Annotated in this window: 57 protein-coding genes and 1 tRNA gene (1 of these 58 cut by a window edge); 24 read left to right on the forward strand and 34 right to left on the reverse strand. The window is 63.9% G+C overall.

The genetic code is table 11. From position 1 onward, the window contains the following. The 9 genes in view from ccmB to DZK26_RS03155 are tightly spaced (at most 8 nt apart) and all read left to right on the forward strand, a layout consistent with a single transcriptional unit that may run on beyond the window. A protein-coding gene (ccmB, locus tag DZK26_RS03115) for a heme exporter protein CcmB (protein ID WP_258918354.1) crosses the window boundary here: on the forward strand, nt 1-39 show its 3' portion. It extends 618 nt beyond the left edge of the window; 39 of the gene's 657 nt are visible here — the last part of the coding sequence; its start codon lies off the left edge, out of view; the stop codon is at nt 37-39. After that, complete coding sequence (locus DZK26_RS03120; protein ID WP_116898131.1) at nt 36-791, forward strand: heme ABC transporter permease; 756 nt, start codon at nt 36-38, stop codon at nt 789-791. Before ccmB ends, DZK26_RS03120 begins: the two co-directional genes overlap by 4 nt. Next, the gene (ccmD, locus tag DZK26_RS03125) at nt 788-958 is read left to right on the forward strand and encodes a heme exporter protein CcmD (protein WP_116898130.1); all 171 of its coding nucleotides are present in this window, start codon (nt 788-790) and stop codon (nt 956-958) included. Before DZK26_RS03120 ends, ccmD begins: the two co-directional genes overlap by 4 nt. Next, on the forward strand, nt 942-1,391 hold the full coding sequence (gene ccmE, locus DZK26_RS03130; protein WP_116898129.1) for a cytochrome c maturation protein CcmE: 450 nt from the start codon (nt 942-944) through the stop codon (nt 1,389-1,391). Before ccmD ends, ccmE begins: the two co-directional genes overlap by 17 nt. Next, nucleotides 1,388-3,343, forward strand: a complete 1,956-nt coding sequence (locus DZK26_RS03135; RefSeq protein ID WP_116898128.1) for a heme lyase CcmF/NrfE family subunit — start codon at nt 1,388-1,390, stop codon at nt 3,341-3,343. Before ccmE ends, DZK26_RS03135 begins: the two co-directional genes overlap by 4 nt. Continuing rightward, the gene (locus DZK26_RS03140; protein ID WP_116898127.1) at nt 3,340-3,876 is read left to right on the forward strand and encodes a DsbE family thiol:disulfide interchange protein; all 537 of its coding nucleotides are present in this window, start codon (nt 3,340-3,342) and stop codon (nt 3,874-3,876) included. Before DZK26_RS03135 ends, DZK26_RS03140 begins: the two co-directional genes overlap by 4 nt. An 8-nt stretch (nt 3,877-3,884) precedes the next feature. Then, a complete protein-coding gene (locus DZK26_RS03145; protein ID WP_181918376.1) occupies nt 3,885-4,286 on the forward strand; it encodes a cytochrome c-type biogenesis protein in 402 nt (133 codons plus the stop codon). Then, complete coding sequence (locus DZK26_RS03150) at nt 4,283-5,356, forward strand: hypothetical protein (RefSeq protein WP_116898125.1); 1,074 nt, start codon at nt 4,283-4,285, stop codon at nt 5,354-5,356. Before DZK26_RS03145 ends, DZK26_RS03150 begins: the two co-directional genes overlap by 4 nt. Further along, the gene (locus DZK26_RS03155) at nt 5,340-6,374 is read left to right on the forward strand and encodes a lipid A deacylase LpxR family protein (RefSeq protein WP_116898124.1); all 1,035 of its coding nucleotides are present in this window, start codon (nt 5,340-5,342) and stop codon (nt 6,372-6,374) included. Before DZK26_RS03150 ends, DZK26_RS03155 begins: the two co-directional genes overlap by 17 nt. Here DZK26_RS03155 and DZK26_RS03160 read toward each other — a convergent pair. After that, nucleotides 6,341-7,465, reverse strand: a complete 1,125-nt coding sequence (locus tag DZK26_RS03160; RefSeq protein WP_116898123.1) for an EAL domain-containing protein — start codon at nt 7,463-7,465, stop codon at nt 6,341-6,343. The two genes, DZK26_RS03155 and DZK26_RS03160, sit on opposite strands and share 34 nt — an antisense overlap. Before the next feature lie 127 nt (nt 7,466-7,592). Here DZK26_RS03160 and DZK26_RS03165 point away from each other — a divergent pair, with 127 nt between their 5' ends. After that, nucleotides 7,593-7,826 carry a bacterioferritin-associated ferredoxin gene (locus tag DZK26_RS03165; protein WP_116898122.1) on the forward strand — a complete coding sequence of 78 codons (234 nt, stop codon included), beginning with the start codon at nt 7,593-7,595 and terminating at the stop codon, nt 7,824-7,826. A gap of 76 nt (nt 7,827-7,902) precedes the next feature. Next, a complete protein-coding gene (gene bfr, locus DZK26_RS03170; protein WP_116898121.1) occupies nt 7,903-8,388 on the forward strand; it encodes a bacterioferritin in 486 nt (161 codons plus the stop codon). Between the two features lie 192 nt (nt 8,389-8,580). Here bfr and DZK26_RS03175 read toward each other — a convergent pair whose 3' ends face one another. The 7 genes from DZK26_RS03175 to DZK26_RS03205 form a co-directional block, all read right to left on the reverse strand. After that, the gene (locus DZK26_RS03175) at nt 8,581-9,939 is read right to left on the reverse strand and encodes an aminotransferase (RefSeq protein ID WP_116898120.1); all 1,359 of its coding nucleotides are present in this window, start codon (nt 9,937-9,939) and stop codon (nt 8,581-8,583) included. Between the two features lie 82 nt (nt 9,940-10,021). Beyond that, entirely contained in the window at nt 10,022-10,816 is a 795-nt protein-coding gene (locus tag DZK26_RS03180; protein WP_116898119.1) for a lysophospholipid acyltransferase family protein, read from the reverse strand. Nucleotides 10,817-10,838: 22 nt separating this feature from the next. Further along, nucleotides 10,839-12,266 (reverse strand): aldehyde dehydrogenase family protein, encoded by a 1,428-nt coding sequence (locus DZK26_RS03185; RefSeq protein WP_258870857.1) that lies wholly within the window; start codon nt 12,264-12,266, stop codon nt 10,839-10,841. A gap of 86 nt (nt 12,267-12,352) precedes the next feature. After that, nucleotides 12,353-13,738 carry a tryptophanase gene (locus DZK26_RS03190; RefSeq protein ID WP_116898117.1) on the reverse strand — a complete coding sequence of 462 codons (1,386 nt, stop codon included), beginning with the start codon at nt 13,736-13,738 and terminating at the stop codon, nt 12,353-12,355. A 106-nt stretch (nt 13,739-13,844) separates the two neighbouring features. Next, entirely contained in the window at nt 13,845-14,354 is a 510-nt protein-coding gene (locus tag DZK26_RS03195; RefSeq protein ID WP_116898116.1) for an adenine phosphoribosyltransferase, read from the reverse strand. 7 nt (nt 14,355-14,361) lie between these two features. Next, a complete protein-coding gene (locus DZK26_RS03200) occupies nt 14,362-15,774 on the reverse strand; it encodes a M20 family metallopeptidase (RefSeq protein ID WP_116898115.1) in 1,413 nt (470 codons plus the stop codon). Nucleotides 15,775-15,826: 52 nt separating this feature from the next. Beyond that, entirely contained in the window at nt 15,827-16,096 is a 270-nt protein-coding gene (locus DZK26_RS03205; protein ID WP_116898114.1) for a hypothetical protein, read from the reverse strand. A 129-nt stretch (nt 16,097-16,225) separates the two neighbouring features. Between DZK26_RS03205 and DZK26_RS03210 the strand changes: the two genes are divergently transcribed. Next, nucleotides 16,226-17,248, forward strand: a complete 1,023-nt coding sequence (locus DZK26_RS03210; protein WP_220337134.1) for a zinc-dependent alcohol dehydrogenase family protein — start codon at nt 16,226-16,228, stop codon at nt 17,246-17,248. Nucleotides 17,249-17,259: 11 nt separating this feature from the next. Here DZK26_RS03210 and DZK26_RS03215 read toward each other — a convergent pair whose 3' ends face one another. From DZK26_RS03215 to DZK26_RS03225, 3 genes are all read right to left on the reverse strand, one after another. Then, nucleotides 17,260-18,042, reverse strand: a complete 783-nt coding sequence (locus DZK26_RS03215) for a hypothetical protein (RefSeq protein ID WP_116898113.1) — start codon at nt 18,040-18,042, stop codon at nt 17,260-17,262. Nucleotides 18,043-18,057: 15 nt separating this feature from the next. Then, nucleotides 18,058-18,993, reverse strand: coding sequence for a glycosyltransferase family A protein (locus DZK26_RS03220; protein WP_116898112.1), 936 nt, complete (start codon nt 18,991-18,993; stop codon nt 18,058-18,060). A 154-nt stretch (nt 18,994-19,147) separates the two neighbouring features. Beyond that, nucleotides 19,148-20,737: a sulfatase-like hydrolase/transferase gene (locus tag DZK26_RS03225; RefSeq protein ID WP_147306649.1), complete on the reverse strand. Its 1,590-nt coding sequence runs from the start codon at nt 20,735-20,737 to the stop codon at nt 19,148-19,150. A gap of 77 nt (nt 20,738-20,814) precedes the next feature. On the opposite strand from DZK26_RS03225, the gene DZK26_RS03230 reads away from it, so the two are divergent. Continuing rightward, a complete protein-coding gene (locus DZK26_RS03230) occupies nt 20,815-21,567 on the forward strand; it encodes an FkbM family methyltransferase (protein ID WP_116898110.1) in 753 nt (250 codons plus the stop codon). 4 nt (nt 21,568-21,571) lie between these two features. After that, nucleotides 21,572-22,354 (forward strand): creatininase family protein, encoded by a 783-nt coding sequence (locus DZK26_RS03235; protein WP_116898109.1) that lies wholly within the window; start codon nt 21,572-21,574, stop codon nt 22,352-22,354. Nucleotides 22,355-22,379: 25 nt separating this feature from the next. Here DZK26_RS03235 and DZK26_RS03240 read toward each other — a convergent pair whose 3' ends face one another. Next, complete coding sequence (locus DZK26_RS03240) at nt 22,380-23,498, reverse strand: GTP cyclohydrolase II (RefSeq protein WP_116898108.1); 1,119 nt, start codon at nt 23,496-23,498, stop codon at nt 22,380-22,382. Between the two features lie 367 nt (nt 23,499-23,865). On the opposite strand from DZK26_RS03240, the gene DZK26_RS03245 reads away from it, so the two are divergent. Then, nucleotides 23,866-24,717: a RibD family protein gene (locus tag DZK26_RS03245; protein WP_116898107.1), complete on the forward strand. Its 852-nt coding sequence runs from the start codon at nt 23,866-23,868 to the stop codon at nt 24,715-24,717. Here the strand turns inward: DZK26_RS03245 and DZK26_RS03250 are convergent. From DZK26_RS03250 to DZK26_RS03270, 5 genes are all read right to left on the reverse strand, one after another. Further along, the gene (locus tag DZK26_RS03250; RefSeq protein ID WP_181935607.1) at nt 24,647-25,618 is read right to left on the reverse strand and encodes a lysylphosphatidylglycerol synthase transmembrane domain-containing protein; all 972 of its coding nucleotides are present in this window, start codon (nt 25,616-25,618) and stop codon (nt 24,647-24,649) included. The two genes, DZK26_RS03245 and DZK26_RS03250, sit on opposite strands and share 71 nt — an antisense overlap. 5 nt (nt 25,619-25,623) lie before the next feature. Then, on the reverse strand, nt 25,624-26,472 hold the full coding sequence (locus DZK26_RS03255; RefSeq protein WP_116898105.1) for a class I SAM-dependent methyltransferase: 849 nt from the start codon (nt 26,470-26,472) through the stop codon (nt 25,624-25,626). Continuing rightward, complete coding sequence (locus tag DZK26_RS03260; protein WP_220337132.1) at nt 26,469-27,548, reverse strand: glycosyltransferase family 4 protein; 1,080 nt, start codon at nt 27,546-27,548, stop codon at nt 26,469-26,471. Before DZK26_RS03260 ends, DZK26_RS03255 begins: the two co-directional genes overlap by 4 nt. Further along, nucleotides 27,545-27,943 (reverse strand): 6-carboxytetrahydropterin synthase, encoded by a 399-nt coding sequence (locus DZK26_RS03265; RefSeq protein WP_116898103.1) that lies wholly within the window; start codon nt 27,941-27,943, stop codon nt 27,545-27,547. Before DZK26_RS03265 ends, DZK26_RS03260 begins: the two co-directional genes overlap by 4 nt. A gap of 62 nt (nt 27,944-28,005) precedes the next feature. Beyond that, complete coding sequence (locus DZK26_RS03270; protein WP_116898102.1) at nt 28,006-28,989, reverse strand: zinc-binding alcohol dehydrogenase; 984 nt, start codon at nt 28,987-28,989, stop codon at nt 28,006-28,008. A 118-nt stretch (nt 28,990-29,107) separates the two neighbouring features. Here DZK26_RS03270 and DZK26_RS03275 point away from each other — a divergent pair, with 118 nt between their 5' ends. Beyond that, nucleotides 29,108-29,833 carry a CDP-alcohol phosphatidyltransferase family protein gene (locus DZK26_RS03275; protein ID WP_116898101.1) on the forward strand — a complete coding sequence of 242 codons (726 nt, stop codon included), beginning with the start codon at nt 29,108-29,110 and terminating at the stop codon, nt 29,831-29,833. Next, on the forward strand, nt 29,830-30,423 hold the full coding sequence (locus DZK26_RS03280) for a YceI family protein (protein WP_116898100.1): 594 nt from the start codon (nt 29,830-29,832) through the stop codon (nt 30,421-30,423). The genes DZK26_RS03275 and DZK26_RS03280 overlap by 4 nt, the downstream gene beginning before the upstream one ends. Before the next feature lie 101 nt (nt 30,424-30,524). On the opposite strand, the gene DZK26_RS03285 is transcribed toward DZK26_RS03280, so the two are convergent. The 4 genes from DZK26_RS03285 to DZK26_RS03300 all read right to left on the reverse strand — a co-directional run bounded on the left by DZK26_RS03285 (nt 30,525) and on the right by DZK26_RS03300 (nt 35,710). Then, a tRNA-Thr gene (locus DZK26_RS03285) sits at nt 30,525-30,600 on the reverse strand. Between the two features lie 16 nt (nt 30,601-30,616). Further along, nucleotides 30,617-31,060, reverse strand: coding sequence for a TonB-dependent receptor (locus tag DZK26_RS03290; RefSeq protein ID WP_181918375.1), 444 nt, complete (start codon nt 31,058-31,060; stop codon nt 30,617-30,619). Between the two features lie 111 nt (nt 31,061-31,171). Further along, the gene (gene ppc, locus DZK26_RS03295; RefSeq protein ID WP_116898099.1) at nt 31,172-33,871 is read right to left on the reverse strand and encodes a phosphoenolpyruvate carboxylase; all 2,700 of its coding nucleotides are present in this window, start codon (nt 33,869-33,871) and stop codon (nt 31,172-31,174) included. A 102-nt stretch (nt 33,872-33,973) separates the two neighbouring features. After that, nucleotides 33,974-35,710, reverse strand: coding sequence for a diguanylate cyclase (locus DZK26_RS03300; protein ID WP_181918374.1), 1,737 nt, complete (start codon nt 35,708-35,710; stop codon nt 33,974-33,976). A 190-nt stretch (nt 35,711-35,900) separates the two neighbouring features. Between DZK26_RS03300 and DZK26_RS03305 the strand changes: the two genes are divergently transcribed. Further along, entirely contained in the window at nt 35,901-37,034 is a 1,134-nt protein-coding gene (locus DZK26_RS03305) for an alanine racemase (RefSeq protein ID WP_116898097.1), read from the forward strand. A 48-nt stretch (nt 37,035-37,082) separates the two neighbouring features. Here the strand turns inward: DZK26_RS03305 and DZK26_RS03310 are convergent, their stop codons facing one another. The 4 genes from DZK26_RS03310 to DZK26_RS03325 all read right to left on the reverse strand — a co-directional run bounded on the left by DZK26_RS03310 (nt 37,083) and on the right by DZK26_RS03325 (nt 39,952). Continuing rightward, nucleotides 37,083-37,553 (reverse strand): GFA family protein, encoded by a 471-nt coding sequence (locus DZK26_RS03310; RefSeq protein WP_116898096.1) that lies wholly within the window; start codon nt 37,551-37,553, stop codon nt 37,083-37,085. Nucleotides 37,554-37,616: 63 nt separating this feature from the next. Further along, on the reverse strand, nt 37,617-38,402 hold the full coding sequence (locus tag DZK26_RS03315; RefSeq protein ID WP_116898095.1) for a cyclase family protein: 786 nt from the start codon (nt 38,400-38,402) through the stop codon (nt 37,617-37,619). Between the two features lie 105 nt (nt 38,403-38,507). Next, nucleotides 38,508-39,572: an OmpA family protein gene (locus DZK26_RS03320; RefSeq protein WP_116898094.1), complete on the reverse strand. Its 1,065-nt coding sequence runs from the start codon at nt 39,570-39,572 to the stop codon at nt 38,508-38,510. Next, nucleotides 39,569-39,952: a DUF4398 domain-containing protein gene (locus DZK26_RS03325; protein ID WP_181918373.1), complete on the reverse strand. Its 384-nt coding sequence runs from the start codon at nt 39,950-39,952 to the stop codon at nt 39,569-39,571. The genes DZK26_RS03320 and DZK26_RS03325 overlap by 4 nt, the downstream gene beginning before the upstream one ends. Before the next feature lie 267 nt (nt 39,953-40,219). Here DZK26_RS03325 and DZK26_RS03330 point away from each other — a divergent pair, with 267 nt between their 5' ends. Continuing rightward, complete coding sequence (locus DZK26_RS03330; protein ID WP_116898092.1) at nt 40,220-41,719, forward strand: winged helix-turn-helix domain-containing protein; 1,500 nt, start codon at nt 40,220-40,222, stop codon at nt 41,717-41,719. A 278-nt stretch (nt 41,720-41,997) separates the two neighbouring features. Here DZK26_RS03330 and DZK26_RS03335 read toward each other — a convergent pair whose 3' ends face one another. Continuing rightward, complete coding sequence (locus DZK26_RS03335; RefSeq protein WP_116898091.1) at nt 41,998-43,086, reverse strand: efflux RND transporter periplasmic adaptor subunit; 1,089 nt, start codon at nt 43,084-43,086, stop codon at nt 41,998-42,000. A 17-nt stretch (nt 43,087-43,103) separates the two neighbouring features. Next, nucleotides 43,104-46,184 carry an efflux RND transporter permease subunit gene (locus tag DZK26_RS03340; RefSeq protein WP_116898090.1) on the reverse strand — a complete coding sequence of 1,027 codons (3,081 nt, stop codon included), beginning with the start codon at nt 46,182-46,184 and terminating at the stop codon, nt 43,104-43,106. Between the two features lie 231 nt (nt 46,185-46,415). Here DZK26_RS03340 and DZK26_RS03345 point away from each other — a divergent pair, with 231 nt between their 5' ends. From DZK26_RS03345 to DZK26_RS03365, 5 genes are read left to right on the forward strand one after another with little or no spacing between them, the layout of a single operon-like run. Further along, entirely contained in the window at nt 46,416-48,164 is a 1,749-nt protein-coding gene (locus DZK26_RS03345; protein WP_116898089.1) for a thiamine pyrophosphate-binding protein, read from the forward strand. A 23-nt stretch (nt 48,165-48,187) separates the two neighbouring features. Next, nucleotides 48,188-49,093 carry a bile acid:sodium symporter family protein gene (locus tag DZK26_RS03350; protein ID WP_220337129.1) on the forward strand — a complete coding sequence of 302 codons (906 nt, stop codon included), beginning with the start codon at nt 48,188-48,190 and terminating at the stop codon, nt 49,091-49,093. Further along, nucleotides 49,090-50,025 carry an SDR family oxidoreductase gene (locus DZK26_RS03355; RefSeq protein WP_116898175.1) on the forward strand — a complete coding sequence of 312 codons (936 nt, stop codon included), beginning with the start codon at nt 49,090-49,092 and terminating at the stop codon, nt 50,023-50,025. The genes DZK26_RS03350 and DZK26_RS03355 overlap by 4 nt, the downstream gene beginning before the upstream one ends. Further along, nucleotides 50,022-50,807 (forward strand): SDR family oxidoreductase, encoded by a 786-nt coding sequence (locus DZK26_RS03360; protein WP_116898088.1) that lies wholly within the window; start codon nt 50,022-50,024, stop codon nt 50,805-50,807. The genes DZK26_RS03355 and DZK26_RS03360 overlap by 4 nt, the downstream gene beginning before the upstream one ends. Then, a complete protein-coding gene (locus tag DZK26_RS03365) occupies nt 50,807-51,532 on the forward strand; it encodes a sulfite exporter TauE/SafE family protein (protein ID WP_220337128.1) in 726 nt (241 codons plus the stop codon). Before DZK26_RS03360 ends, DZK26_RS03365 begins: the two co-directional genes overlap by 1 nt. Nucleotides 51,533-51,717: 185 nt before the next feature. Here DZK26_RS03365 and DZK26_RS03370 read toward each other — a convergent pair whose 3' ends face one another. The 7 genes from DZK26_RS03370 to DZK26_RS03400 form a co-directional block, all read right to left on the reverse strand. Next, nucleotides 51,718-53,364 carry a tetratricopeptide repeat protein gene (locus DZK26_RS03370; protein ID WP_116898087.1) on the reverse strand — a complete coding sequence of 549 codons (1,647 nt, stop codon included), beginning with the start codon at nt 53,362-53,364 and terminating at the stop codon, nt 51,718-51,720. A gap of 134 nt (nt 53,365-53,498) precedes the next feature. Then, complete coding sequence (locus tag DZK26_RS03375) at nt 53,499-53,762, reverse strand: Txe/YoeB family addiction module toxin (protein ID WP_116898086.1); 264 nt, start codon at nt 53,760-53,762, stop codon at nt 53,499-53,501. Beyond that, entirely contained in the window at nt 53,759-54,001 is a 243-nt protein-coding gene (locus DZK26_RS03380) for a type II toxin-antitoxin system Phd/YefM family antitoxin (protein WP_116898085.1), read from the reverse strand. The genes DZK26_RS03375 and DZK26_RS03380 overlap by 4 nt, the downstream gene beginning before the upstream one ends. A 56-nt stretch (nt 54,002-54,057) precedes the next feature. Next, on the reverse strand, nt 54,058-54,378 hold the full coding sequence (locus DZK26_RS03385; RefSeq protein WP_116898084.1) for a hypothetical protein: 321 nt from the start codon (nt 54,376-54,378) through the stop codon (nt 54,058-54,060). Between the two features lie 82 nt (nt 54,379-54,460). After that, nucleotides 54,461-54,673, reverse strand: a complete 213-nt coding sequence (locus DZK26_RS03390; RefSeq protein WP_116898083.1) for a hypothetical protein — start codon at nt 54,671-54,673, stop codon at nt 54,461-54,463. 140 nt (nt 54,674-54,813) lie between these two features. Continuing rightward, complete coding sequence (locus DZK26_RS03395; protein WP_116898082.1) at nt 54,814-55,158, reverse strand: DUF6122 family protein; 345 nt, start codon at nt 55,156-55,158, stop codon at nt 54,814-54,816. A gap of 9 nt (nt 55,159-55,167) precedes the next feature. Continuing rightward, entirely contained in the window at nt 55,168-55,932 is a 765-nt protein-coding gene (locus DZK26_RS03400; protein ID WP_116898081.1) for a class I SAM-dependent methyltransferase, read from the reverse strand. Nucleotides 55,933-55,962: the final 30 nt, after the last annotated feature.

A 55,962-nucleotide genomic window follows, 5' to 3' on the forward strand; every position in this document is an offset into this window, starting at 1 on the left:
CTGGCCACCACTGCTGCTCTGAGGTTGAACATCGAATGATCTTTCATCGCCTGAAAGTGGGCTTCCATCGCCTAGGCTCCCCACCGACCTTTCACAAGCTCTGCCGGGTGCTATCACCCTGGTTATGGGCCGGCTTTCTGCTCTGCGCAGCTATCGGTCTTTACTACGCACTCTACGTTGTCCCGCCCGATTACCAGCAGGGTGACAGCTACCGCATTCTCTTCATCCACGTTCCGGCCGCCTGGCAGGCCATGGCCAGCTACGTAATCATGGCGATCCTCGCGGCCATCGCCCTGATCTGGCGGATCCGCACTGTCGAGATCATGACCATGGCCGCCGCCCCGGTCGGCGCGGCCTTCACCGCATTGTGCCTGGCCACCGGCTCGCTCTGGGGCAAGCCAATGTGGGGCACCTGGTGGGCGTGGGACGCGCGCCTGACTTCCATGCTCGTGCTGCTGTTCATCTATCTCGGCATCATGGGCCTTTACGCCGCCTTCGAGGATCGACGCAAGGGCGCACGGGTGGCATGTATCCTTGTGCTAGTGGGCCTGGTCAACATTCCGCTGATTCACTTCTCGGTTGAATGGTGGACCACGCTGCACCAGGGCGCGACCATCCGGCTGCTGGGCGAGTCGCGTATGCATCCGAGCATGCTGCCGCCGCTGATCTGGATGACGATCGGCGTGAAACTGATGTTCGGCGCGGCGATGCTCGATCGCGCCCGTAACGACCTGCTCGAGCAGGACCGGCGCAAGAACTGGATTCGCCAACTCATCGGAGAGAGTGCATGATTCCCGAACTCGACTACGCCTTCTACGTCTGGACCAGCTACGGCCTGTTCGCCGTTATCATGGTCTGGCAGTTCATCCAGCCACGCCTGCGCAGGCGGCGAATTCTCGCCGAACTGCGTGAAGAACTGGCCCTACAAAGCGGAAACTACGATGACCCCAACGCGTAAGAAACGACTCGCCATCGTCGCGCTGCTTGTCCTGGGCGTGGGTGCGGCCGCCGCCGTGGCATTCACCGCGCTCAATGACAACATGCTCTATTTCGTCAGCCCGACCGACGTGCACGCGGCTGCCGCACCCGAGGACAAGCAGATCCGCCTCGGCGGCCTGGTTGCTGCCGGCTCGGTGCAGCGCGATCCCGACAGCCTGTCGGTACGGTTCACCGTCACCGACGGCCGCCACGATGTGCCCGTGAGCTTCGAAGGCATCCTGCCCGACCTCTTCCGCGAGGGCCAGGGCGTGATCGCCCACGGCCGCCTCAACCAGGACGGTCACTTCCACGCCAACGAAGTGCTGGCCCGACATGATGAAAACTACATGCCGCCGGAAGTCATGAAATCGCTGGAATCCGCCGGCCATCCTCCGGAGGCTTCGAAGCAATGAGTGCCGAACTCGGACAAATTTCCCTGATCCTCGCCCTGGTGCTGGCCGCCCTGCTGTCGGTGCTGCCGCTGGTCGGCGCGCAGCGCGGCAACGAGGCCCTGATGAAACTGGCGCCGTCGCTGGCCATCGGACAGTTCGTGTTCCTCGCCGGTGCCTTCGCGGCCCTGGCGGTCGCCTTCCTGCGGCATGATTTCACGGTCAGCTACGTGGCCATGCATTCCAACCTGCTGCTGCCCTGGTACTACCGCCTGTCCGCCGTATGGGGCAGCCACGAGGGCTCGCTGTTGTTGTGGATGCTGCTGCTCGGCGGCTGGATGCTGGCTGTGGCCGCCTTCTCCCGCTCGGTTCCGCGGCCCTTCACCGCCCGCGTGCTGTCGGTGATGGGCATGATCTCGGTCGGTTTCCTGCTGTTCATCCTGTTCACCTCCAACCCGTTCGAACGCATCCTGCCCGGGCCCATCGACGGCCGTGATCTCAATCCGCTGCTGCAGGACGTGGGCATGATCTTCCATCCGCCGCTGCTCTACATGGGCTACGTCGGCTTCGCAGTGGCCTTCGCCTTCGCCATTGCGGGCTTGATCGGCGGCAAGGTCGAGCGCAACTGGGTACGCTGGTCGCGCCCCTGGACCCTGGCGGCCTGGTCCTTTCTGACCTTCGGTATCGCGCTGGGCTCCTGGTGGGCCTACTACGAGCTCGGCTGGGGCGGCTGGTGGTTCTGGGATCCGGTCGAGAATGCCTCGTTCATTCCCTGGCTGATCGGCACCGCCCTGATTCATTCCCAGGCGGTCACCGAAAAGCGTGGCGCCTTCCCGGCCTGGACGGTACTTTTGTCCATCGCGGCCTTCTCGATGTCGCTGCTGGGCACTTTCCTGGTGCGCTCGGGCGTGCTCACCTCGGTGCACGCTTTCGCCAACGATCCCGAACGCGGCCTGTTCATCCTGGTCTTCATGGGGATCGTCACCGGCGGGGCACTGACGCTGTATGCACTGCGCGCGCCGCGCATCATGACCGGTGAAGGCTTCGATTGGGTCAGCCGCGAGTCCGCGCTGCTGCTCAACAATGTCTTTTTCACCGTCTCGGCCGCCATGGTGTTGCTGGGCACGCTCTATCCGCTGATCATCGACTTCATGGGATGGGGCCAGATTTCCGTGGGCCCGCCCTACTTCGGCGCCATGTTCATCCTGCTGATGACGCCGGTCGTGTTGCTGGTTCCGCTCGGCCCCCTGACACGCTGGAAACGCGACGGCTTCATGCGCGTCGTTCGCCCGCTGGCGACCGCGGCCATCGTTTCGATCGTCGCCGCGCTGCTCGTATGCGCCTGGCTGGAATCATGGAGCCTGCGTGCGGTAACCGGCTGGATCGGCGGCTTCTGGCTGATCGGGGGTGCGGCGACCTTCGGATTGCGCACCGCCCGCGCCAGTCGTTCGGGCCTGGCCCGGCACCAGTGGGGCATGGTGCTTGCCCATGCCGGTGCCGGCGTGTTCCTGATCGGTGCCGCCATGGTCGAGGCCCATACTTTTGAGCGCGATGTGCGCATCGCCCCGGGCGAGACCGTCGAGGCGGCCGGCTACCGCTTCACGCTGCACGAAGTCGTAGAGGTCAAGGGCCCCAACTGGCGTGCAGACGAGGCGCGCTTCAGTATTCACCGCGGCGACCGCGAAATCACGCGCATGGCACCGCAAAAACGGCACTATCACCGCGGTGGACAAACCATGACGCAAGTCGCGCTCAAGCCCGGCGTATTCCGAGACCTCTATGTCGCCATGGGCGAGGAACTTGGCGAAAGCGGTGCCTGGAGCATTCGCGTGCACATCAAGCCCTTCGTGCGCTGGATCTGGGGCGGTGCCGTGCTTATCGGTCTGGGTGGACTGATTGCTGCCAGCGACCGTCGCTATCGCGGCAAGCGCAAGGCGCGCGAATCGGCGCCGGCAGCCGCCGAGGCGACGGCATGATCCGAATGCTGATCCCGCTGGGCGTGTTCCTGGCGCTGGTCGCACTGCTCGTCGCCAGCCTGCAGACCGGCGACGAGCGCAAGGTGGTGCAGTCGCCACTGGTCGGCAAGCCCGTGCCGCAATTCAGCCTGCCCGGGCTGCACGATCCCGACACCATCACCAGCCGGGCCGACTTGCTCGGCGAGCCGTTCATCCTCAACGTGTGGGGCAGCTGGTGCTGGGCCTGCAGGGTCGAACATCCGTTCGTCGAACGCTTGGGGCGCGAAGCGCCAATCGATCTGATCGGTTTCAACTGGAAGGATGAGCGCGAAGACGCGCTCGAATGGATTGGCCGCTTCGGCGATGCCTGGGACCGGCACGTCGTCGATTTCAAGGGCAAGGTTGCTATCGACCTGGGTGTCTACGGTGCTCCCGAGACGTTCCTGGTCGACCACGAGGGCATCATCCGCCACAAGCATGTCGGGCCAATAGACGCAACGGTTTTTGCGGATTTGATGCAAAGAATCATGGAACTGGAGGCGCAAGCACAGTGAGTTGTCAATTGTCAGTTGTCAGTAAGTGGGCCCTCGTTCTGGCCCTGGTGCCACTGCTGGCGCTGGGGTCGGCGATCGAGCCTTACGATTTCGACAGTGAGGTGCAGCGGCAACGCTTCAAGTCGCTGGCCGAGCAATTGCGCTGCACGGTCTGCCAGAACCAGTCGCTGGCCGACTCGGACGCGCCGCTGGCCAGCGATCTGCGCGACGAGGTATTCCGCATGCTGCAGGAGGGGCGCAGCGATCAGGAAATCCGCAACTTCATGGTCGAACGCTACGGCGACTACGTCCTTTTCCGCCCACCGGTAGCCGGTCACACGATACTGCTCTGGGGCGGCCCCGTCGCCTTGCTGCTGATCGGCCTGGTCGCCGCCGTCATCGTCATTCGCAAACGGAGAACAGCGCTTTGAGCAATCCGGTCTTTCTTATCATCACCGCGGGCGCGGTGCTGCTGGCACTCGCCTTCGTCGTGCTACCCCTCGTGGGTAGCCGCCACAGGGCCATGATCGTCGGCGCGATCGTTTTCGTACCCGCGGTGACGCTGTCGGTCTATCTCCTGGTCGGCATGCCGAATGCCGTCGACCCGGACACCGGGGAAACCGGTGAGATCCGCTCGGCCGTCACTGAACTCGCGCAACGCGCCCTGCGAGAACAGGAGAATCCCGAGCACTGGGCCCGGCTGGGCTTGGCCTACAAGAGCCTGGAAGAGTTCAGCTCGGCCGAGCATGCCTTCCGACGGGCCCTCTACATCGACAACGATGTGGACTTTATCAAGGCCGAGCTGGGTGAAACGCTGCTCTACGCTTCGGGTGAGCGCCAGCTTCCCCGGGAAGCGCGCAGGCTACTCGAGGAGGCCGCCGAAACCGGTAGCCACAAGGCACTGTGGCTGCTGGGCATGGATGCCTTCCAGCGGGAAGCCTGGCCAGTTGCCGTCGATCGATTCGAGCGCCTGCTCGCCGTGCTGCCGAACGACAGCAACGTGCGTGGCACGGTCGAAGAACACCTGGCAGCCGCTCGATCCGGCGGGCGCGGAACCGGAGCGATGCGCGGCGGCGCCGGAACGGGAGCAACGTCCGGCAGCGAGGCGGCGGGCGAGGCCGGAACCGGGGCAACGACCGATAGCGAGTCGGCGGGGAGCCCCGAACTGGCGCTCTCGATCCGCATCGACGAAGCGCTTGCGGAGCAACTCGAGGGCGATGAAACGGTTTTCGTAGCCGTACGCCGCCCCGCCGGCGGGCCGCCGCTGGCCGTACGGAGAATGCGGGCCGACCAGCTGCCGGCCGAACTGGCCATCGACGACGGCGATGCCATGATGGCGGGCAGCGGCCTTTCCTCGGCCGAAAACGTGGTGGTGACTGCCCGGGTCTCGTTCAGCGGGAATGCCACGCCCGCGGCGGGTGACTTCGAGGGACAAAGCGATATACTGCCCGTCGAATCCGGGAGTATCCGCGCGGAGGTAACCATTGACAAGGTCCGGTAGGACCGCTTGGTGGGGGATTGCGGCCGCTCTTTCTCTGATCATCTCCATCCATGCCGCCGGCCAGGAAGGCTCGGCCGACGGTAATAACGACAATCTCGAAGAACACGCCATCTGGATCGTCGAGTACGAAAACGATATCTTTGTCGACGAAGATCGCTACTACACCAACGGAATTCGACTCTCGCGCATCGGCCAGGTGCGTACCCCGCCATCATGGCTGGAAGAAGTAGCACGGCGTTTTCCGGGCATTGATGACGCCGACGCCCTGCCGTACCGATTGTCGATCAGCCACAACCTCTACACCCCTAGGGATATCGACAACCCGCAGTTCCCGCCGGACGATCGCCCCTATGCCGCCTGGCTGAACGTGCAATTCGCGACCGGCACGACCAGCGAACGCGGCGCTGACCGGGTACAGGTCGGCCTGGGCGTCGTCGGTCCCCTGGCGTACGGCGAGGAAATACAGAAAGCCATTCACTCGGCCATCGACTCACCGGAGCCGATCGGCTGGGACACCCAGATTCGCAACGAACCCACGCTGCAGGTCGGCTATGATCGTATCAGGCGGTTCTTCACCATCGGGGACGAAGAGCCCGGCGGCGTCGGCCTGGATGCGACCTGGATCGGCGGGCTCATGCTCGGCAATGCGCACACCCACGTGGCCGCCGGCGGCTTCCTGCGAGCCGGCCACAATCTCCCGCGCGGCTATGGTCCACCCCGGATCACGCCATCAATCTCGGGAGCCGGATACTTCATGCCCAGCCGGGAACCGTCCTGGTACCTCTACCTGGGCGTGGAAGGCCGACGGGTGTTCAGGGACCTGTTCATCGAGGGCAATACATTCGGTGGCGTCGACGGCGTCAGTCGAAAGCGGAATATCGGCGAGGTATTCGGCGGCCTGGTCTACACCCGCGGGCCGTTGCGCCTGGCCTACACACAAGTATGGAGAACCCGTGAATTCGTGGGCCAAGTCGAAGGGCAAACCTACGGCGCGCTGTCGTTCTCGCTTTGGTGGTAGGCATCCAGCGGCTGCGGACGCCCGAACAGAAATCCCTGCATGTAATCGATACCGATCTCCTGACACAGCTCGGCCGTCGTCTCGTCTTCCACCCCCTCGATCAGGGTACTGACTCCCATCCCGGCAATCATGCGGTTGAGTTCGGCGAGAAGGCGATAGCGCGGCGAATCGCGATCCGTCATGTCCCGGATCAGCCCCATGTCGAATTTGAGATAGTCCGGCGGCACTTCGACCAGCTCCAGCAAGCGCGCCTGTCCGGCACCGAAATCGTCGTAGGCTAAGGCGATGTCCATGCCGGAGAGCTCCTGCTTGACTTCGGCCATGGCGCCCAGATCGGTCACGGCCGACTCGTGCACTTCGAACACCAGATCCAGGTCGGGATACTCGGCCCGCAATCTGTGCAGTTCGTCCATGAGCGCGACCATGTCATCGCATTCGGCCGGGTGGTTGTTGAAGAACAGCGGCAGACGCAACCCGGCTGCACTGGCCAGCTCGAAACAGCGATTGCGCAGGATTTGACTGAGACGAACCTCGGTGTCGAGCGCAGCCGCCAACGCAAAAAGTTGTCCCGGCCCTTCATCCAGCATCGCATTCTCGCTGCGGCCGAGTAGTTCCAGTCCGTACAGTTCGCCCGCCGCAGTCACGATCGGCTGCCCGTAGCCAGTCACCTGGCGGTTTTCGAGCAATTCGAAGAATGCCGGCATATGCAGCGGAAAATCTCTGGGCAGTGTCGGCATACCCACGACGGTCTCCTCACCCGTTCGCGAGACACCCATCTCGTCCGCCAGTGAATCGGCCATCAGTCGAAACTCGTGGTCGGCGAGATGAAGCACGTCTCCGACCTGAAGCCGGGTCGGGGAAACGACGCGTGCATGATTGACGAACGTGCCGTTGGTGCTGCCCAGATCCTCCACGGTCAGAACGTTGTTGTCCAGATCGAAGCGCGCGTGCATTCGAGACAGACGATCGACGGCGAGCTGGATCAGGCAGTCGGAATGACGGCCAACAGTCGCCGGCAATTCGTCGAGATGGATATGTCGCGGCAAGTTCGAGTCCTTGCCGGAACTTTCAAGATAGAAACGCTGAGTCATTCAACCCCCTGCGCGGTTTCTGCTGAGCAGTATCCGCGTATTGGCTGGCCAGCGCAAGCGAGGTGGGCAAGGCGTCCCTCGAGTGGATGGTATTGACAATGATTCGCATTCATGAGATTCTTCAGTCATGTATGTTTGCGTCTGCAATGCGGTCACCGAGCGAACCATCCGCGATCTGGTCGCCGAGGGCTATCACACTCTAAACGAGATTCAGGCCCTGACCGGCTGCTCGGGCACTTGCGGACGCTGCCACGATCATGCCGAGGCCGTCATCGAGGCATCGCTGGCGCGGCCCGCAAGCCCCGTAATACCCGTTATCGACCCCTCCGGCACCAGTCTTCTCCTGCCCAGAACCGCCTGAGCGATTTCATTGTCTGGCCAGTAAGCGCCACGGGCGTTATCCTATACGGATAATCCAATCGGCGAGACCAGAACCAATGAAAGGCGACCCCAAAATCATCGACATCCTCAATCAGGCCCTGAAGGCGGAGCTGACCGCCATCAACCAGTATTTCCTCCACTCCCGCATGTACGAGGACTGGGGCCTGATGAAGCTCTCCGAGATGGAATACGAAGAGTCCATCGACGAGATGAAACACGCTGATCGAATCATCAAGCGCATTCTGTTCCTCAGCGGCCTGCCCAACCTCCAGGATCTCGACCACCTCCTGATCGGCGAGAATCCGGTCGAATGCCTGCAGAACGACCTCAAGCTCGAGTATGAAGCGCTCGACATGTACAAGGCCGCTGTCAAGGAATGCGAATCGGCTGGCGACTACGCCACCCGAGAGCTCTTCGAGCACCTCATCCGCGACGAGGAAGGCCATGCCGATTTCCTCGAAACCCAGCTCGAACTGATCGACCGCATCGGCGAGCAGCGCTACCTGCAGTCGCATATGGGCGAGCAGGAAGCGGGCAGCTGATCCGCTACCGGTTTCGAACAGGCAAGTCAGTTCTGCTATCGAAGTGACTTCCGGAAAGCGTTAGCTGGTTGGCTTGTTAGCTGGTTGGCTGGTTCCCGAGTTCAAATTGAATGTCTGTCAGCCGGGCGCGGCAAAGCCGCCCCGCAATCCGGTCTGTGCCGAACTAGCCAACCAGCGAACGAGCCAACGCGCCTATGGCGCGATCACTCTGTCGAGCCCCCGCACCAACTTCTCCACCAACTCATCCACCTGCCCTTCATCGATAATCAGCGGCGGGCAGACGGCGATCGTGTCGCCGGGCAGCGCCCTGACGATCAGCCCCTCCTCCAGGCAGGCCGAGGCGGCCTTGAAAGCAATCTTCTTCTCGGGGGCGAAACGCTCGTGCGTCTCGCGGTCAGCCACCAGTTCCACCCCGGCGATCAGACTCTCACCTCGAACATCGCCCACCAGGGGATGCTCGCGCACGCGCTCCAGACCAGCCTGCAACCGTTCTCCCATCTTCGCGGCATGCACCATGACGCCGCGTTCTTCCATCAGTTCGAGGTTGCGCAGTGCCACGGCTGCCGCCACGGGGTGTCCGGCATAAGTCAGCCCGTGGGCGAACAGGCCCATTTCACCTGAAGCCTCGGCGATCGCTTCATACATGAACGGTGGCACAGCCACGGCCGAAATCGGCTGGTAGGCCGAAGACAGGGCCTTGGCCATGGTCATCGTCGCCGGCTGGATGTCCCAGGTCTGGCAACCGAAGTCGTTGCCGGTGCGGCCGAAGCCGCAGACGACCTCGTCGTCGATCATCAGGATGTCGTTCTCGCGCAGGATCGGCTGGATCTTCTCGAAATAGCCGGCCGGCGGCGGGATCACGCCGCCGGCAGCCATCAGCGGCTCGGCGATCATCGCCGCAATGTTCTCGGCTCCCTCGCGAGCGATGACCGCCCGCAATTCCTCGGCCAGGCGATCGGAAAAGGCCTCCTCGCTCTCACCCGGCTCGGCATGACGATAGTGGTAAGGCGCCGTCAGGTGAATGACGTCGTCGCCCGGCAGATCGAAATTCTTGTGGAAAGCCGGCAGTCCGGTCAATGCCGCCGAAGCCAGGGTGACGCCGTGATAAGCGTTTTCACGCGAGAGAATCTTTTTCTTGTGCGGCTTGCCGATGGCATTGAAGTAATAGCGGATCAGTTTGACCTGGGCGTCGTTGGCGTCCGAACCGGAACAGCCGAACAAAAAGCGCGCGCCCTCGATGGGCACCCACTCGGCCAGTTTGGCGGCCAGACGGATGCTGGGCTCGTTGGCCTTGCCGGCAAACAGCGGTCCGTAGCAGAACGTCTCCATCTGCTTTTTCGCCGCTTCGACCAATTCCGGCTCGCCATACCCCAGCGCGGTACACCACAGCCCGGCCATGCCCTCCAGGTACTGCTTTCCATCGGTATCGTAAACATGAACGCCCTCCCCGCGCTCCCAGATCAGCGGACCGCTCTGTCCATGCGTCTTGAGGTCCGTGGAGGGATGAAACAGGTGGTCGAGATCGAGCTGGCCGAGGCGGTCGGTAGTCATGAGCAGATCACTTGGAAACGGGAAACCAGCCGGGGATGATAACGGGGTTTGAACGCACGTGTGACCGACCGCTATCTCGCCGTCAATCGATCCGCCGCTTGCTCTCGCTCACGGCAACCTGTGCCCGGCGCGCCAGCGCTCGGCGATCCGCCGCTCCAAGCCCATCCGTGGCAATCGGTTGGCCAAAGGCCAGGCGAATGGTTCCGGGCCGGATGCTGAAGCCGCCCGGCGGCATGACCCGTCCGCTGCCCTCGATGGCCACCGGCAGTATCGGGACGCCCGCTTCGATCGCGGCCTGGAACGCACCGGCCTTGAACGCACGTACGCCGCCGTCGCGACTGCGCGTACCTTCGGGAAACGCAGCCAGGCTGTGTCCATCGCGCAATAACCCGGCAGCGTGCTCGAGTTGAGCCGTCACCGCGGCGGAATTTCCGCGCTGCAACAGAATCATGCCCATGGCACGGGTGTACCAGCCCAGAAACGGCACCCGGCCCAGCGAGGCCTTGAGCATGAAACGAAGCGGCACGGGCACGGCCATGAACAGCGCGCAGATCTCGATCATGGACTGGTGATTCGCTACCAGCATGTGCGGCTTCGAAAAATCAACATTCTCCAGGCCCGAGACTTTCAGCCGCGCCCCGGCTCCGAGAATCAGGCCCGGCGCCCACAGCCAAGCCGCCATACGCAGGGGAATGCGCTCACTGCCGAACACCAGCCACACCAGCAAGGCCAGTGTGATGCAGCCGGCCGACCACAGCAGCGTGAAAACGAGCTGCACGGCATTGATCGGCCACCATAACCACTCGGGCACCAGGCGCAAACGACCCCATCCGCGCTCGACGGACTCGGCCACGCCGTCGTGTCGTTGTTCCTCCATTTCTCCCCTCTCGTGTACCAGTTCAACTAAACCATTTCAGAAGCCGCATCTTTGTCTTGCTGTAGGGCGGGAAACGGATCGGGATCTCCGGGAAGCGGCCGCGCTTCATCACCGCCTTGAGATGCGACAGGCGATCGAAGCCCGCCTTGCCGTGATACTGCCCCATGCCGCTGTTGCCCACACCGCCGAAAGGTAACTCCGGCACCGACATGAACATCAGCGTGTCATTGATGCAGAGATTACCGGTCGAAACCGACTCGGCAAAGCGTCGTTCTGACTCGCCCGAGCGGGTGAACAGGTATGCCGAAAGCGGTTTCTCGCCACGACCTATGAAGGCCATTGCTTCATCCAGGTCATCCACTTCCAGGATCGGCAGGATGGGGCCGAAAACTTCCTCCTGCATCACCGGCGAGTCGGCTGCGACGTCGGTCAGCACGGTCGGTTCGATACGGCAGCTCTCCTCGTCGATGCGGCCGCCGATGACCACGTGCCCACTGTCGAGCAATGCGCGCAAGCGGTCGAAATGACGGCGATTGATGATCTTGCAGTAATCCGCACTGCCGAGTCGATCGGAACCGTACATCTCGAACAGTTCGTGCTCGATGGCGCCGATAAGCTTGTCTCGCTCACCCGGCGTGACCAGCACGTAGTCGGGCGCGATGCAGGTCTGGCCGGCATTGAGACACTTGCCCCAGATCAGTCGTCGAGCCGCCGATTCGAGATCAGCCCCCTGGTCGATCACGCAGGGACTCTTTCCGCCGAGCTCCAGTGTGACCGGGGTGAGATGTTCGGCAGCGGCGCGCATGACGATCCGGCCCACGGCGGATCCCCCCGTATAGAAGATATGGTCGAAGCGCTGCTTGAGCAGTTCCGTGGTTTCCTCGACCGCACCCTCGACAACACGCACCACGCGCTCGTCCAGATACTCCGGAATCAGTTCAGCCATCAACTTCGAGGTGGCCACGGCCACTTCCGAGGGTTTGACAACCGCGCAGTTACCGGCCGCCAGCGCCGGAATCAGCGGGCTGAGAAGCAGTTGAATGGGATAGTTCCAGGCGCCGATGATCAGCACCACGCCATAGGGTTCGGGCTGCACCCAACTCCTGCCGGGCTTGCCGACCATGGGTGTGGGCACCCGTCTCGGTTTCGCCCAGCGCTTGAGGCGCTTGCGGGCATGATCGACTTCACTGAAGATCAGCGCCGTCTCGCCCAGCAGGACTTCCTGCGGCGGCTTGCCGAGATCCTCGGCCAGGGCTTCCGCGACGCGCTCCTCGTTTTCCTCCAGCATGCGGGAAATGTTGGCCAGCTGCTCGCGGCGCCACGCCAGGGAGCGCGTAACGCCCTGATCGAAGCTGGCACGCAGTTCGTCCAGCATTTTCGGGTATTGGGCGGGTTCGATTGTCATGATCTCGCTCCGATCCTGGCGATTTCCGGTTGCGGGGGCGTCCAAGGTCTCGTTCGTCGCGGATGTAACCCCGACCTACGGCGCCATCTCTCCCACATATTGGCCCCGCAGCGCTTTGGGCGCAATCCTCCCTACCCGATCGGCTCGAAGTCCGCGGTGAAATGACGCAGAAAACGCGGTTCCCAGGTGATCCGGTAGCCCGGCGCCGCGTGCCGTTGGTCACGCACGATCTCGAAGGCCTCGATCAGGTAGTCGACATGGCTCTGGGTATACACTCGACGCGGAATGGCCAGGCGCACGAGCTCCCGCGGGGCCGGTATCAACTTGCCCTCTTCGTCATACTTGCCGAACATCACCGAGCCGATTTCCACCGAACGGATACCGGCCATCTTGTAGAGCTCGCACACCAGAGACTGGCCGGGGTACTGATCGACCGGGAGATGATCATAGAGCTGGCCGGCGTCGACGTAGACGGCATGGCCGCCGATCGGCTTGATCACCGGAATGCCCAGCTTGTCGAGGTGCTCGCCCAGGTAGGCGGTCGAGCGCGTGCGATAGCGCAGGTAGTCCTCGTTGAAGATCTCGTCGAGCCCGATGGCGATCGCTTCCATGTCACGGCCCGACAGGCCGCCGTATGTCGTGTAACCCTCCGTGATGATCAACACGCTGGTGCAGTGTTCGGCCAGCTCGGCATCATCGAGCGCCAGGAAGCCGCCCATGTTCACGAGCGCGTCCTTCTTGGCGCTGAACACGCAGCCGTCGGCCAGGCCGAACATCTCCGTGGCGATCTCGCGGCAGGACTTGCTGGCGTAACCTTCCTCGTCCTGCTTGATGAACCAGGCGTTCTCGGCGATGCGGCAGGCATCGAGAATGAACAGGATGCCGTGCTTGCGACACAGATCCCTGACCGCTCGTGTGTTGGCCATGCTCACCGCCTGGCCGCCGCCGGAATTGTTGGTCACCGTCAAGATGATCGCAGCGATGTTCTCGGCGCCTCGCTCTTCGACGATTTCGGCCATGCGTGCGACATCGGCATTGCCCTTGAAGGGAAAATCGCTGTCGGCCTTGCCGGCCTCCGGCGTGACGCAGTCGATCGCCTCGGCACCGCTGTACTCGATATTGGCGCGTGTGGTGTCGAAATGGGTGTTGTTCAGGAAAACCTTGCCCTCCCCCCCGAGATGGCTGTAGAGAATCCGCTCGGCCGCCCTGCCCTGGTGCGTCGGCAGGATATGCGGATAGCCGGTCAGGTCCCGAATCTCTCGTTCCAGACGTTGCCAGCTTGTCGAGCCGGCATAGGACTCGTCGCCACGCATCATGCCGGCCCACTGTTCGGCACTCATCGCCGAGGTACCGCTGTCGGTCAACAGGTCGATGATTACCTGCTCGGACTTCAGCTTGAACGGGTTGTAATGCGCTGATTTCAGAAATTTTTCCCGCTCTTCCCGGGTGGTCATGGCGATCGGCTCGACGGCCTTGATGCGAAACGGCTCGATCACCGTTCGGAATTGCTCGGGCATGGGGTTGATGACTCGCTGATTGAAACCTGAAGGCATGATAGCCGCTGGCTCGACTGTCTTCACCCCCAGCGCGTTCAACACCGGCACAAGGCCAGGCGGCTTCGATTCAATAAACCAGCACCGAGTGCAGCGGGGCGGTAACGCGCCCGGCGCCTTCGAGAAAGCCGAGTTCGATCAGCACCGCAGCCCCGACAACGTCCGCCCCCGTATCGGCCAGGAGTTCGCAGGTCGCCCCCATGGTGCCGCCGGTGGCCAGAACGTCGTCCACGATCAGCACCCGTTGCCCTTCGACCACTGCATCGGCGTGCATTTCCACCGCATCGTTGCCGTACTCCAGTTCGTAGTCGCACCGAACCGTCGGTCGCGGCAACTTGCCGGGCTTTCTGACCGGGATGAACCCGGCGCCCAGAGCCCGAGCCACACCGACGGCAAAGATGAAGCCGCGCGACTCGATCCCGGCAACCAGGTCGATTCCCTTGCCGACGAAAGGCTCGTAGAGTCGATCGACCGCCCAGGCCAGGCCCTTGGGGTCGGCCAGTAGCGGGGTGATGTCCTTGAACACCACGCCCGGTTCCGGCCAGTCGGGCACGTCGCGAATGAGAGCGCGGTAGTCCATACCAGCCTCAGCGTGCGCGAACGGCATGGTCGGCCAGAACGCCGGCAACCACCGTAGTCAGCTTGCTCGCATAGGACAGGTGCAGAAATTCATTGGGTCCGTGCGCATTCGACTTCGGCCCCAGCACGCCGGTAATCAGGAACTGGGCATCCGGGAAGGTCTCGCCCAGCATCGCCATGAAGGGAATCGTGCCGCCCTCGCCCATGTACATCGCCGGCTTGCCGTAGACGGCCCTTGAGGCACTCTGGCAGGCATCGTCGAGCCAGGGGATGACCTCCGGCGCATTCCACCCGGTTGCGGCGGCCTCGGGCTCGAAACGCACTTTCGCACCGTAGGGTGGATCGGATTCCAGGATCTGCTTGACGCGCTCGGTCGCCTCGTCGCCGTCGAGCGTCGGCGGCAGGCGCATGGACAGCTTCAGTGAGGTACCCGGACGCAACACGTTGCCGGCCGAGCCCAGATCCGGCAGGCCGCCGGCCCCCGTGACGGACAACGCCGCTCCCCAATTGCGGTTGAGCAGCCGATCGAGGGGGTCCTCGCCCATCGGCTCGGCACCCTCGACCCAGGGAAAGGCTTGACTAACGCCCTCGCCCAGTTCCTCGGCCACGGCCGCCAACTGCTCCCGGCGCTGCCGTGGAATCTCCGCCTGCAGCGCCTCGGGCAGGATCCGCCCGGTCGTCTCGTCCTCCAGGCGCGAAATCAGCTGCCGGGCGATCCGGAAACTCGACGGCACGATGCCCGAGGCCATGCCCGAGTGCACGCCTTCGGTCAGGATATCGACGTGCAGGGTGCCGGCCGCCATGCCCCGCAACGACGTCGTGATCCACAGCTGCTCGTAGTTGCCCGCCCCCGAATCGAGACAGACCACCAGCGAGGGCGAACCGATGCGCTCGGCCAGGTGGTCGATATAGGCCGGCAGGTCGTAGCTACCGGACTCCTCGCAACCCTCGATGATCAGCACGAAGCGCGCATGCGGCTTGCCCTGCTCCTGCAGTGCGCGGATGGCCGCCAGGGAGGCGTAAGGCGCATAACCATCGTCGGCACCGCCACGGCCGTAAAGCTTGCCATCCTTGATGACCGGGTTCCAGGGACCGAGCCCTTCCGACCATCCGGTCATTTCCGGCTGCTTGTCGAGATGGCCGTAGAGCAGCACCGTGTCGTCGATCGTGCCCGGCACTTCCATGAAAATCAGGGGTGTGCGCCCTTCCAGGCGAACGACTTCGACCTGCAGTCCCTCGATGGGCTGGTCGCGGCACCAGCGGGCGATATGGTCCACCGCCGCGTCGATGTAGCCGTTCTCTTCCCAGTCGGGATCGAAGTCCGGCGACTTGGCGGGAATGCGGATGTACTCGACCAACTCGTCGATGATGCTCTCCTGCCAGAGTTTCTCGATGGTGGCACTCGCCTGATCCAGTTGCATCTCTCATCTCCACAAAGTCGATAGCCGACATTATGGCAGGGCCTCACCGAATTCAATCATTGAAATGGCAGATCCTGGAAATCCGGCCGCCGCGCACATGGACCTGGATGGTCTTGCCACGCAGGTAGAAATCGTAGCGAATGCCGGCGGCGCCGCCTCGCCGGTTTTCCAGTTGCACGGTGCGGTCGGGATCATGCCCGATTACCTTGCGTTCGGAATCGCCCACCTTGAGCAACTCGTTGTCCAGTCGCGCCGAGGAAAGTTCGCAACTAGCATATGCGGCGGGCGCCAGGAGCATGAAAACAAAGAGAAAAACACGCATCAATCCGTCCCCATTCAAGAATCAATACAGAGACTAGCACGCACAAAGAGATGCTCCCTGAGCATGCGCTGAACGGACATTCGATCTACACTGACGTTGCAACCCTCATCCGGACAGGCTGAACAGGTCATGACCGAATCGATTCCCGAGACCATGCGCGCAATGGTGTTCGAGGGTGCCGGCCGGCCACTCGAATCACGCCGGGTTGCCGTGCCGACGATCGAGGCCGACGACCAGGTTCTGTTGCGCGTGGAAGCCTGCGGACTTTGCCGTACCGACCTGCACATCGTCGACGGCGAGCTCGACGCACCGAAGCTGCCGCTCATTCCGGGCCACCAGATCGTCGGTCGGGTGGTGGCCCTGGGCGACGACGTCCCTGATCTGTCGGTCGGCGACCGCGTCGGCGTGCCCTGGCTGGGCCGCACCGACGGCGACTGCCGCTTCTGCCGTCGCGGCCGGGAGAACCTTTGTGAATCGGCCGAGTTCACCGGCTACACGCTCGACGGCGGATTCGCCGAATATGCCCGCGCCCACGCACCCTTCTGCTTTCCGCTGCCGCCCGAAGCCACCCCGCTGGATATTGCACCCCTCTTGTGCGCCGGACTGATCGGCTACCGTACCTGGCGACTGGCCGGCGGCGAGAACAATACCCGCATCGGCATCTACGGCTTCGGCGCCGCGGCCCATATCCTCGCGCAGCTCGCGCAGCACTTCGGCCAGTCAGTCTATGCCTTCACCCGTCCCGGCGATGACGCGGCCCAGCAACTGGCCCGCGAACTGGGTGCGGCCTGGACCGGTGGCAGTGACGAGACACCGCCGGTGACACTCGACGCCGCCCTGGTGTTCGCCCCGGTGGGCGATCTGATGGTCACGGCACTGAATCATATCGACCGCGGCGGGCAAGTGGTCAGCGGCGGCATCCATATGAGCGATATACCGTCATTCCCATATCACAAACTCTGGGAAGAACGCAGCCTCAGTTCAGTTGCCAACCTGACGCGCCGCGACGGCGAGGAATTCCTGGCCCTGGCACCCCGGGTTCCGATCAGGACCACCGTCCATCGTTACCGGCTGGAACAGGTCAACCAGGCCCTCGAGGATTTGCGGAATGGCCGCTTCACCGGCGCTGCCGTAATCGACCTGGCGGCGTGACCCTTGTGCGTTCAGGGTTCCCAGACGTTGACGCGTTCCTGCAGGGCCCGGATATCCTCGCTGTACATCTGGCGAAGCGAATTCCTCTGCCCATCACTCCATGGATCGTATCGGGGATAGTCATCACCCACCGGAAATCGCTCGCGAATTGACTCAAGCCGCTGCTTGCCGATCTTGGATCCGGCATATCTTTCCAGCTCCGCGACCGCGCGGGCCGAAAAACCGGACTTGGGCTGCGACTGCCGGGGCGGTGGAAAACGCTCGATGGCGCCGTCGGCGTAGTAGCGGGTGATGGCTTCGGCATGCACCCGGTAGTCCTCATAGCGCCAGACGTGAATCGGCACCCCGGGCAGCGCCGCGTGCAAATCATCGACCACGTCGGTCCATCGACGTTGCGGCATCGCCGGCTCGAAGGGCTGGAATTCGTGATGCCAGAGGCGCTCACCCCAGGCCGAGGGCAAAAAGCTGTCGTAACTGCGAATACACAGGAACACGAACAGATCACAATCCGAGAAATACTGCAGCGCGGTCGCCGGGCGCGGATACATTCTGAGGCCGTTGGCCGTGGTCCCCAGAATGTTCTCGTCGGAAAACAGCCAGGTACCCGAATACCAGCGATGCCACGGCACGATCAGCCGTCCCTTCCTCACCCTGGAGGTCAGCAGTCGACGCAACCGCTTGAGCGGCACGTAACGCGTACCGGCCGCGAGATCACAGCGGGCCAGGGTCATCTGCAGGTGGGTCGTGGCCGTCTTGTGCGCGCCGATGTGGAAACGAATTCGCGTCTTGACCATACGCGGGTCAACTCATCATGTCTGGTCGGCATCGGCGCTGTTTCCGCGCTCACGCACTCGCAACTGGGCCTGACGAACCCGTGTACGCAGTCGGCTGTGAACGCCCCGCCTGCGGTAGCGACCCTTGGCCTGGTGACGAATGCGATAAACGGAAGGAATCTCAACCGGCTTTCCACCCGTGCCCAGCAGCCAGCGAAAAGCACGATCCTCCTGGGCCTTGGCCCAGCGGTCGGTCGGCTGCTGATAGACGGGAATGTCCCTGCAATAACCGCATGCACGAGCAACGTCGCCGTGGGTAATCTGCAATGGTCCGGTTGCCCGTGTGCGCTCCTGGCGAACGAAAGTCGCCGTGTCGATCTCGACCAGACAAGGCTCGCGCGCGGCCTCCAGCACCGGATCCCCGGGCTCGTAGACGGGTGAGCAGAACTCGTGGTCGGGATACACCAGCGCCTCCCGGCTTCCCTGCAGCGCTTTCCCCAGGCCGTCGAGGCAGCCCTCGTGAAAGACCACGTCGCAGTCGGTAAACCAGACCCAGTCGGCGCCACTGGCCAACGCCGCCTCGTTGCGCCCGATCGAGCGGCGAAACAGCAACGTCTTGTCGCGCGCCTGCCAGTTCCAGGACACGTTGGGCACCTCCATCGCACCGAAGTACTCGAGCAGGCGGACGGTTTCGGCATCTTCCGACGCATGAAATACCGTCATGGTCACGACCACGTCCTCGGGCGGATGATTGACCAGCGAACTGAGCTGGTAAGCCATCAAGTGGGCATAGCGCCAGCAATGACTGACGATCTCGACATGGAGCATCCCCGTACGGGCGGCACGTTCGGACTTCTTCGGCGGGGGCGGCTGAAACCAGCGGGCGGGCACCAGCCCGCTGGCCGCCAGCCAGATGCCGCCCAGGCGCAATCGATACCCCAGCCCCCCTGCCGAGGCAACGCGATCAGCCATGCAGGAACCCCGGGCGGCCGTCAGCTTGCCGCGAGACTCGGCACTGCATTGACGTATTGGCAACGAGCATGATCGGACAGGCTGTGGAAGGTCTGCCATAGACTAAGCCCCCAGCGCATCCATGGCAAATGTCCGGATAGAGACCCCCTCCACCTCAATCGTGGGCGAAATCCGTCCTCAGCCAGTGCCGTAGCTGTGCCATCTCCGCTGCTTGTCCATCATTGCCCGGAACCAGGCCGGAAACGAACCCGCGCCGTTCGAATCCGGCAAGCAGACGCTCGTCCGTGCTGATGACATGAATCGGCACGGCCGCCGTGGCGCCACGGCCGGTAATCACCGACGTCGGCTGGTGATCGCCGAGCACGACCAGCAGCGCGCCATCGCGCAGCTGGCGGGCCCAGTCGAACGTGACCTCGAGCGAGTATTCGATGCTTTCCAGGTAAGCCTCGCGCTGGGCCGCGGGATCGAAGAGCAGCGAGACCGGATCCCCGCCCTCACCGTGCCAGCGTTCATAGATGCGTCCGTCGCCGATTCGCGATGGCTCGGGCGTGGGTTCGATTACCGGCCTCCAGGGCCAGTGACTGCTGATCAGGGCGATCTGGGCAAAGACCGGCGCATCGAATCGGGGTCGTATATTTTCGCTGAAGGTGTGCAGGGTGAACTCGTCCGGCATCGTCACCCAGCCCAGCGACGGGCCCTCGTAGCCGAGGTCGCCGGCGGCGTAGACGCGGTCGAAACCGAGTCGTTCACCCTCGGGCCAGTCGTCGACGATGGCCGGCGCGAGATTGAGCGACACATGTCCCGTGGCGCGAAAATCTTCAGTCAGCACGTCGATGTCGCGTGCCTGCAGCATCCGGTACCAGAGCTGGCTGTCGATCGTCAGGCCGCTGAGCACCGTGGTGTGAGAAAGCCAGGACTGGCCACCCCGGATGGGTGCTTCGAGGCGTCCGCTGACGACGGCCAGGCCCGTCGTATCCAGGCGCTCACCCCAGCGCTCGAGATACGGAACCATGCGCCCGGCGTAGCGATCCCGGTCGAGCACGCTTGCGCCGTAGGACTCGATGAACACGAAATAGACGTCGCGCCCGGCCAGGCCGGGCAACGCGCGGGCCGCGAACGCCGGGGCGTCCTCCGCCACAATCAGCTCGCGCCGGGCACGGCGGGTCTGGTCGAACTGTTCGACCTGCTGCGCCCACATTCCGGGTAGCTGGGGAGCGACACCCGGCAAATACGATGCGGCCCAGGGCAGGCTTGCGATCAGCCCGAGCGCAAGAAGCAGCAGCGCCGGGCGCCGGGCGGACGAGGCCGCGGTTACGAACAGCCGCCAGACCGCCCAGGCGACGACCGCCACGCCCATGGCCACGATGATCGAGGCGCCGATGGCAGCCCATAGTCCCACGCTGCCTTCGATCAGGTCGAATCCCGCGCGCAGCATGAGAACATCGATGAAGACATTGAGGGGCCGGCCCAGAACGGAACGGACGAGCCCGTCGGAAATACCCGCGACGATCGCCAGTGTGAGTCCGGCAGCCAGGACCAGGCGCAGCACCCGCCCGGATCGCCCCTCCGGCAAGAGTGCGGCCAACGCAGGCAACAACCACGCTTCGGGCGCGAACCACACGCTGCCGACCTGGCCGTCGCGCCACCAGGCCGGCAGCACCAGCAGCAGGTTCAGCGCCAGTCCGGCCAGCAACAGCCAAGTCAGGGGCCGAATCGTATGACCGTCCGCCCTGCCCCGGTTCACGACGAATGGCGCACAATGGGAAACATGAACACGCTGATATCAGCCCTTGCGCCGCCCGGGCGCGCAGAACACCGCTCATGACGGTGCGAAGCATCCTCGGCCTGGCCCGGTCGATGTGGAGCTACCGCCGGCCCGGTCGCCTGCATGGACTGCTGGCGCTGTACCAACCGTTCGTTCCGAAAGACGGCCTGGTCTTCGATATCGGGGCGCATCTGGGTGATCGTACGCGAGCCTTCCGCCGCCTCGGCGCGCGGGTCGTCGCCCTCGAACCCCAGCCCTCGATGATGCGTTGGCTGCGACGATTTCACGGCCGCGACGCCGGCGTGGTCCTGCTGGAACAGGCGGTGGGAGCCCGGCCGGGCCGGGGTCGCCTGGCGCTGAGTGAGACACATCCGGCGGTCGCGTCGCTCTCGCAGGGCTGGCGCGCCGAAGTCGCGAGGCGGCACGCCGGGTTCGCTGCCGTTCGCTGGTCGCACGAGATCGAGGTGGCGATCACCACCCTGGATGCTCTCATCGATCGTCACGGCCTGCCGGATTTCTGCAAGATCGATGTCGAGGGACACGAAAGCGATGTGCTCGAAGGCCTGTCCCAGCCCCTCCCGGCCCTGTCAGTGGAGTTCGTCGCGGGCGCCCTGCCCCGCGCACAGGCCTGCGTAGACCGTCTGGAGGCCCTGGGCGACTATCGCTACAATGCGGTAGCGGGCGAGCAACGGGCGTTTCTGTGGCCTGAATGGGCACAACCAAGCACGATTCGCGGCTGGCTTGCCGCCGGCGCCGACGGACTGGCGTCGGGCGATCTCTACGCCGTTCACGGCCCGACCGGAAGCTGAAACCATGCGTCACTACTGGGGCGAACTGACCACTACCGACTTCGACCGCCTGGCAGGTCAAAACCCGGTTGCCGCTATGGTGCTCGGTGCCGTCGAACAACACGGCCCCCACCTGCCGTTGGCGACCGACCGGATCATCGGCGAAGGCCTGCTCGACGCCGCCAGTGCCCGATTGAAAAACGATTTCCCCCTGCTGATCCTGCCCCCGCTCTCGCTCGGCGCAAGCGAGGAACATGCCGATTTTGCCGGCACGCTGAGTCTTTCCGCCGATCAGCTCAAGCGCCAGGTCATGGCCGTCGGCGAAGGGCTTGCCCGTGCCGGTCTCGAGCGCCTGGTGCTCGTCAACGCCCACGGCGGCAACATCGGCTGGATGAATGACGCCGCGCTCGAATTGCGTCGTCTCAACCTGCTGGCAGTCAAGGCCAGCTACATGCAGTTCGAACCCCCCACCGACCTGCTCGCCGCCGCCGAACTGCGCGACGGCTTGCACGGCGGCCTGGCCGAAACGGCCATGATGCGCCACCTGGCGCCTGAACTGGTTCGCATGGACCGGGCGCGGGACTTCGAGCCGAACTACCCGCAGCGCGGACCGCTGGCGCCGCAGGGTGAAGCAGCCTGGGCCTGGCTGGCCCGGGACCTGCACCCGGCCGGCGTCGTCGGAGACGCCGCCTCGGCCAATCCGGAACTGGGCGAACGCCTGGTGGGCCATTACGCCGAGCGCCTGGCGCAAGTAATCGAAGCCAGCCGGGATCTCGAGTGGCCGCCCGAGCGTTCGAAAGCAACGTAACTCCGGGAAACCAGCCGATGACGCATTACTGCTCGTCCAGCACGTCGCCCAGCAGGTGCCCCGAGCGTCGGGCCTTGGCTTCTAGATAACGCCGATTCTGCCGGGTGACCCGGCCGTACAGGCTGCCGCGCCCGGCAACGTCGATCCCGCCTTCGGCCAGGGCCTGCACCTTGTTGGGATTGTTGGTCAGCAGCCTGACGCGACGAATGGAAAGCGCGGCGAGAATGTCGACGGCCACGCGATAGCGCCGCTCGTCTTCACTGAACCCGAGTACCTGGTCGGCATCGACCGTGTCGAGCCCGGCATCCTGAAGCTCGTAGGCTCGCAACTTGTTGGCCAGGCCGATGCCCCGCCCCTCCTGCGCCAGGTACAGCAAGAGCCCGCCGCCGAGATCGGCAATGGTCCGTACCGCATTCTGCAATTGTTCACCGCAGTCACAACGCAGGCTGCCGAAAAGATCGCCGGTCAGACAGGCCGAGTGCAGGCGGACGGGCACTTCCTCCGCCCAGCTGGCCGCGTCGCCGATGACCACCGCGACATGCTCGCGCAGACCGTCAGGCTCGCGAAACAGGATGAAGCGCGAGCGCACCGACTCGGCCAGCGGCACGTCCGCCTCGCTGACCCGGCGCAGCATCCCGGTACCGGACTCGAAGCAGCTTTCGGCCGAGCGCGCCGACACGCGCAGGAGCCTGCCCTCGGCAACCATGGACTCGAGCGCGGCACGCCGACTGCCGTCGATACGTGCGGTCAATGCTGCGGGCACCAGCAGGGCACGACGCATTAGCGCCAGACCGGCGCGTTCGGTGGCGCTGGCGGGCCGGGGGTCGTCGAACAACCCGGCCCGGATCCCTTCGCTGGACGCCGCGGCCAGGTAGAGCGCTTCGGCACGCAGGCCGTCGGCCCCGTGCAGCGGCAGGCAGGCCGCCTCGGCGTGGATGGAAAACCCCATCGCTTCCAGACGATGGCGTGTGACGGTCAGGGCCGGCTCACCACCGGCCAGCTCGAGCGTCTCTCGCAAATCCGTATCCGCGATGGATTCGACGGGATAGACCAGAACGCCGGCATCGGAGCCCTCGTGGTCGCCGTCGATGATGACCGGGAGTCCCCGGCGGAGATCGAAAATCGCGCGTTCTACCTGGTACATGGTTCGCTCACAGCTTGTGCCATCATGATCGCATGTCCCGAAACGGTAAGCGACATGCGGCTGAACTAAGACATTGACGAACCCTGCCTCATTCAGCTTGTCTCTCGGCGTTCGTGGCAAGGCGTCGACGTGAAGATAGTAGCGACCCTACATCGAACGGCGAGAACGCAGTCCACGGACGCCGAGAGGCAAGCCCTTCGGGAGCCTCGGACTCGCTCGCTCGCTGCGTTCCATTGGCTCGACGTAGGCCGTACTATGCCTTCGCCAACGCGCCTTGCGAGCGAACGCGTCCGGGGCTCTGAATGTGGAAGGGTTCGTCAATGTCTTAGTTTGTGAATTGCCATCCCGGACGCCTTGAGCGACAGCTATGACGAAATACAGTGAATCGATCTGGGAAGTGCTGCTCGAGGCGCGCGGTCTGGACTGGCATGAACGCAAGAGCTGGCGCCGATCCACCCCGGCGGGCGACATCACGCTGTTCGCCTCGGGAAACTGGCAGGGCGATTCACCGCTCGATGAAGCGTCCCGCACGCTGCTGGATTCGCTGGCGCCGCTGGCCACGGCAAGCCGCATGGCGATCGCCCAACTCGGACAGAGTCTCGACGGACGGATCGCCACCGCAAGCGGGCACTCGCACTACATCAACGGCACCGCCGCGCGTACGCACCTGCATCGTCTGCGGGCGCTCGTCGACGCGGTGGTGATCGGCGCCGGCACCGCCTGTGCCGACCATCCGCGCTTGACCGTCCGTCATGTTGCCGGGCCCGACCCGGTGCGGGTCGTCATCGATCCGCGCGGCCGGGTTCCAGTCGAGGGTCCGTTGTTCAATGCCAGCGGCAGGCCACCGCGCGTGCTGCACATCGTCGGTCCGCAAGCATCGCCCGAACCCGCGAGCGGGCACGTCGAACGCCTGGTGTTGACCCCCGAGCAAGGCGCTTTCTCGCCCGCTGCCGTGCTCTCCGCCCTGAAAGCCCACGGCCTGAATCGGGTCCTGATCGAGGGCGGGGCCGAAACGGTTTCGCGTTTCATCGAGGCCGAGGCACTCGATCGCCTGCACTTGCTCATCGCACCCTTGATCATCGGCTCGGGGCGGAACAGCCTGAACCTGCCCGTGATCGAACGGCTCGACCAGGCCCGCCGACCGCCCTTCAGGCCCTTTTCGCTCGAAGACGAACTGCTCGTCGACGTCGATCTGCGCGCTGCCCCTGGCGGGGCCTGACCAGCAGCGGCAATGCGCCGGGCAGTGACGCGGCCAGGTTGACGAGCCCGTAGGCCATCGCCACCGCCACACCCTGTTCGGCCGGCAGCCCCAGCGCCAGCCACACCGAGGCCGCGGCCGCCTCGCGAAACCCCCATCCGGCCACCGAAAGCGGTATCAGCATGGCCAGCAGGATCGGCAATGCAACGGCCAGGAGCAAGGTGAACTCGACGCCGACACCGACGGCACGACCGGCCAGGGCAAACACCAGGACATAGCTGAACACGATCGCTACGGAGGAAGCGAGTTGGCGCGGCCAGGCCGCCCGTGCCAGCAGGGCTGCGTGAATGTCCTCGCGCAGCACACGCCAGAATGCCGGCCATCGCCGAGCGACCGCCGCCAAGGCAACGGCCAGCGACAGCAACGCGAGCAGTGTCAGAAGCCCCGCACCGACCCTGTCGTGCTGGGCCGCCGACCAGACCTCACGCCAGACCGGCACCAGCCCGAGAATCACCACGGTACCCAGCGCGACCACGAACTGACCGGAGGCACGCTCGATGATGACCGCCCGCCAGGCCGGCCCCGTCGAGCCGGTATCGCGGGCGTGACGGTGTGCGCGCAACGCATCGCCGGCCATCCCGCCCGGCAGCACCTGATTGATGAACACCGCCAGGTAATAGTCGCCCAGCGCCCGCAGCCACGGCAGTGAAAGATCCAGGCGGTGCGCGGTAAAGCGCCAGCGCCAGGCCGACAGCGACATCTGGATGAGCGTGACGACCAGCGCCGCCACCAGCCAGAGCGGGGAGAAATCCGAAATTTCCGCCGCAATCGCGACCGGATCCAGCCACCACAGCAGCATCCCGAGCACGCCCAGACTGACCGTCCAGCGCGGCAGCGGTCCGACCCGGCGTCGCTCAGTCATCATGATTACGGCAGGGCCAGCACGTCGACATGGCCGACGACCAGGCCGATGCGCCCGTTTTCCAGTTCGTTTCGACGGGTTCGATACCAGGATTCGACACACGCTGCATCCTCCGGCGACTGCGCCACGACAGCCCGCATCCAGTCATCCAGCAGCGCCGAACCGAGTGCCAGCGTTCGTCCATCGGCGGCGCCAAGCCGCCAGTCCGACTCGTCGATCCGGACAGCCAGGCCCGCTTTCTCCAGCGCGGCTGGCAGCACGCTGGCGGCCTTCGGTCCGAGCGCTTCGCCCAAGCCCTTGCCTCGTTGTTGGTGCCGGTTGAAAAGTGTTTCCATACGCCGGTCGCGCTCGTCGTCGATCCACCGACCGTCTTCATCGACGAAGTGGCGCCGGCCATCCACCGTGAGTGCAAACAGCGCGGCCGCGCCGCTGTGCGCGATCCATTCGACCAGGGAATCGATCCAGTTTGCCGAGACCAGGTCGAACAAGGCTGCGGCAGTGACCAGGTCCGCGTCATCGAACACCTCGCGCGGGAGGCCGGCCAGGTCGAGGCAACGCGTTTGTGCCCGGATCGCCGGTTTCCCCGAGCTGCCGGCGGCGAAGCCTTCACGCGCTCGCGCCAGCAACGCGGCGTCATGGTCGATCAGCAGCCAGTCCTGTTGCGCATCCAGGCGCGGCGCCAGCCAGCGCAGGTTGCTCCCCGTGCCGGCGCCCAGATCGATGATTCGCAGCCGGTCCGCGCTCTTCAGCCATTCCGATAGCCGATCGGCCAGTGGCGCTGATCGCGCGGCGTGATCCGCCGGCTCGCGCAGCGCGAGCCAGTCGCCTTCGAAACGGGCCGCCTCGTTCGTCATCGGCTCCGGTCCCCCTCCAGGGCGGCGGCAAATTCGCGCCCCGCCTGAGACCAGCTGCGCAAATGTTCGCGCCGGGCGACGGCATTGCCCGTCAGGCGCCGACGCAAGCCGGCGTCGTCCAACCACTGAGCCAGAGCGTCGCGCAGCGCGTCGGCGTCGGCCGGCTCGACCCGCAAGCAGCAGTCGTCCGGTGCGGTCTGCGCCAGTGCGCCACCGGTCGTCGTGATCATCGGCAACCCCCGCGCCAGCGCTTCCCCGACCACCATGCCGTAGCCTTCGTAATGCGAGGGCAGCAGGCACAGGCCGGCCCGGCGATACTCGGCCTCGAGCGCATTCTCATCGCACTCGCCAATGCAATCGATGCCATCGATCAGGCCGGCTTCCCGAATCAAGTCGGCAACGCGCCCGGCAAAGCCCGCATCGCGCGTGTCCGAGCCGGCCAGGATGCAGTGCCAGTCCCGCTCGGTCAGTTGCGCCAGCGCCCGCACGAGCACGTCCTGGCCCTTGCGTGGCGTCAGGCTGGCCACGCAGAGCAAGCGCTCCGGGCCTTTCGGCTCGCGGCCCTGCAGCCGTTCCGCGACCGGTTCGGCCGTCTCTGCCTTGTCCACGCCCGGCTCGACGACCCGGGGAGTTCGTGGATCAAGACCCAGTTCCCGCAGTCGACGCGCCGTGAACGGGCTGGTGACAATGACCCTGCGGCAAGCTTCCAACGATCGGGTTTCGCGCGCCAGCAACCGATCCCGAACCCCTGCATCCAGGCCGGTCTCGTCGGCCAGGGGATGATGCACCAGCGCGCTGATATCCAGGCGCCCGGCATGGGCGGCCACGGCGTCGGGCAGGCCGCCGAGGGCGAGTCCATCGATGACCACGGCGGCGCCATCGGGCAACCCCGACAAGGCCCGGTGCATCGCCCTGGCGGCAAGATCGTCGGCATCGGGGAAGCGCCCCTCGAGCCCGATCACCTCGACCGACCAGCCCAGGTCTCGAAGCTGGCGCACGATGTGCTGGTCGTACAGGTAACCGCCGGTGCGCTGCGCCGGGTCGCCGGGAACGATCATGCAAAGTCGCTGGCTCAAAGCGCGCCTTCGAAGCTGGCCCAGGCCTGGTGCGATTCCTTGAGCTCGACCTTCAAGTATCCCAACCCGTCGGCAGCGGATCCCAGTCGGCCCTCGGAAATCGCACCGGCCAGGCGATCGAAAACCACTCGGGCCATGAATTCGGTGGTCGTGTTCCGCCCCGAAAACTCGTCGATCTCGTCGAGATTGCGGTGGTTGAATTCGGCCAGGATCTCGCCGAGGACCTTACCGGCCAGTCCAATATCGACGACCAGGTCGTCGTCGTCCAGTTCGGGCCGGCTGAAACTTGCGTCGACGACGTAGGTCGCGCCGTGCAGGCGCTGCGCCGGTCCGAAGATCTCCCCGGCAAAACTGTGGGCGATCATGAAGTGATCGCGAACGGTCAGTGTGTACATGCTTTCCTTCCTCGCATTGAATTTCTATCCTGCCCCGGGGCGCGAAATCGTCAAGTGCGGGCTCACTTCTCGTGCCCGTACTCGATGCGATGGCACAGCACATCACCCGAATGCCCCAGCAACCCGGGCATGTCCTCGGCCAGATTCTCGAAAGAACTCGCACCCGATATCAGGTGATCGAGCGCTGGATCAGTCAACAGCCGCAGCGCCAGCTCCAGCCGCCGCCGATACGTCCAGCGCGGCTGCCGCTCGGGCGGGAGCTGCCCGACCTGGCTCGAGATCAGCGAGAGCCGCCGCGAGTGAAAGGCCTCACCCAGCGGCACCGCCGGGCGCGTCGTCCCGTACCAGCTCATCTCGACTACGCGGGCCTGGTTGCCGGCCAGGGCCAGCGCGCTCGCCAGGCCGGATTCGCTGCCGCTGGCGTGCACGACCACGTCGCAGTCGCCCTCGGCCTGCCCGGGTGCGGCAAAGCCCACGCCCAACCGCTCCGCGAGGCGCTCGCGCCGGGTCTGGAGATCGATCAACGTGACGTCCGTCCCGGGAATGCGACCGGCCAGCCAGGCAACCAGTGATCCGATCACGCCGGCACCGACAACCGCCACGCGATCGCCCGGGCCGATACCGGCATCCCAGACGGCGTTCACGGCGGTTTCCATGTTGGCCGCCAGTACCGCACGCGTGGCCGGCACATCCTCAGGCAACGACACGACCGATTCGGCCGGCACCACGAAACGCTCCTGGTGCGGATGCAGGCAGAACACCGCTCGTCCCCGCCACACCTCGGGTCCGTCCTCCACGACTCCGACCGCGCTGTAGCCGTATTTCACCGGGCCGGGAAAATCACCCTGCTGGAACGGTGCGCGCATGCGCTCGTACTCCGAGGACGGCACTTGCCCGTTGAACACAAGCGCCTCGGTCCCGCGACTGATGCCGGAGAACACAGTCCGCACAAGCACCCTGTCACCGGCCACATCCGGTAGCGACTCGCTGCGAATCTCGCCACGGCCGGGCGCGACGATCCAGAAAGCCCGAGCAGTTCCACTCATGAGGCTGCCTCACTCCAATAAGTCGTCACTATCACGATAACCCAGTGACGCTGACGTTGATGTATCCAGTAAATCAGATGTGAGATGATCAGGTGGTAAGACAAGCGAGCAGCTTGCGATGACAAGTCCTGTGATCAAAGCGGAACTGACTGCCGGAGCGCTGGCTGCGGGTGGACTCGCAGTGCTGCTTACGCCCCCGTCCGGCCCGATCTGGCAAGTCACGGCAGTGGCTGTGTCGGTCTTTGCCGTCGTCGCTTCGATCCTGATGCTGGCGCTTCCCGACAAGCACGATCTCGGCTGGGCCAACCGGGTCACCCTGCTGCGCGCCACGATCACCTGCGCCCTCGCCGGGGCCCTCGTTCAGCCCGGTCTCTTCATCGAGCAAGCGGGCATGATCGTGGGCCTGACGCTGATCTCGCTGTCACTGGACGGTATCGACGGCTGGCTGGCCAGGCGCAAGGGTGAGTCCAGCGCCTTCGGCGCGCGTTTCGACATGGAAACCGACGCCGCACTCATCCTCGTGCTGTGCGCCGGACTCTGGCTTTCCGGCCTGGCGCCGGCCTGGGTGCTGGCCATCGGACTGATGCGCCCGGCTTTCCTCGCCGGCGCGCTGATCTGGCCCTGGCTGTCTAAACCACTCCCCGACAGCTTCCGCCGCAAACTGGTCTGCGTGGTCCAGGTCAGTGTACTGCCGATCGCCCTTTTGCCGATCGTCACCGAACCCCTGCGATTGACCCTCCTGGCCGTCGCACTGCTGGCGCTTTGCGCTTCCTTCACCATCGACATCGCCTGGCTGTTCAGAAACCGCCGGCCCACGGAACATCCCGATTGGAGAATCTCATGAATACGACACCTATTATCCGTTGCACGCTGGCCGCGCTTGCCCTCGGACTCTCGAACCCATCCTTCGGCGAGCCGGTCGAGTACCAGATCGACGAAGATCACTTTTCCGTCGGCTTCCTGGTGGAGCATGTCGGTTACGCCGACACGCTGGGCCAGTTCCTCGAAGCCAAGGGCAGCTTCGTCTACAACGAGTCAGCCAACGAACTGAACGAAGGCGAAGTGATCATCCAGGCCGACAGCGTGTTCACCAACCACGAAAAACGCGACGAGCACCTGCGCAACGACGACTTCCTGGATGCCGACGATCACGAGACGATCCGCTTCGAGGCAACCGAGTGGCGCCCGAAAAGCGACAAAAATGGCACACTCGTCGGCGATCTCACCCTGCTGGGACAGACGCAACCGGTCGAGCTGGATGTGACCATCAACAAGTCCGGCGAATATCCCATGGGACACGGAAAACAAACACTCGGCGTCTCTGCACGCACCACCATAAAGCGCAGCGAGTGGGGCATGACCTACGGCGTCGAGGGCGATCTCGTCGGCGATGAAGTCGAACTGATCTTCGAATTCGAAGCGAACCGGCAGTAAAGCCCCGCCCTGAAGCGCGGTGACTGACCCGCGCATTCGTAATGCGTGGAACTCTGGATACGAAAAAGCCCCGTCGAGTGACGGGGCTCCTTCGATATTCATGGTGCCGGTGGACGGAGTCGAACCGCCGACCCACGCATTACGAATGCGTTGCTCTACCTACTGAGCTACACCGGCGCCGGCAAGCGGAGAATTATACCGATTCTGCGCCGCCGGTGCCATGCGATTGGGGCTGGAATTGCTCCGCGGCGGGGATTCGTCCCGCTTTGATCACCATGGCCAGCATCATCAGCAGGGCCAGCAGCACCAGGATGGACGAGCCGGCAAGGATCGGCTCGAGCTGGCCATGACTGAATCGGCCGTTATAGAGCAGGAACAGGCCGGTCACCATCAGCACCACGCCAGCGTGATGCAAGGCCAATTGCAGCCACGGCAGCCAGCCGTCGCGATCCGGCAGCCACAGGCGATGAATGATGGCGTAGATCACGGAAAGCAGGAAACCGGCGAGCAACAGGTGCGCGTGGGTGACATGCTGGACGTGGTTCTGGGCGGCGGCCATGTAAATGCCCAGCCCCATGCCCAGTGCGGCATAGGCCAGGCCGGCGATAAGGTGGGCGCGATTGACAGACAGCTTCATTGCACAACTCCTCGGTTAAACTCGCTGTCAGCCTGCCGTCATGCAGCCCTCAAGTCCTGCATGAACGCTCAAGAAAACGTGAAATCGCTAAATCCTGATTGAGTAATGGGCTCAGCCCGTGTTCTGCAGCCCCTGGGCGATCCCGTGCACGCTGTCGATCAGGGCCTGCTCCAGGACCTCGTCCTTCGAGCCGCCGGCTCGCCAGCGCTTGAGCAATTCCACCTGAGTGAAGCTCATCGGATCGACATAGGGATTGCGCAGCAGGATCGATCGCTTGAGCGTGGGATCCTGGTCGAGCAGGCCGTCCTGGCCCTTGACCCGGCAGATCATTTCACGGGTTCGGGCAAACTCTTCTTCGATGGTCGGAAAGTAGCGCTCGCCCAGTTCTCCGGCCAGTTCGGCGTAGCGGCGTCCGATACCGATGTCGGCCTTGGCCATCGCCATTTCGGCGTCGGCAAGCAGGTTTGAAAAGAACAACCATTCGTGCGCCATTTCGGCGACCGGCTCGAAACCGAGCTCGTCGATCAGCTGCTCGAGCCCGCTTCCCAGACCGTACCATCCCGGAAGACCCTGTCGCGACTGGCCCCAGGCGAATACCCAGGGAATGGCGCGCAGGCCGGAAATACCGGTCTTCTTCGCCCGCGAGGCCGGCCGAGAGCCGATCCGCAGGCGCTCAATCACGTCGATGGGCGTGGCCAGGCGGAAGTACTCGCCGAAGGCCTCGTCGCCGTAGACCAGGTCGCGGTAGGCCGCGCGCGAGAGTTCGGCCAGGCGCGCCATGGCCCGGCGCCAGGGGCCTTCCTCGGAATCCGGGTCGCTGTCGACGAAACCGGCCTGAATCACCGCCCCGGTTGTCTGTTCCAGGTTTCTTATCGCGATGGTTCGCAGACCGTACTTGCGATGAATCACCTCGCCCTGCTCGGTCATGCGTAGTCTTCCGCCGACCGAACCGGCCGGTGCGGCCAGCACGGCACGCGGGGTCTTGCCACCGCCACGACCGACGGTACCGCCCCGGCCATGGAAAAAGGTGACCTTCATGCCGTGTTGCTCGAACAGCGAGAGCAGCTTGCGCTGCGCATCCTGCAGCGACCAGCGCGAAGCGACCATGCCGCCATCCTTGTTGGAATCCGAATAGCCCAGCATCACCGTCTGGCGGTTGTCGCGCGCGGCAAGCAGCTCGCGCCACACGTCCAGTGCCAGCAGCCCCTTCATCACGCCTTCGGCCGCGATCAGATCGTCGACGGTCTCGAACAGCGGCACGATGTCGAGCCGGTGACGATCCACGCCGGCGGCACGCGCCATGAACCACGCCGCCAGGATGTCGTCGGCATTACGGCTCATGGAGATGATCAGCGTGGTGATCGCGCGCTCGCCGAATTTCTCGTGGGCGCGGGCAGCTGCCGATAGCAGTTTGTAGACAGGATGGCTGGCGCCGTCTCGTCCGTCGGGGATGTGACCCCGACCTACGGCATCGGTCAGATACCGGGTGCGTTCTTCTGGGTCCCGGTCAGGCCAATCGGCGTCGTCGATCAATTCGGCGACGGCCTCGTGCAGGTCGCCCGAGTCGATGCGCAAATCGAGGGCGGCCAGGTGAAAACCGAAAATATCGACCCGCCTGAGCAGCCGCCCGACTGGAAACAGCCCGGCGCGACGGCCGCGGTTGGCCTTCAGGCTCTCGGCAATACGCTTGAGATCTCGGGCGAACTGATCGACATGACCATAGGCGCCTTCACCTTCTTCCACGGTGGCGCGCAGCCTCGCCTCGACCAGGTAGAGCAGTTCCCGATACGGCATATCGGCATGGCGACTCGGAATGGCCTCCGCTTGCTGCGGCAGCAACCGGCGATACTCGGCCACGCGCTCACGGATCTCGGCAGTAACCCCCACGCGTCCTTCTGTCTGACTGAGCAGACGATTGAGGCGACGGACTTCCTTGAGGTAGTTGCCGATCACCTGGCGGCGCTGCTCGGTCAGCGTTTCCATCACCGTTTCGCCGGTGACGTTTGGATTGCCGTCCATGTCGCCACCCACCCAGGAGCCGAAACGCAGCACGGAGGGGAGATCGCCGGGCCACAGATCCACGCCCCAGGCACGGGTGGCCGCCTCGGCCAGGTTCTCGTGCAGCACCGGAGCGACGCGATAGAGCACATTGGCCAGATAGTAATGAGCGTGTTCGGCTTCGTCGGCCACGGTCGGGCGTGAGCGCGACTGCTCGGCCGTCTGCCAGGCTATCGTCTGCTCCATGCGCACACGATCGACCAGGCGATTGGAAGCATTCTCCGAAAGTCCCGGATCGAGCCGCTCGACCAGGTAGCGCGCCATGCGCTGCTCCTTTTCAAGGATCGAGCGCCGCGTCGCCTCGGTCGGATGGGCGGTGAACACCGGCTCGACCAGCAAATCGGCCAAGCGCTCGCGGACCGTCTCCCAGCCCTGCCCTTCATTGGCCAGCTTCTCGAACACATCGGATAGCGAATCCGGCTGCACGCCTTCGCCGGCGGCCATATACTCGCGCCGGCGCCGGATGCGGTGCACTTGCTCGGCCAGGTTCACCATCCGGAACCAGGCCGCGAAAGCCCGCACGAACGAACTGGCCTCAACCGCATCGTCGATGCGGCACTGCGCCAGCAGCTGAGCGCCGTCGTCCTCGCCCACCCGTCGGGCAATCGCCGCCGAGCGGGCCGTCTCGACGCGCTCGAACAGAGCATCACCGCACTGCTCGCGCAGCAACTCCCCGATCATCGCGCCCAGCAGGCTGACGTCGTCGCGGAGCGCCCGGTGCTCGGGCGGAAAATCGATGTCCTGGCGTTTCATGATAGCTGGCGCTCTTCCTTGGGGGCGACCTTGCAATAGTAATCGCCCGTGCATTCACAATCGTCGAATCGGTACAAATAAGCGAAAGTCGGTACACCTGCGCTAGCAGTCGTTTGCCGGACCCACCGAACCCTGGGCAACCATCACGCGATCCCGGCCATCCCGCTTCGCCTTGTAGAGCGCACCATCCGCACGCTCCATGAGCTGACTCCATTCCTCGTTTTCCATCCACTGGGCCACACCAAAGCTGGCGGTAACATGGTCAACATCTTCAAACGACAGGCGACGAATCTCGCTGCATATTCGTTCTGCTAGCTGGCACGCCTCCTCGGCGGCTGTTTCCGGCGCGAGAATGATGAATTCCTCGCCGCCCCAACGACCGACCACATCAACGCCCCGCACCGTATTACCCAGGTGCCAGCCGAGCACTTTCAGAACCTCGTCGCCGACCAGGTGGCCATAGCAATCATTGATGGCCTTGAAATGATCAATATCGATCAGAACCAGTGACACGGGCTGGCGGTAGCGCGACGCCTTTCGGAGCAAATCCTCGGATTTTTCCTCGAATTTACGCCTGTTCCACAGTCCAGTCAGGAAATCCTGTTCGGCCTGCTTGACGGACGTCAGGTCACGCACCACGGCATACACGCCTTCGACCTTCCCACTGCTATCGAGGTTGGGCTGGTATTGTGCAAGAACCGTGCGTTTACCGCCCTTCTGGTAGGGAATATCGGCCTCGTAACTCACCTCTTCACCACTGAGAGCCGCATCGAGATGCGGGCGGATGGTTTCATAGGCGGCTTCACCGACAACCTCCCACATGAACTTCCCCCGGATGTCGCTTGCCTCGACGCCGAACCAGTCCTCGTAGGCTGCATTGACCTCCTGGTAACGTCGATCGAGATCGATATAGGACACCAGAATGGGGATGGCATCGATCAGCATGCTCCGACGATTGACTTCGCTTTCGAAACTGGCCGCGGTGAACAACGCCGACGCCAGGATGCCCGAGGCGATCTCCAGCAACTGACGCTCGTCGCTGGAAAAGGCGTCGGGCCGCGATGCATAGACTTTAAGTACACCGTAGCAATGCCCATCGTGGACAAGGGGCACGAGTATTCCGGAGACGAAGCCCACCTTTAGCGCCGCCTCCGTGTCAACGCGGGGGTCGTCCCGCGTATCGTCGGTACGCAGGATTTCGCAACTGCGGAAACACAGCCCGGACAGGCTGGCGTCGATGGGAAGTCGCATACCGAGTGCCTCTCCCGCAATTCCGGCCACGGCACGGTAGACCATTTCCTCGCCTTCTGTCTCCTCGACCACCGCCGCATCCGCGCCGGTGATCTCGCGTGCAGCTTCAACGATCCTCTGCCGAACGCGCTGTAAATCGAGGCCGCCGCTGACAACCTCCCTTTGCAGATCGACCATCCGTTCGAGATCCTGCCTTCGACGACGGCGCCTGCGCCGTTCGGTCACGTCCTGCTGGACGACCACGAAATGGCTGACGTTCCCCGCGTCATCCAGTACGGGGCTCGCCTCCCAGGACATGAGAAACGGCTTGCCGCACTTCCGGTAATACCAGGATTCACCCTCGCAGGATGCACCAGCATCCAGTGCTGCGCTGAAGGACTCAAGGTCCCCAGCGTCGGTCTTTTCCCCGCGAAGCACACCCGGTGCGCACCCGAGCACCTCGTCTCGCTCGTACCCGCTCATGGTTTCGAAGGCGCGATTGACGTAAATGATGCCGGCAGCCGATCCACCATTCCGGATTTCGAAGATGGTCACGGCGTCGTGTGAAAGCTCGAGCGCCTGTTCGAGGAGTTGCGGCGTCACCTGCATTCGATTTTCCTGGCGGCAATTTGAGCATCCCTGGTGCACCATATTACAGGGACTCGGGCCGTTTCACCGCATCCGGGCCGGTCACCGCTTTGCTTTAACGTTTGGGGCAGCCACGGTTTTTCAGCTGCAAGGGACCGGCTTTGACAGCGATAATCCATGGTGCCGGCACCCATGAAACCGCGATACTGCTATGACACCAACCAGCTTGAGCACGCCCGCCCTCCTGATCGAAGACGAACGCTTCAAACGTAATGTCGCGCGCATGAATCGGCAACTCGACCGGCTCGGTGTACCGCTGCGGCCGCACTTGAAGACGGTCAAGAACATTGAACTGGCCCGTCGCATGATGGCTGACCACGCCACAGGCGCCACCGTCTCGACCCTGGCCGAGGCGGACTATTTCTTTGCGCACGGTATCGATGATCTGCTTTACGCCGTCGGCATTGCGCCGGGCAAGCTTGCCGAAGCGGCCCACCGGATCGCCAATGGCATGCAGTTGAGTCTGATCCTGGACCATCCCGATACAGCCCGTGCCGTTGCCCAAGCGGCCACGGAGCACGAAACCGACTTCCAGGTCCTGCTGGAAATCGACGCCGATGGTCACCGTGCCGGATTTCGGCCGGATGACCCGTCTCTGATCGAGGCCGCCCGGATACTCCATGGAGGCGGCGCGACCGCCGCGGGTGTCATGGTGCATGCAGGAGGTTCGTACGGTTGCCGCGATCGCGACTGCCTGGTACGCATGGCCCGGCAGGAGTGTGACGTAGCAGTGGCCGCGGCCAGGGAACTGCGCGGAGCGGGATTCGGTGCGCCGGTGGTCAGCGTGGGCTCAACGCCGACGGCTCTGTTCGCCGAAGACCTCACGGGCGTCACCGAAGTACGCGCCGGCGTCTATGCGTTCATGGACCTGGTCATGACCGGTCTGGGTGTCTGCGATATTGACGACATCGCCATTTCGGTCCTGACGGAAGTCATCGGTCATCGAAAACTGGAGGGCCAGGCGATCATCGATGCCGGCTGGATGTCGCTCTCGCGCGACCGCGGCACCGCCAACCAGGCCATCGACCGCGGTTATGGCGTGGTCTGCGACGAGATCGGCCGTCTCCTGTCACCCGAAGTCATCGTCCAGGCCACCAACCAGGAACACGGCATCCTCGCCCGGCGCGACGGGGAGTCCCTGGACCTGGGCCAACTTCCGATCGGCCGGCGCCTGCGGGTTCTGCCGAATCACGCCTGCGCTACCGCCGGACAGTTCGAGACGATGTGGTTAATCGGCGCGGACGGCCAGGCCATCGAGCGACTGGAGCGCTGTCGAGGGTGGTAGCGCACTGTCGTCCCGACAACCGCGGAAGCGGTTATCCGGGACCTTCACTCAGCGCGTCAACCCGTGTCGCTCGTGCCACTCGGCCAGACTTTCATCAGGAAAGTCATCGAAATGGCGCTCGTTCGGGCCTTCGGGCACCTCAACCCAGTTGGCCTTGCTGTCAAGCTTCACGTGCACCCGCTCGGGCGGCGTGGGCAGATCCGTATCGATGGCCGAGGCGAACGGGTGAATCAGCTCGGGCCAGTTCGGATCGTAGACCCATAACGCACTGGCGCAGTGGCCGCAGAAGTTACGCTCGCCCGAACTCTTCCGGCCGTCGATTTCAGCCTGGTAGACCTTGACGTGCTCACGCCCTTCCACCTTCAGGCTTTCCGACAATGCGCCCAGATTGATGGCATAGCCACCCCCGCCCGCGGTCTTGCGACAGATCGAGCAGTAGCAGCGATTGAATGGATAGGGATGCGGCGATTCGACGCTGAAGCGCACCCGCTGGCAATGACAGGATCCTTTCAGCAGCATGGCTGACCTCCGCTTTCCGAATGCTCAAACGTCATTCGTGATCGTAACGCTGGATCGCGCCGCCTATCCGGCCGGCGGCCCCATTCCGCCGAGAACCGCGTAGGCCCGCACCGGGAACGTCCCCATGCCACGCACCTTCACGGGCGCGGCGTGAAAGGTGAAACCGCTTTCGGGTAGTTGTTCCAGTCCCCGCAAGTGTTCGGCGATGGGAATGTCGGCGCCAAGCAGCGTGGTGTGGACGGGCCGCTCGCCGTCTTCGATGTCGTCGATGTTGAGTGAATCGATACCCACAAGCGCCGCACCGTGATCGCGCAGCCATTCGGCCGCCTCGCGCGTCAGGAAGGGATGGCCTTCGAAATAGGCATCGGTGTTCCAGTGATTGGCCCAGCCGGTATGGACCAGGACGGCCTTGCCGGTGACGTCCAGACCTTCAAAGGCTTCGGGCCCGATGGCGCGGGTGACTTCCTGTAGTTCGGTGCCATCTTCCGGGAGGTCCCGGATCGGGGTCCGGGACGACACGGATTGTTGTTCCTTTCGATGGTGTCGGATCGGGGTCCGGGACGACAGGTCTGCTTCAAGATGGACGCAGAGCCCGGGAAGCTCCGCCAGGCTTTCCAGTTCCAGTTCGGACAGATCCTTGCCATCGGCAAAACGATGGAACGGCGAATCGACGTAGGTACCCGTATTGGCCACCATGTCGATGCGGCCGATATGGAAGCTGGTGCCGTCCTCGTAGTGTTCCTTCGAGTCTTCGCGCGAGAGGAAATCGCACATGATCGGCGCCGGCAGGCCGCGGTAGGTTACCAGGCCGTCCTCGACGGTATGGCTGAGATCGATCAATCGCCGCATGTCTCTGGTCACTAGAGGGAACGGGCAACGAACATGTCATCACCACATTAGCAAACACACCCGCCGACAATTCAGTTCTGCCGGCGGGCCTGGACCAGGAACAGTCTACTCGGTGCGTGCCGGGACGTCCTCGTCGTCGTCGGAGATGATCACTTCCACCCGGCGATTGAGCTGGCGGCCGGCCTGGGTTTCATTGGTCGCGACCGGGTAATCCAGTCCGTAGCCTCGGGTCCGGACACGATCTTCGTCCACGCCGCGCTCGACCAATGCATCACGAACCGAACTGGCGCGTCGCTCCGACAGGCGCAGATTGTAGTCGCGTGCGCCGGTGGAATCGGTAAACCCTTCGACCCGTACCTTTCGATCCTCGTATGCCATGAGGAATTCCGCAATTTGATCAATGGTACGTTCTGCACCTTCGGGCAGTTCGTACTTGTCGAGGTCAAAGAGCACATCGCTGCCGAGCGTCAACACCAGTCCACGATCGGTGGGCCGCGCTTCCAGCTCTGCAATCTGCTTTTGCAGCCGGTCGGCCTGCTCACGCATGCGACGGGCCTCTTCCTCGAGCTCCTGTGTCCGCCTTTCGGCAGCCATGCGCTGTCGGCGTTCCTCCGCGGCCTCTTGCTGCGCCATCTCGCTCTGCTGTGCTGCTTCGCGCCGTTCCATCTCGGCTTCGCGAGTATCCTGTTCGGCCCTGGCTCGCCGGGCCGCTTCCGCCATGCGCCGGGCTTCGGAACGCGCGGCCTCAGCCTCGGCACGAGACTGCTCCGACTCGAGTCGTTGCGCTTCCCGTTCGGCCCTGGCAGCCCGCGCTTCCAGGCTCAGCACTTCGCGCTGGTTGCTCAGTTCATCAGCGCGCGCCTCGAGGCGGCTGAGTTCCGCCGATTCGCGCGCGATGCCCACCTGGGTTTCCGTCAGTTGGGCCAAATGCAGCACCTCAGACCGGTCGGCACCATCGCGCCACTGTTCCTGGGCACGTTCAAGCAATACTTCGGCCTCCTGCATTTCACCGGGCGCATAGCGGCGCACTTGAGGATCGGAAACCAGGGTCTCCACCGATGCTTCGGCGCGCTCCAGTTCGGACAGTCTCTGGGGGGTGGTCGCACAAGCGGCAAGCAACCCGGCAATCATCAACACTACAACAGGAAATTTCAGATCGACGCGTTTCATGACGAACCTCCTTGCTCACGGGCACGGGCGATTTCTTCGCGCAATGCTTCGACGGTATCTTCCAGCTGTTCCACCTGGCGACGACTTCGAGCGGACCGCGACTTCCGGTCTGCCAGTCGCGCCATCTTCTCGGCTTCCAGGGCAAGCTGGCGGGCGATTTTGTTTTCGCCCTGTTCGATCGCCCTTTCCGCCTCCGCGAGATGCTCGCGTGCCTGCTGCAGATCGCCGGGAGCGTGGTCACGTGCACCCATCTCGACCGCGTAATCGATTGCGTTGCGGGCCACGGCAAGTTGATCGTTGGGGACAGGTGGCTGGGTGGCACAGGCGGTCAGCAACAACGCCAATATGCCAATCAACCCACCATTCAGTGCTCTACTCATCGGTTTTCTCCCGGTTTGGACACTTGGTGACTGGCCGCCCCCACAAGTACTTTTCGGCTTCATCACCGTAGTGCGATGCATGCTCTCAGCGAGAATGCTCACTTACCGACCTACTCTGGAGTGTTTCGCGCACAAATGATGTACGCCGGCGAACATAGCGGGGCCAGGGAGGGGTAACGCCGAAAGAAATGACAGGCGGCACTGGACTATCATTGCTTCCTTCTACCTTCACGTAATCGCCTGCACCGCCAGGCCGCCTGCCATCTCATGGACAAACCCGTTCGATACAGCTTTGAGAACGCAACTTTCGCCCCGCGCGGGGGCCGACTGCGCCTGGGCGACGAAGACGTGATCCTCGAGCAGAAGGTCGCCGGTCTGCTGCATGCCTTCTGCCGCCGGCCGGGACAGGTGCTGACCAAAACCTGGCTGATGGAGGAAATCTGGCCGGGCCGCATCGTCAACGAGGACAGCCTGTCGGTGGCCGTCAGCAAGCTTCGCCGCGTGCTCGGCGACCGCGCAGCCGCACCGAAGTACATCCGCACGGTCACCGGCACGGGCTATATCTGGCTACCGGAAACCCGGCGCCTTTCCGTCGAGCCGGAGCGGCCCTATGCAGCGGCCGGGTCGCGGACGGGCTGGTGGCTGTCGTCCGGCATCGTCGGCGTGGGCCTGCTAGTGGCCGCTCTGGGCGGCTGGTGGGTCAGCCAGCCCCGATCCCCCGAACCGGCTTCTACGCCAACCACCAACGAATCATCCCTTTCGGAGCAATCCAGCGCCGAAGTGGGCCGGCTACTCGAACAGGCCGAAGAGCGCCTCGACAGTGATCAGCCCGAGTTACTGCGACAATCCATTGCCGAGTTCCGGGAAGTACTGGAAGAAGAGTCCGACAATATCGCCGCCCATCTGGGCATTGCCGAAGCCAAGCTGGAATTGAGCGGTGCCGAGGGTTACCTCGATATCGAACTCTATGCCGACGAAGTCCGCGCCCTGCTCGAGCGCGTGCTCGAGATCGATCCTGACAATGCTCGCGCCTGGCGTCGCAAGGCGCAACTCCACCTGCTGGCCGACTGGGCCATCGAGCCCGCCCGTGAGGCCTACCTGCGCGCCATCGATGCCGATCCAAACGATGCGATGAACTACCTGCACTACACCGAGTTTCTGCTCACCCTCGGCGAATTCGAAGAGGCGGAGGTCATCGTGCAGGAAATGCGCGAGGTCAACCCGGGCTGGTACCGCTACGAGAACATGTCCTACGTCTACTACATGCGCGGCGAGCTCGAGCGTGCGCTGGCTGAAACCCGCCGCCTGATCAACAGTGAGCCCAAATCGGACTACGCACAGCGCATGCTGCATCGAACCACGCTGCTCCTGGGCGAGGATGACGCCGCCTTGGAACAACTCGTCAGACTGATGGGCGATGCGGGTCTGGAGCAGCCAAGAATCGACCAATACGTTGCGCTGTATCGAAACCAGGGCATGGCCGCCCTATTCGGCCGCCTGCTCGATGACCGCCTCGAGGCCAATATCGGGCACTACATTCCGCCCATGAGCTGGGCGCGGTATGCCGTCACGGCCAGGCGGCCCGACGAGGCCTTCCGCTGGCTCAACGAAGCTGTCGACGAACGCCAGCCTCAGATCCTGCTGGTCAACGTCGATCCCCACTACCTGCCCCTGCGCAACGATCCGCGCTTCGCCGAATTGCTCGATCGCCTGCCCGCTGCGGCAGGCGATTCGAAGTCTTCCGACAGGGCGCGAGATCCTGGATAACCACGCGCTGCCGGCATTCCGGAAGCCCTTCTTTCGCCTGACGGCGAAAACCGGCCTTCCTCCATCGCCTGCGCTGCGCAGTTTCCGGGACGACGGTTTCTTGTAAGCCCCCAACCCTTGTCGTCCCGGCCCCCGGATCTAGTCCGGGGCAAGCTCCGCGAAGCGTAGAGCCGGGACCCCGCACATCACAGATCGGCACGGCTCAACTCAGTGCCAGCCGATGGGTGCGAGGTCCCGGACAACCGCTAACGCGGTTTCCGGGACGACAGGCAGAGTGCCTAGCTGTTCAGCGTCGTCACGGGAAACTCTTCCGGCGACAAAACGGTCACGAGATCCCCGCTGCGAAGCGACTCCGCACCACGCACGATCACCTGCTGGCCGGCGGCGAGCGAACCCGTCACACCGACATAGTCGCCGTGGTCGGCACCGACTTCGACCGGAATGGCCCGCGCCCGGCCCTCCTCGTCGAGCACGAACACCCGGATCTGCTTTTCCCCCAGCACCAGCGCGTCGCGCGGCACGATGAACTGCTGCGACGGCAGTGCCGTTGGCACGGCCACGCTGATCAACTGGCCGATGCGGAACTGTGCGGCCATCGACTCGGGCACGCTGAGATAGCCCAGGAAGCTCTGCGACTGCTCGTCGCTGACCGGCACCGTGGCCCGCACGGCCATTTCGGCGCTGCCCGAGCCCCAGTGAACGCGCAGCGTGCCCAATGCAGCCGGCAGCGCGCTGTGGGCCAGCGGCCCGTGGAAGTGGATGTCGAGCGCTTCGGTGCTGACCAGCTTCGCCACCGGTTGCGTGGCCGACACGCTTTCGCCCTGTTGCTGAAAGCGCCTGGTGACCATGCCGTCGAAAGGCGCGACGATGCGGGTCCTGGCCAGGTCCTGGCGGGCCCGGTCGATTTCCACCTCGAGCAGTTCGGCGTCCGATCGCGCCATGCCCAGGTCGGCCTCGAGCGAGTCGACTTCACGCGCGGAGATCGACTGCTGTTCCTGCAGCCGGCGGTAACGGTCGAGATCCTGCTCCAGGCGGCGAATCTCGATGTGCTTTTTGTTCAGCCGTGCTTCCAGCTCTCGCACGGCCAGTTCGAAGGGCCGATCGTCGAGGCGCGCGACCGCCTGTCCTTTCGCGACCCGCGTGCCGGGCTGGGCCACCCAGGTCAGCGCGCCGGCGATACCGGCCGAGACCGCCGAGTCGTGGCGACTCTGCACGGTGCCGGTGACCATCAGGGTGGGACTGACCTCGTCGGACTCGACCGGTACGACCGAAACCACGGGCCGTTCGGCGGCCAGGGCAGCCCCGGCCAGGGCCAGGGCGGCCGGAACGAAGAAAATGACATGGGTAAAGCGTTGCGTGATATTCATTGCGTAATCTCCTGTTTTCACGATGTTTGAATAGTTGAGTCAATGGCTGTGTCGGCCCGGCGGGCGCGAAACCGCGCCAGCATCCGCAGGGCGGATGCCATGAAGACGACGGTGAACAAGGTGCTGGTAAGCATGCCGCCGACGATGACCACGGCCAGGCCGCGGTAGATTTCGCTGCCCACGCCGGGCACGAGTACGAGCGGCAGCATGCCGACCACCGAGGTGAGCGTACTCATCCAGATCGGGCGAACGCGGGTCTCGACGGCCATGCGGATGGATTCCTCGTCGGAAAGCCCTTCGGCACGCCCGCGTCGGGCGCGGTCAATCAGCAGGATGGCGTTGTTGACCACCAGACCCATGAGAATCACGAACCCGATCATCGTCAGCAGGTCGAGCGACTGAAAAGTGAACAGATTGAGCGCACACAGCCCCAGCACGCCACCGGCCAACGCCATCGGCATGGAGGCGAGCACCACCAGGCTGTCCAGGGTGGAACGGAACAGCGCGGTCATCAGCAGGAACAGCACCAGCACGGCGAAGGCGAAGTTCCAGGTCATGGTGGCAATCGTGTCGGCCAGGTCATCGGAACCACCGGAGAGCATCAAGTGAATGCCGGGGCTGACCTGCGCCTGCGCATCGGCCATGATCGGCGCCAGTTTCTCCAGCGTGGCTTCCAGTGACATATCGGCCGGCGGGGTGATGGCCAGGGTCAGGGTGCGCTCGCCGTTGTAGCGGCGAAGCTGGGTCGGGCCGGCCCGGCGCTCGGCCCGGGTGAGCTGGCCCAGTGTCTGCACGCCGCTCAACGGCGTGGCCATGGGCACCGCCTGCAGCTGCTCGGGATTTGCCCAGGGCGGCGCCTTGAGGATGATGTTCTGCCGCCGGCTGCCGTCGAACTGCTCGCCGACGTACAGACCGCTGGTGGAGGCACGCACCATGTCGGCCACCTGGTTGCGGTTCAGGCCGGCCCGGGCGACGGCATGGTCGTCGGGTGCAAGCACCAATTGCGGCTGCGCGTCGTTCAATCCGGGGAGTGGACGGAGACCGGCCCCGGGGATCTCGGCCTGGATGCGCTGCATGGTCTGCGCCGCCACCTGGCGCGAGGCATCGTCGAGTTCGCCGGCGAAATTCATATAGACCGAGCGGCTGCCGCCCACGTTGATGCTCAGCAACGACGACTGGAAGGAGAACGCACGCGTGTCGGGCAGGTCCGCGAGAATCTCGGTGCGCAGGAGATCGAGCACCTCATGCACTTCACGCGGGTTCTCCGGGTAGACGAACATCACCTTGCCGCCCTCGCTCATGGCCAGGTTGTAGGCGCGAATGCCCGGCGACTTCTCGCCGGTGCGGTAGGGTTCGAGCCGGCGCATGAGCGTGCGGCCGATCTCGTCCTCCAGTGTTTCGTAGCTGGCGCCCGGCGGCACGGTGAACACCGTCATGATGCCCTCCCACCTGGCCTCGGGAAGGAAATCCGTTTCGGGGGTGAGTACCCAGATCACAGCCGCCGCCCCGGGACCGAGCAGCAGCAGCCACAACAGCGCGCGCGAGTCGGTGTTGGCCAGCCACAGGTAGCGCCTCGCCAGGCGATGCCAGAAGCGCGGCGGCTGGCCGGCGTCGCCCCCGCCTTGCAGGAAAATGCCGGCGACAACCGGCACCAGGAAGAAGGCGCCCAGCATGGAAGCACATACGGCCACGGCCATGCTCACCGCCAGATCGAAGAACAACTGCCCTTCCACGCCTTGCATGAACACGATCGGTGTAAAAATCGCCACCGTGGTGAGCGTCGAGGCGAACAATGCCGGCGCCACTTCGACCGTGCCCTGCACAACCGCTTTCTTCAATGGCTTGCCGTGCTGCAGCAGGCGCACGATGTTTTCCTGCACCACGATGGCCGCATCGAGCACCAGCCCCACGGCGAAGGCCAGCCCGGCCAGCGAGATGATGTTGAGGCTGCGACCGAGCAGGTCGAGTACCAGCAACGCGGCCAGTAGTGAAAACGGAATGGTGATGGCGATCAGCACAGTCGCCCGCCAGCCGCGCAGCATCAGGTAGAGCAACCCCATGGCCAGCGCGATGCCCAGGCCGAGATTGCCCTGCACCAGGGCGATGGCGCGCTTGATGTGCTCGGAGGCGTCGAAGCTGAGAATCAGCTCGAGGTCCGCATCCGACAGATGCTCGGCATTGACCCGGGCAATACGCTCTTTCAATGCGGTCATGATCTCGACCGTATTCGCGTTGGTCGCCGCGAAAAGCTGGATGTAGAAAGCGGGGTCGCCGTCGCGGTAGGCGAAGCCGCGCAGCCGCTCATGACCCTGCCGCACCTCAGCAATCTCGCCCAGCCGCACCGGCCGGCCATCGTTGTAGGCGACGATCATCTGCGCCCACTCGTCGGCCACGTACTGTCCGGCAAAGCGCACCGTATATTCGCGCCGGCCGACGGAGGCGAAACCGCCCGAGACGTTGCCGGCGCTTCGAATACGCTGCAGGAGCGTATCGAGTTGCAGGCCGAGCGCGGCCATTCGATAGGGATCGAACACGATCTCCAGCTGCGGATCGCGGAAACTGTTGAGGTCCACCTTGGTAACGCCCTCGATGGTTCGAAGCGCCGGCGCCACGGTCTGTCGGATCAGCTCCTGGTCGGCCGTGAAATCACCGTCGGCCCCTTCAACGGTCTTGCGGATCAGCAAGCTGGCGAGCGGCTGCTCCAGCCCACCCAGGCTGATCATCGGCTCTTCGGCGTCGCGCGGTCGGGGCGGGGCCTGGTTCATGGCGTTGATCACGTCCATGAGTTTCATCTGCATGTCGGTGCCCACCTGGAAATTCAGCGTGGTAATGCTCATCCCGGCGCGCACCGAGGAGCTGATGCTCTCCAACCCCACGATCGTCTCGAGCACTTCCTCCTGCGGCTCCACGAGCTCGGCTTCCATTTCGGCCGGCGCGGCCGCGCGCCAGAAATTGAGGATGGTGATCTTGGGCTGCTCGAGATTGGGCGTGAGCTGCACCGGCAGCTTGACCAGCGCGGCGAGGCCCATGATGGCGACGATCAGAAAGACGACGACCGTGGCGACCGGGTTGGCATGTGAGAGCTTGAACAGGTTCATGGCGCGATTCCGTAATGGACGTGATGAATGTGCGATCCATCCTCCGCATCGCTGCCCATCGAGTCCTGAAACCATCCCGAAGCATTCGGAATGATTCCGAAAAAGCGCTTAAGAATTGCTTCAAGCCTTTGTTGGGAAACAACAAACCCGCTTCGAAAGCAATATCGCCTACACTGGAATCATTGGAAACTTCCGCGCCATTGGCGCTACTCGCTCACGAAAAGGACAGGCATGGCCGAACACCACGGCGGCGAATTGGTCGCCCGTATGCTCCAGGCCGAAGGCGTCGAGAAGGTCTTCGGCATCATCGACGGCACCTACTTCGGGTTCTACGAGGCACTCGACCGGCTGGGTATCGAAATCGTCACGCCGCGCCACGAAACCTGCGCGGCGCACATGGCCGGCGCCTACGCGCGCCTGACCGGGCGGCTGGGCGTTTGCATGGCCTCCAACGGCCCCGGCGTGGCCAACATCCTGCCCGGCCTGGTCGTCGAGCAGGCCGAGGGCAACCGCGTACTGGCCATCACCAGTGCGCGCCGGCCCGAGATCATGTATCCCGACCGCGGCGGCGCCTACCAGTGCTTCAACCAGGCGGGCGTGATCAGCCAGATCGGCAAGTTCTCAGAAGCGGTCTCTTCCTGGGAGCGCGTGCCCGAACTGATGCGCAAGGCCCTGCGCGCTTGCTGGGACGGACGACCGGGCGTGGTCCACGTCGACGTGCCCGAGACGCTTATGAACGGCAAGTTCAAGTCCCTGCCCTCGCTGTGGGAGCCGAAGCAGTACCGAAGCACCGAGGCAGCCTCGCCCACGCCGGAACAGGTCGAGCAGGCGGCCGAACTGCTCTGCCGAGCCGAAGCACCGATGATCCACGCCGGCAGCGGGGTGATCCACGCACAAGCCTTCGACGCCCTCGAGCGCGTGGCCGAACAACTCCACGCGCCGGTGACCACCAGCTGGGCCGCCAGGGGCGTGATCGGCGAAGACTCCCCGCTGGCCATGCCCATGCCGCACGTCAAGCTCAATCACCAGGTGCGCAACGAGGCCGATATCGTGCTGATCCTGGGATCGCGCGTGGGCGAGACCGACTGGTGGGGCAAGCCGCCCTACTGGCGCAAGCCGGCCGAGCAGACCACCATCCAGGTCGATCTCGACGCCAGCATGCTGGGGCTGAACAAGCCCGCCGACCTGGCCATCCAGGCCGATATCGGCAAGTTCCTGGACGCCCTGGCCCGGGCGCTGGCCGAACGCAAGGTCGCCAACATGGACGCACGCCGCCAGCGGGTGACCGGCTACGGCAAGACCATGGAATCGGACCGCGCCGACTGGAACAAGGCACTGGAACACGACGGTGTACCCATGCACCCGGCGCACGTAGCCGCCACCTGTAACGAAGTCTTCGACGCCGATTCACCCATCGTCGCCGATGGCGGCAACACTGCCATCTGGGCGATGTTCTACCACCGCGCCCGCGTGCCCAACCGCGTGCTGTCGACCTTCAAGTTCGGCATGCTCGGCGCCGGCGTGGCCCAGGCCATCGGCGCGGCCGTGGCCCGGCCCGACAAGCCGGTGTGCTGCATCATCGGCGACGGCGCCTTCGGCTTCCATCCGCAGGAAATCGAGACGGCCGTGCGCAACAAGCTGAAGGTGGTCTACATCGTGCTGTGCGACAAGCAGTGGGGCATGGTGAAAATGAATCAGCAGTTTTCACTCAAGCCCCTGAAGACCCTGATGTTCAAGTCGCTCAAGCCCGAGGAGACCATCAAGGCGGATCTGGGCGAGATCGCCTTCGACAAGGTGGCCGAGGCGATGGGCGCCTACGGCGAGCGCGTCTCGGACGCCGCCGACCTGAAACCCGCCCTGAAGCGCGCCATGGAATACGGCGACTGCGCCGTCATCCACGTCGACGTCGACCCGGTCAAGCACATGTGGGCCCCCGGATTGATGCATTTCAAGAAGATGCACGAGGAGCCGAAGGGATAATCAAAGGCGGGTAGACTTTCCCGGTGCGTTTCGATCCCGACAGCCTGATCCTGCTCAACGTTATTCTGGCGTTGATGATGTTCGGCGTGGCGCTGACCCTGCGCCCGGCCGACTTCACCCGTGTCATCAAGATGCCGGTCGCGCCCGCGGCCGGGCTGGTGGCGCAGTTCCTGCTGCTGCCGGCGGCGACCTGCCTGGTGACCTGGCTGCTCGAACTCGACCCGGAAATCGCTCTGGGCATGATCCTGATCGCCGCCTGCCCCGGCGGCAATTTTTCCAACATCATGACCTTCATGGCCCGCGGCTCGGTCGCCGTGTCGGTGTCGATGACAGCCGTCTCCAGCCTGGCCGCCATCCTGCTCACGCCGCTGAACTTCGCCTTCTACGGCTGGCTCAATCCCTATACCCGCGAGTACCTGACGAGTATCCAGATCGACCCGGGCAATATCCTGATACTGGTCGTGCTGGTGCTCGGCATTCCGCTGGTGCTGGGCATGCTCACCGGCCGGCACTGGCCGAAGCTGGCCGAGAAGAGCGAGAAGCCCCTACGGGCGTTTTCGTTGCTGGTGTTGCTGGCCTTTGCCGGCATCGCTTTTGCCATGAATTTCAATACCTTCCTGGAGAAATTTCAGACTTTCGTCTGGCTGGTGATCGGCCACAATCTGCTCGCCTTCAGCCTGGGCTTCGGCATGGCCAGTCTTGCCAAACTCCCCGACGCCGACCGTCGTGCGGTCACCATGGAAGTCGGCATCCAGAATTCCGGGCTGGGCCTGGTGATCCTGTTCACCTTCTTTCCCGAAGCCGGCGGCATGCTGCTGATCGCCGGCTTCTGGGGCGTGTGGCACCTCGTCGCGGGCATTGCACTGTCGCAATGGTGGGCTCGCCGGCCCCCGGCCGAACCGCGGCAAGCCGCCGCGGAGGCGCCATGAGCAAGCGCATCCTCATCACCGGCGCGGCCGGCTACATCGGCCACCAGCTCGGCAATCGCCTGGCCCATGATTTCGAGGTCTTCGGCACTGATATCCGCGAGCGCGATGACTTGAACTTTCCGCTGCAAGTGCTTGATATCCGCTCACGCAGCCTGGCGGAGGTGATGCGCGTCCACGCCATAACACACGTCGTCCACCTGGCCTCCGTGCTGCAGGCCTCGAGGGATCGCCAGCGCGATTTCGACATCGACGTCGGCGGTACACGCAACGTCGTCCAGGCCTGCATCGAGACTGGGGTGAAACACCTGACCGTCACCAGCTCCGGCGCGGCCTACGGCTATCACGCCGACAATCCCGAATGGATCGACGAGGACGATCCCTTGCGGGGCAACGAGACTTTCGCCTACGCCGACCACAAGCGCCGCATCGAGGAGATGCTTGCGCGCTACCGCAAGCTCCACCCGGAACTGAAACAACTCGTGCTGCGCCCCGGCACCGTGCTGGGCGCCGACACCCGCAACCAGATCACCGCCCTGTTCACCGCCCGTCGCATCCTGGTACTCAAGGGCCACGACTCGCCCTTCGTATTCATCTGGGACGAGGACGTGCTCGAGATCCTCGAGAAAGGCATCCGCGAGGACGCCGAGGGCGTCTACAACCTGGCGGGCGATGGTGCGCTGGATATGCGCGAGATCGCCCGCCGCCTGGGCAAGCCTACGCTCGCCCTGCCCGTCGGCCTGGTCAAGCTCGGACTGCGCATCGCCAGGTGGCTGGGCAAGCCCACCGGCCCTGAGCAGATCGACTTCCTGCGCTATCGCCCCGTGCTCTCCAACCGTCGCCTGAAGGAAGCGTTCGGCTACACCCCGAAAAAGACCTCGGCCGAGACCTTCGACTACTTCGCCGAACACACCATAGGCAAGAAGGCGGAATGAAGGTCGTGTTGATCACTGGTGCGGCCGCGGGCCTGGGCCGCGCCCTGGCGAAGCGCTACTTCGACGCCGGACACCGACTGGTACTGGCCGATCTCGACGAACAAAAACTGAAAGATCTCGAGCGGGAGCTGGACGCCCCGGAGCGCGTGCTGAGCCGATCGATGGACGTCACCGATGCCGACGCCATCGCCGAACTGGTCGATGCCACACGCGACGCATTCGGGCAGCTCGACATTCTCATCAACAACGCCGGCATCACCCACCGATCGCCGGCACACCGAACCGACCCGGCGGTTTTCAAAAAGGTCATGGCGGTCGACTGGCAGGCACCGATCGAGTTCACCCTCGCCTGCCTGGACATGTTGCGGGAAAGCCGCGGCCAGATCGTCAACATCGGTTCGATGGCCGGCTGGATGCCCCTGCCCGGCCGCGCGGCCTACGGTGCGGCCAAGTCCGCGCTGACACAGTTCTTTGAAGTGCTGCGCATGGAACTCAAAGACGACGGCGTCGACGTGCTGATGGTCTACCCGAGCTTTCTCAAGACCGATATCGAGGCGAATGCACTGGGCCACGACGGCCAGCCGGCCGGACACGCCCAGAGCCGCGTCGGCAAGCAGCGCGACGCCGACTGGATGGCACAACGCATCGTCCGCGCGGCCGAAAAGCGGAAGCGCTGGCTCTTCCCCGACCGCCTGTCGAGCATCGGCAGCCTGCTGTGGCGGATCAGCCCGAGCCTGTACCTGAAACTGATCCGCCGGAAATTCGAAGGAGACCTGCGCTGATGCTGCCGTGGATCTGGCTGGGTGTCTGCATCCTGGTCTCCTCGACCATCGAGGCCATCACCGGCTTCGGCTCGATCGTCATCGCCCTGGCCCTGGGCGCCCTGCTGCTGCCGATCTCGGCCATGCTACCGATCCTGGTGCCGCTGAACATCTTCATGACCGGCACCATCGCCTGGAAGAACCGCCACCACATCGACAAAACGTTACTGTTGAAACTCGTCCTGCCGTTGATGGCCGCAGGCACCGCGGCCGGCTACCTGCTGCGCCCCTGGCTCGGCGAGGATCTACTCAAAATGCTGCTCGGCGGCCTGATCGTCTGGTTCGCCCTGCGCGAACTCTGGCGCCTGTGGCGCCACGTCGCCACCCATAAACACCCCAAGTGGCTCAGCCGCATCCTCACCTTCGCCGCCGGCATCACCCACGGCCTGTTCGCCTCCGGCGGCCCCCTGCTGGTCTACGCCCTGGCCGGCACAAAACTGAACAAGGGCAGCCTGCGCGCCTCGCTGGTGACGGTCTGGTTCAGTCTCAACGCCGGGCTGACGGTTGTTTTCCTGTTTGACGGCACGCTGATTCCCGCGTTGCCCAAAGTAGCGCTGTACCTTCCCATTCTCGGCGTCGGGTACTTGCTGGGGGACTTCCTGCACCACCGCCTGGACGAGCGGCGGTTTCGGCAGCTAGTCTACGTGATGCTGATCGTCACCGGGGCAGCACTAATACTTCGCTAACCTTGCGGCATAAACCACCACGCCAAACTTACCCTTAGCCATTTCTGCCCGCTATCGGCTGCAGGCGCAAATATCTGCAGCCTAATCAAATAATCGGTTCACGATTCGAGCCAAGGTGGCGCGATCGTGAGGTCCCAACTCGGGGGCCGAGACCACAAGTTTTCAGATAATGATGGCGGTCGGCTTCAGAACCGTGAGGAGGTCAGTACGACATCAGCATGCTGCCAGGCCTCTTGGAAACGTTGTTGCACCTCTAACGCCCTTTCGGCCTCATCCTGTGCCCGAAGCGCCTGCATCAAGCCGTACAGCGACCACCCGTTGTCGGGAAACTTCGCCAGATCCTCGCGATAGACCGCCGCCGCGCGTTCGGGGTGGCCGGCTTCGAGCAGTATCGCGCCCAGGGACTGGCGCACGGGGTAATGCCAGCTCGGCGGCTCGTCGTAGTTGAGCTCGTCTTCACGCTCGACAGCCTGCTCCAGGGCTTCGATGGCGGCCGGATAATCGCCGGCTTCGGCGGCGATCTCACCTCTCAGGGCATGGGAGGCAATCTCCAGGATATGCCGGCTCTTGTTGATGTCCCAGACGGTGACCCACTTCAGGCTTTCGTCATCGCGCAATTCGTCCAGGCGTTGCAGTTCCGCTCTTGCGTCTTCCAGATCGCCCTTGCGCGTGTATGCCATGCCGCGGGCGTAGTGCCAGACGGCGCGCGGGTAGATGAGATCCTTGGCGGGCTCTTCGTATTCGAGGATCTCGTCCCAGTGGCCGAAGCGCACCAGGGCGTAAACGGGCGTGATCCAGTAGTGCTGCAGCGTGGTCAGGGGGCGTTGGCGCATCGCATCTTCGTCGACCATCTGCGACATTTCCCGCGCCAGCCGCAGGGCGAGTTCGCTGCGGCCCTCGAACGTGGCCGTCGCCCAGCCGAAATGGTAGTTGTGCGGCACGTAGCCCAGCGGGTAGACGCCCTGGGCCTCGACCTGCGCCAAGTAGCGCTTGTCGGCCTCGATCGCCGCAAGATTCTGGCGCGTGGCGTCGTGATAGCGACCGGTGCGGATGTAGATATGCGACGGCATGTGCACCAGATGGCCCGCGCCCGGCACCAGGTCTTCCAGGCGCTTTGCCGCTTCCAGCCCCCGCTCAGGCTGGACGGCTTCGACTGCATGGATGAAAAGGTGATTGGCCATGGGATGTTCGGGATTGCGCTCGAGCACGCCATCGAGCGTGTCGATGACGGTCTCGGTCACGGCCTTCGGCTTGCCGTTTTCCTTCCAGTAGTCCCAGGGCGTGGTGTCCATCAGCGCTTCGGCGTAGATCACCTGGGCATCCAGGTCGTCGGGCCAGGCTTCGGCCACCTTCCCCATTGCCTCGGAAAAGGCCTGATCGCGGCTGGAGCGGTCCTCCAGGGGTTCCGGGCCGTAGCGTTGCGCAAGCGCTTCGATATAGGCCTTCTCGCGCTCGCTGGCGTGTTCGGCGGCGGCCTCGGCCTTCTGCAGCAACTCCCAGGCCTCCGGCACCATCTCGGGATCCATCGCGGTGTTGATGTTGGGTCCCAGCACCCAGGCCGCGCCCCACCAGCACATCGCACAATCGGGATCGATGCGTGCGGCCTGAGTGAACGAACGATGCGCTTCGCCGTGGTTGAAACCGAAAGCCAGCACCAGACCCTGGTTGAAATAGCGCTGGGCTTCGGGGGAGTCGGTGGTGACCTCGTGATGGTGGTCGCCGAGGCCCTCGATCAGCGGCGCATGTTCTTGCTGATCGTCTGCAAGCACCTTACCGGCGGCGCCTGCCAGTAGCATTGCGGCAAGTATGGAAGTGAATTCGGCTCGAGTCATGGGTTGCCTCCTCTTCAGATTCCAGCGCCTTCAGGGCAGGCGCATTCCGGTTCTTTCAAAGAAGTGCAACGGGAGGCGTGTCTTCGGACCGCCAGTGAGTTTGTGGTTCCGGCAAAGTGCTTGGAGAATCCGCCCTACTCGTAATGGCTCCAAAGCCGCAGCACCTTGACGACTTTCTGCTCTTCGAGCACCTGGTAGACCAGGCGGTGCTGGATGTTGATGCGGCGGGAATGCGCGCCGGCGAGGTCACCCACCAGCTTTTCGAACGGTGGCGGTCTCTGAAAAGGGTTCTCGGAGAGGAGTTCGAGCAACTCCTGAGCATTGGGTTTCAGGCCGCTGGATGCCAGCTTTTTCGCGTCTTTCTGCGCCTGTCTGGTGTAGACAAACTTCCAGCTCACCAGTCCAGTTCCTCGTCGCATTCATCGACGGGGGCCGCCATGCCTTCGCGAATGGATTCACGCATCCCGGGAACGGAGAGCAAATAAAGGGTCTCCTGAATTGCCGCCCAGTCTTCCTCGGCGACGAGCACTGCCTTGTTGCGCTTGCCGGTGATCACGATCGGCTGGTGGGACTCCGCCGTTTCGTCGATCAGCCGATAAAGATTGCTTCGTGCCTCGGTTGCCGTAATGCCCGTCATGACGCGAACCTCTGATAGGGTTGACTGTGGAAAGTGTACGCTATTTCGTACGTTCGTCAATTCGTACGTTTGCCAGGGGCGGGTCGGCGATCGCCCAGCCCCAGGAACTTCGCAAACTCCGGCCTCAGTGAAGTAACTTCGACCGGCTGGTTGATGAAGGCGTTGCGCAGGCCCAGAGCCGTGGCCCGCAACGCCATGCGCTGGTAGCAGCGGCCCGCCTCGATCCAGTGTTCCTTGTCGTTCGACCCGGAGTGAATCACGGCAATGGCGGACGAACTCATGATGTGCTTTCGGTCCTTGGCATTCTGCTTGCCGGCCGAAAAGCCGAAGCGCATCGCCAGTCGACCCAGCGGCCGCGGCACGGCCGGACTACCCATCGCGGGGCCGTACAGTCCATCGCCCCTGCTGAGGGCCTCGCGGCCGTTGAAACGAATCCAGGACTTGAGCTCTTTCGACCAGTCAGCATCGTCGAACTGGGCGGTGTTGCCGCGCTCGCCGATCCAGATCCGGCGGAATCTCGATGGTATCGTCGTGCAGCCTGAACAGCCACGGCTGGGTATTGTGGCTGGAGGCGGCCAGTATGGCGTAGTGGACGAGCGTTCGATAGTCCTGTCCCGCGCCCTCGATCGGCCCGGGCCGCCGGATGCTATCGGCTATCGCGGCGTAGTCCATGAGGGCAATCTCCTTGGTGACCGCTCTGACCGCAAAGTATGCGGGGATTGCATGTCAAGCCATTGCTCGAAAGACTCGGTATTCATTGGCTAAGGATTCCTCCAGGTCTGCTTGTCCAATCAATTGCGTAGTACCTGCTGTTACACAAAACAATCGAGCCAATCCAGCGCCATGTGGACCAGCAGACCCAGCCCGGCGAGGTGAAGTACACGGGCCGTGTAGTGCAAGCCTTGAACGGACCCCTTCCTTGGCCAAAACAGTGGAACCGCAAACAACGCGACGTAGACCACGATGGCGGGAACGGTGTGCAGCGGGTGGAAGCCAATGGAACAGCGCTGCGGATCGTAGATCGGATCGGCCAGCATATGATCGACATCGACGAGCAAGGTGGCGATCATGACCAGGAACGCGCTTAGCCAGCCGCTGCGGTAAAACGCGAAAGCAACGAAGGCCGGCACGATGAAATGCAGGACAACATGGATCATGCCCGGTCGTTACGCATCTTCCCCTGCCAGCTTCCTCGCAATGTATACGCCATAACTGAAGTACGGCTTGTACCTCGAATACAGTTCGATCTCGTGCCGCTCGGCTTCGACAATGGCCCGGGCCTCCTCGCTGTTGCCGTGCCGCTCGAGGAAAGCCTCGAAGTCCGACTGGATGGGCTCATAGTAATTGGTCGTCCAGCAATGTTCGGGCAAGGCGAAGTAGCCAACCGGTGAGTAACCGCTGGCTTCCAGTTGTTTGATCTTGGCCGATGGCGTATCGATTTCCGGATACTCGCTATCCCAATGCGCCTGTATCTCCGAAGGTCGCGATTCCGTGAGCCAGCTGACTTCCGAAGCCACCAGCAGCCCGCCGGGCTTGAGGTAGCGCCGCCAGTCGACGATTCCCTTCTGGAACCCGATGTTGTAGATAGCGCCTTCGGACCAGATGATGTCGAAGGCTTCGGAATCGAAAGGCAGGTCTTCCATCTCACGGCACAGCGGCGTGATCCGGTCGGATAGCCCTTCGCGTGCGGCCCCTTCCTCGAGCACATCGAGAAATTCCTGGAGGAAATCGACCGCCACGATTTCGGCATCGAGCAAGCGGGCGAGGGTCAGCGTGGAGGCGCCGGTGCCACAGCCAATATCGGCGATCTTCAGGGGGCGCTCCCGGTCGATGCAGGCCAGGTCGACGGCCTTTGCCGTTTCCTCGTCACCGCCGGGTCCCTGGCGCTGGTGATTCTTGTGCAGGTCAATCAACAGTTGAAACTCATCCATAACTTCATGTGCCTTGCTGGAATGGGATGA

It is taken from the genome of Wenzhouxiangella sp. 15190 (assembly GCF_003417465.1).
Taxonomy (GTDB): domain Bacteria; phylum Pseudomonadota; class Gammaproteobacteria; order Xanthomonadales; family Wenzhouxiangellaceae; genus Wenzhouxiangella.

Coding starts and splice junctions, on each gene's coding strand:
- DZK26_RS03320 (WP_116898094.1), bottom strand. CDS start 39,572: ATGAAACGCGTCGATCTGAAATTTCCTGTTGTAGTGTTGATGATTGCC.
- DZK26_RS03340 (WP_116898090.1), bottom strand. CDS start 46,184: ATGAACCTGTTCAAGCTCTCACATGCCAACCCGGTCGCCACGGTCGTC.
- DZK26_RS03300 (WP_181918374.1), bottom strand. CDS start 35,710: ATGCAGGTGACGCCGCAACTCCTCGAACAGGCGCTCGAGCTTTCACAC.
- DZK26_RS03190 (WP_116898117.1), bottom strand. CDS start 13,738: ATGCCCGAGCAATTCCGAACGGTGATCGAGCCGTTTCGCATCAAGGCC.
- DZK26_RS03280 (WP_116898100.1), top strand. CDS start 29,830: ATGAATACGACACCTATTATCCGTTGCACGCTGGCCGCGCTTGCCCTC.
- DZK26_RS03180 (WP_116898119.1), bottom strand. CDS start 10,816: ATGGAGGAACAACGACACGACGGCGTGGCCGAGTCCGTCGAGCGCGGA.
- DZK26_RS03270 (WP_116898102.1), bottom strand. CDS start 28,989: ATGAGTGGAACTGCTCGGGCTTTCTGGATCGTCGCGCCCGGCCGTGGC.
- DZK26_RS03400 (WP_116898081.1), bottom strand. CDS start 55,932: ATGGATGAGTTTCAACTGTTGATTGACCTGCACAAGAATCACCAGCGC.
- DZK26_RS03370 (WP_116898087.1), bottom strand. CDS start 53,364: ATGACTCGAGCCGAATTCACTTCCATACTTGCCGCAATGCTACTGGCA.
- DZK26_RS03390 (WP_116898083.1), bottom strand. CDS start 54,673: ATGGACTACGCCGCGATAGCCGATAGCATCCGGCGGCCCGGGCCGATC.
- DZK26_RS03240 (WP_116898108.1), bottom strand. CDS start 23,498: ATGTACCAGGTAGAACGCGCGATTTTCGATCTCCGCCGGGGACTCCCG.
- DZK26_RS03175 (WP_116898120.1), bottom strand. CDS start 9,939: ATGACTACCGACCGCCTCGGCCAGCTCGATCTCGACCACCTGTTTCAT.
- DZK26_RS03265 (WP_116898103.1), bottom strand. CDS start 27,943: ATGTACACACTGACCGTTCGCGATCACTTCATGATCGCCCACAGTTTT.
- DZK26_RS03315 (WP_116898095.1), bottom strand. CDS start 38,402: ATGCGGCGATTGATCGATCTCAGCCATACCGTCGAGGACGGCCTGGTA.
- DZK26_RS03360 (WP_116898088.1), top strand. CDS start 50,022: ATGAAGGTCGTGTTGATCACTGGTGCGGCCGCGGGCCTGGGCCGCGCC.
- DZK26_RS03345 (WP_116898089.1), top strand. CDS start 46,416: ATGGCCGAACACCACGGCGGCGAATTGGTCGCCCGTATGCTCCAGGCC.
- ccmE (WP_116898129.1), top strand. CDS start 942: ATGACCCCAACGCGTAAGAAACGACTCGCCATCGTCGCGCTGCTTGTC.
- DZK26_RS03310 (WP_116898096.1), bottom strand. CDS start 37,553: ATGCTGCTGAAAGGATCCTGTCATTGCCAGCGGGTGCGCTTCAGCGTC.
- DZK26_RS03165 (WP_116898122.1), top strand. CDS start 7,593: ATGTATGTTTGCGTCTGCAATGCGGTCACCGAGCGAACCATCCGCGAT.
- DZK26_RS03305 (WP_116898097.1), top strand. CDS start 35,901: ATGACACCAACCAGCTTGAGCACGCCCGCCCTCCTGATCGAAGACGAA.
- DZK26_RS03220 (WP_116898112.1), bottom strand. CDS start 18,993: ATGGCTGATCGCGTTGCCTCGGCAGGGGGGCTGGGGTATCGATTGCGC.
- DZK26_RS03275 (WP_116898101.1), top strand. CDS start 29,108: ATGACAAGTCCTGTGATCAAAGCGGAACTGACTGCCGGAGCGCTGGCT.
- DZK26_RS03200 (WP_116898115.1), bottom strand. CDS start 15,774: ATGCAACTGGATCAGGCGAGTGCCACCATCGAGAAACTCTGGCAGGAG.
- DZK26_RS03250 (WP_181935607.1), bottom strand. CDS start 25,618: ATGACTGAGCGACGCCGGGTCGGACCGCTGCCGCGCTGGACGGTCAGT.
- DZK26_RS03385 (WP_116898084.1), bottom strand. CDS start 54,378: ATGGGTAGTCCGGCCGTGCCGCGGCCGCTGGGTCGACTGGCGATGCGC.
- DZK26_RS03245 (WP_116898107.1), top strand. CDS start 23,866: ATGACGAAATACAGTGAATCGATCTGGGAAGTGCTGCTCGAGGCGCGC.
- DZK26_RS03195 (WP_116898116.1), bottom strand. CDS start 14,354: ATGGACTACCGCGCTCTCATTCGCGACGTGCCCGACTGGCCGGAACCG.
- DZK26_RS03325 (WP_181918373.1), bottom strand. CDS start 39,952: ATGAGTAGAGCACTGAATGGTGGGTTGATTGGCATATTGGCGTTGTTG.
- DZK26_RS03355 (WP_116898175.1), top strand. CDS start 49,090: ATGAGCAAGCGCATCCTCATCACCGGCGCGGCCGGCTACATCGGCCAC.
- DZK26_RS03215 (WP_116898113.1), bottom strand. CDS start 18,042: ATGGTCAAGACGCGAATTCGTTTCCACATCGGCGCGCACAAGACGGCC.
- DZK26_RS03335 (WP_116898091.1), bottom strand. CDS start 43,086: ATGAATATCACGCAACGCTTTACCCATGTCATTTTCTTCGTTCCGGCC.
- DZK26_RS03230 (WP_116898110.1), top strand. CDS start 20,815: ATGACGGTGCGAAGCATCCTCGGCCTGGCCCGGTCGATGTGGAGCTAC.
- DZK26_RS03205 (WP_116898114.1), bottom strand. CDS start 16,096: ATGCGTGTTTTTCTCTTTGTTTTCATGCTCCTGGCGCCCGCCGCATAT.
- DZK26_RS03255 (WP_116898105.1), bottom strand. CDS start 26,472: ATGACGAACGAGGCGGCCCGTTTCGAAGGCGACTGGCTCGCGCTGCGC.
- DZK26_RS03160 (WP_116898123.1), bottom strand. CDS start 7,465: ATGACTCAGCGTTTCTATCTTGAAAGTTCCGGCAAGGACTCGAACTTG.
- DZK26_RS03395 (WP_116898082.1), bottom strand. CDS start 55,158: ATGATCCATGTTGTCCTGCATTTCATCGTGCCGGCCTTCGTTGCTTTC.
- DZK26_RS03120 (WP_116898131.1), top strand. CDS start 36: ATGATCTTTCATCGCCTGAAAGTGGGCTTCCATCGCCTAGGCTCCCCA.
- DZK26_RS03365 (WP_220337128.1), top strand. CDS start 50,807: ATGCTGCCGTGGATCTGGCTGGGTGTCTGCATCCTGGTCTCCTCGACC.
- ppc (WP_116898099.1), bottom strand. CDS start 33,871: ATGAAACGCCAGGACATCGATTTTCCGCCCGAGCACCGGGCGCTCCGC.
- DZK26_RS03210 (WP_220337134.1), top strand. CDS start 16,226: ATGACCGAATCGATTCCCGAGACCATGCGCGCAATGGTGTTCGAGGGT.
- DZK26_RS03235 (WP_116898109.1), top strand. CDS start 21,572: ATGCGTCACTACTGGGGCGAACTGACCACTACCGACTTCGACCGCCTG.
- DZK26_RS03380 (WP_116898085.1), bottom strand. CDS start 54,001: ATGACGGGCATTACGGCAACCGAGGCACGAAGCAATCTTTATCGGCTG.
- ccmD (WP_116898130.1), top strand. CDS start 788: ATGATTCCCGAACTCGACTACGCCTTCTACGTCTGGACCAGCTACGGC.
- DZK26_RS03140 (WP_116898127.1), top strand. CDS start 3,340: ATGATCCGAATGCTGATCCCGCTGGGCGTGTTCCTGGCGCTGGTCGCA.
- bfr (WP_116898121.1), top strand. CDS start 7,903: ATGAAAGGCGACCCCAAAATCATCGACATCCTCAATCAGGCCCTGAAG.
- DZK26_RS03330 (WP_116898092.1), top strand. CDS start 40,220: ATGGACAAACCCGTTCGATACAGCTTTGAGAACGCAACTTTCGCCCCG.
- DZK26_RS03135 (WP_116898128.1), top strand. CDS start 1,388: ATGAGTGCCGAACTCGGACAAATTTCCCTGATCCTCGCCCTGGTGCTG.
- DZK26_RS03290 (WP_181918375.1), bottom strand. CDS start 31,060: ATGAAGCTGTCTGTCAATCGCGCCCACCTTATCGCCGGCCTGGCCTAT.